The sequence below is a fragment of the Roseovarius salis genome (assembly GCF_044472985.1).
Taxonomy (GTDB): Bacteria; Pseudomonadota; Alphaproteobacteria; order Rhodobacterales; family Rhodobacteraceae; genus Roseovarius; species Roseovarius salis.
In genome coordinates, this window is record NZ_JBISDG010000002.1 from 1 (window position 1) to 56,052 (window position 56,052).

Here is a 56,052-nt window from a genome sequence, read left to right on the forward strand (position 1 = left end):
AGCCGGCCAGCGCCGCCCCGGCGCGGCGGGCCTCGGCGGCCAGCACGGGCCAGTCGGGAATGTCGGCGTCCCACTCGATCAGCACCGGGCGCGGGCCGGAACGGGCCAGCGTGTAATCCAGCAACGCCCAGACCGGATCTGCCACCTGGGCATCGTGGCTGTCGATCAGCAGCGGCGCGCCGTGATCGTCTGCGTCGTGGTCATGCCCGCCCAGATGGATCTCGCCCACCCTTTGAAGCGGAAAGGCGTCGACGTAGGCGCGGGCGTCCATGTCGAGATTGGTGGCCGAGACGAACACGTTGTTGACATCGAGCAGCAGCCCGCACCCCGTGCGGCGGGCGACCTCTTCGAGGAATTCGGTCTCGGACCAGGTGCTTTCGGCAAAGGCGAGGTAGCTGGAGGGGTTCTCCAGCAGTATCTGCCGGCCAAGGACCTGCTGCACCTCGTCGATGTGGTCGGCCACGCGCGCCAGCGTGGCGGCGGTATAGGGCAGGGGCAGCAGGTCGTTGAGGAAGTGGCTGTCATGGGTCGACCATGCAAGGTGCTCGGAGAAGCTGGCCGGTTGCAGCCAGCCACAGAGATGTTTCAGCCGGCCGAGATGATCCGGGTCGAGCCGGCCCTCGCCGCCGATCGACAGGCCGACGCCGTGGACGGAGACGGGGAACTGGGCGGCCAGGTGCCGCAGTTGCGCCAGCGGGCGGCCGCCGCCCCCCATGTAGTTCTCGGCATGGATTTCCAGCCATTCAACGGGGCGGGCATCCGCGGTGATGTCGCGGAAATGTTGCGGCTTGTAGCCGACGCCGGGCGCGGCGGGCAGGGCGGTCGCGGAACTGTCGAACATGGGGCACCTTTTGGGTCGGATAATCCGGCAGGGCAGGGGCATGCGCGGGCCTCGGGCCCGCACACGCCATGTGGCCCTCAAGACTGCGGCAAGTCGCGGTCGAGCGGTTCGAGGCTGCCCGTGCGGTCACCGGGCAGTTCGATGTCCTCGCAGGTGCCCTTGTCGACCAGCGTCCAGGCGTTGCCCTGGTAGTCGACGGTCGAGGTGCCGGCGCAGGTGGTGCCGGCGCCTGCCTTGCAGTCGTTCTCGCCGGCCAGCGAAACGCCATAACACTTCTCCTGCTCGGCCGCGACGGCGGTGGAGCTGTGGGCGGCCAGCGCCGCGGTCACGGCGCCGGCGATGGCGACGGATTTCATTGCTGTGGACATGGGGGTCTCCCTTGAAAGATGATCAGTTTGCGCCATTTCCATGCGCTGGGCCGGGAACCGCGCCCTCCGGGCGACAGGTCCCGGTCGTGCAACCGGATGGCGCATTCAAGGTAGACGCCCTAGCGGCTCACCGCCCATTCACGAGGTGGTGACGCACGCGCCTGTCAGAACGCGTTAGCGGGCTGTCGCGGGCAAGCCCATGAAATTTCTGAACATTCGCCTGGGCCTTGGTCGCGGCCGCGCAGATTGTTGCAGGGCGCGGCCGCGAAATTGCCCGGATGTTACAGCAGGTCGGGCGGCGTGGCCTCGGTCAGCAGCGTTCGCGTGAGCGCGTCGAGAGGCTCCACGCTGGTCTGCTTTTTGCCGAGCCGGCGGACGGTCACGGTGCCGTCCTCGACCTCCTTCATGCCGCAGGCGAGGATCACCGGCACCTTGCCCACGGAATGCTCGCGGACCTTGTAGTTGATCTTCTCGTTGCGGGTGTCGGCCTCGGCCCGGATACCGGCGTCTGCCAGCTGCGCGGCCACCCGCTCCACGTAGTCGTTGGCCTCGGACACGATCGAGGCGACGACAACCTGCCGCGGGGCCAGCCAGAACGGCATCTTGCCGCCGTAGTTCTCGATCAGGATACCGATGAAACGCTCGAAGCTCCCGAGGATCGCGCGGTGCAGCATGACGGGGCGATGCTTTTCGCCGTCAGCGCCGATATAGGTGGCGTCAAGCCGCTCGGGCAGGTTGAAATCGGCCTGGAAGGTGCCGCATTGCCATTCCCGCCCGATCGCGTCGGTCAGCTTGAAGTCGAGCTTGGGGCCGTAGAAGGCGCCTTCGCCCGGGTCTAGCTCGTAATCGTTGCGCACGGCGAGGATCGCCTTTTCAAGCGCCGCCTCGGCCTTGTCCCACACCTCGTCGGAGCCCACGCGCACGTCCGGGCGGGTCGAGAACTTGATGTCGAATTCGGGAAAACCGGCATCGCGGTAGACCTCGCTCAGAAGCGAGATGAAGCGGCTGCATTCGTCCTCTATCTGGTCCTCGGTGCAGAAGATGTGCGCGTCGTCTTGGGTGAAGCCGCGCACCCGCATCAGCCCGTGCAGTGCGCCGTGCGCCTCGTAGCGGTGGCAGGAGCCGAATTCCGACAGCCGCAGCGGCAGGTCGCGGTAGCTTTTGATGCCCTGGTTGAAGATCTGGACGTGGCAGGGGCAGTTCATCGGCTTGAGCGCGTTGACGCGCTTTTCGTTGGCGTGCTCCTCGTCGATCTCGGTGATGTACATGTTCTCGCGGTACTTGTCCCAGTGGCCGCTGGCCTCCCACAGCTTGCGGTCGACCACCTGCGGCGTGCGGATCTCGCGATAACCCGCGCGGTCGAGCTTGCGGCGCATGTAGTCTTCCATCTCGCGGTAGATGGTCCAGCCATTGGGGTGCCAGAACACCATTCCCGGCGCTTCCTCCTGGAAATGGTATAGTTCCATCTCGCGGCCCAGACGGCGGTGGTCGCGTTTCTCGGCCTCCTCGAGAAAGTTGAGATACGCCTTGAGCTTGTCGCGGCTCGTGAAGCCCACGCCGTAAATGCGCTGCAGCATCGGGCGGTCGCTGTCGCCGCGCCAGTAGGCCCCGGCGATAGACATCAGCTTGAACGCGTCGGCCGGCACCTGCCCGGTATGCTGCAGGTGGGGGCCGCGGCACAGGTCCTGCCACGGACCATGCCAGTACATGCGCACCGGCTCGCCCTCGGGGATCGCCTCTACCAGCTCGATCTTGTAGTTCTCGCCGGTCTGCCGGTAATGCTCGATCGCGCGCTGGCGATCCCAGACCTCGGTCGTGACCGGGTCACGCAGGTTGATGATTTCCTTCATCTTCTGCTCGATCCGGCCCAGGTCCTCCGGCGTGAAATGTTCCGCCCGGTCGAAGTCGTAGTACCACCCGTTGTCGATGACCGGGCCGATTGTGACCTTGGTCTCGGGCCAGATCTCCTGCACGGCACGGGCCATGATGTGTGCAAGGTCGTGGCGCACCAGCTCGTTCGCGGGGGCCTCGTCCTTCATCGTGTTGATGGTGATGCTGGCGTCGTCCTCGATCGGCCACTGCAGGTCCCAGTGCTGGCCGTCGACATGGGCCGAGATCGCTTTCTTGGCCAGCGAGCCGGAGATCGAGGCGGCGACCTCGGCCGGGGTCACGCCCTTTTCGTAAGAACGGGAATTGCCATCGGGAAGGGTCAGGGAAATCTGGGCCATCGGCCTCAAGCTCCTCGTCGGTTTGGCGCCCACGGAACGCCCGGTTGCGGGTCTGGTCTGATCGCGCGCGTTGTCGCGCGCCGTCCCGGGCAAGTCAAGAGGGGGCCAGACGGTGGCGGCCGCGGAGAGCGAGGCCGGAAAACGGCGGAATGTGGACGGAATGCGACGGCGACCGCATGGGCGGCTAACCCCTTGACCGGCCACGAAGTGTGCAAAGGCATGCCGGCCATTGTATCCCGGCGCATGCCGAGATTGCCGTAACATATTGACGCATAATAAAAAATTGTCTTTACGTCGTGCTGTAAGCCCCTATGTTGCAGCTGGACGGCGCATCGCCGCGCGGAAATTGGGAGGTTGAGACATGGCCGGATACAACACGCAGTTCGAACTGTCGGTCGAGGACATGGAGCTGATCGAGGACGCGCTGCGCCGCACCAAGCGCGAGCTGTCCGACAAGATCGTCGAGACGGTCGAGGAGGGGCGCAATTTCAACGAGGTCCCCCGCGAGGTCGACACGACGGTGCGCGACATCCACGATCTGCTGGGCCGCATTCACAACCAGAAGGTTTTCTACCGCCCGCGGAACCGGACTTACATCAGCGGCTGACGGGACGCGGCGAAATCGGTTTGAACGTCGGGGCCGGTCGCGGCAGGATGCGTATCCGAAAGGATGATCCATGACCCGACCCGAGTTCCTGACCACAGATACCGGCCGCCGCATCGCCCATCACCGCACCGACGGGCGCAGGCCGGGGGTGGTTTTCCTCGGCGGCTTCAAGTCCGACATGGAGGGTACCAAGGCGATACATCTCGAGAACTGGGCCCGTCGGGCTGGGCGGGCGTTCCTGCGGTTCGACTATTCCGGGCACGGCCAGTCCTCGGGCGCGTTCGCGGACGGAACCATCGGCGCATGGGCATCTGATGCCATGGCCGTGATCCGCGAGCTGACGCAGGGGCCGCAGATCCTCGTCGGCTCTTCCATGGGGGGATGGATTGCCCTCTTGGCCGCCCGCGCGATGCCGGAGAAGGTCGCGGGTCTTGTCACCGTCGCCGCCGCACCCGATTTCACCGAGGACGCGATGTGGGCCGGGTTCGACGCGGCGCAGCGCGACAGGCTGATGACGCAAGGGCAGATCGCCCTGCCGAGCGAGTACGGCGAGCCGCTCGTGATAACCCGGCGGCTGATCGAGGAGGGGCGCGACAACCTCGTGCTGCGCGCGCCGCTGCACCTGCCGTTCCCGGTGCGGTTCCTGCAAGGAACCGCCGATGAGGATGTCGCCCGGTCGGTCGCGCTGAACCTGCTCGACCATGCCGAGGGGGCCGACATGCGCCTCACGCTTGTCGAGGGGGCCGATCACCGGTTTTCCGATCCCGATTGCCTGTCCCTGATCGAGTCCTCCGTCGAAGAGGTCAGCGCGCGCATCGCCGGGTGACGCGACGCCCCCGCGCGGCACGGAAAAGCGGAACGCGCGGTTGATTCCCCGCGGGGTAGCGGCCAAGCTGGTGTCGCGCCCGGCCCGTGCCGGATGCGGGTACCAAGGACAGGATCGATGCAGGACCCTCTGGTTTTCTTGCCGGGAATGATGTGCGATGCGCGCGTTTTCGCGGCGCAGGTGATGGCGTTCAGCCCGCGCCTTGCCGTGACGGTCGCGCCGGTCACCGGCGGCGACAGGGTGGAGGAGATCGCCTCGCGCCTGCTTGATGTCCTGCCGCGCCGTTTCTCGCTGGTGGGGCTGTCGATGGGGGGCATCGTGGCGATGGAACTGTTGCGGCGGGCGCCGGACCGGATCACCCGGCTGGCGCTGATGGACACCAACGCGCTGGCCGAGACGCCGCAAAGCGCCGCGGATTACGAGCCGGTGATCATAAAGCTGCGCGCTGGCCGTATCGACGAGGCAGCGCAGGCGCTGGTGCCGACATCAACGCTCGCGCCGGGGCCGGGCCGGATGGCGGTGATGGCCGATATCGCGGCGATGGCCCGGGCCATCGGGGCCGAGGCGATCATCCGCCAGGTGCGCGCGGTGCAGCGGCGCCGTGACTACCAGGCGGTGCTCAGGCGCTGCAGGTTGCCGGCGCTGGTCCTTTGCGGGACGCATGACAGCCTGACCCCGCCCAAGCGGCACGAGCTGATGGCCGGGTTGCTGCCCAACTCGACGCTGCATGTGGTGGACGGGGCGGGACATCTGCCGGTGATGGAACAGCCCGAGGCGGTGAATGCCGCGCTGGCCGCGTGGCTGCAAGAACCGGCCCCCGAACATGCCTGAACGGGATACCGGGCAGAGCGTACGTGGGCGGGCGCGGCGCCTGCGGCGGCGCACGCAGGTATGGGCCAAGCGCCATCTGCCGCCCGGTGCGCGGCTTCTGATCGGCCTTGCCCTGATGGTTGGCGGCGTGCTGGGTTTCCTGCCTGTGGTGGGGTTCTGGATGCTGCCGCTCGGCGTTGCGGTCGCGGCGCTCGACGTGGTGCCGATCTATCGCTGGGTGACCGGCCAGAGGACGTGGCGCGGGCGGGACAAGTAGGCGCCCCGACCCGCGCCCGGTCAGACCGCGGAGAGGCGCGTCACGCTCTTGGTCTTTTCCTTGCGGGGGCGCGTGCGGTTGCGCGCTGCCGGGTCCTCGGAATTGGCGTCGATGAAATCGAGCACGAGCGGGCGGATGTTGTTGCGCCAGGAACGCCCGGCGAAGATGCCGTAATGCCCGGCGTCGGGCTCGACGTAGCTGGCCTTTTTCTCGTCGGGCAGGCCGGTGAGCAGGTCGAGCGCTGCAACACACTGTCCCGGGGCCGAGATATCGTCCTTGCCGCCCTCCACGGTCTTGACCGCCACGCGGGTGATCGCACCGACATCCACGTTGTGCCCGTCGACGACGAAGGCGTTCCGCGCGATTTCACGCCCTTTGAAAACGCGCTCGACGGTGGAGAGGTAGAACTCCGCCGGCATGTCCATGACGGCGAGGTATTCGTCGTAGAACTTGTTGTGCGGGTCGTGATCGCTGGCCTCTCCGCGGGCCACGCGGCTGATCTGGTCGGCAAAGGCGCGGCCGTGACGCTCGCCGTTCATCGAGATGAACGACGCCAGCTGCAGCAATCCGGGATAGACCATGCGCCCGACGCCCTTGTACTTGAAGCCCACGCGCTGGATCATCGTCTGTTCAAGCTGTCCCATCGTCACGCGGCGGCCGAAATCGGTCACCTCTGTCGGGGTCGCGTCGGGATCGACCGGTCCGCCGATCAGCGTGAGCGATCGCGGCTGCGCGTCGGGGTCGAGTTCGGCCAGGTAGGCGGTCGCGGCCAGTGTCAGGGGCGCGGGCTGGCACACGGCGATCACGTGCAGGTCCGCGCCGAGCTCGCGCATGAATTCCGTCAGGTAGAGCGTGTAGTCCTCGACATCGAACTTGCCGGCGGAAACGGGGATGTCGCGGGCGTTGTGCCAGTCGGTGACGTAGACCTCGCAGTCAGGCAGCAAGGAGCGGACCGTCGAGCGCAGCAGCGTGGCGTAGTGACCCGACATCGGCGCCACCAGCAGCACGCGGCGGTCCATCTCGGCCCGGCCCTGAACGTCGAAATGGATGAGGTCGCCGAAAGGACGTTCGAGCACGGTCTCGACGTTGATCAGGTGGTCGCGCCCGTCCTCGCCGGTGATCGAGCCGATGCCCCAATCCGGCTTGCATACCATGCGCTGGAAGGTACGCTCGGTAACTTCGCCCCACGCGGCCATCCACTGGAAGGCCGGGTTTGGCAGCATGCTGAAAACCGGATAGGATGCCATCGACAGCGCGGTTGCGCCGAGCCACTGGTTGGTGTTGCGGAGGGTTTCCATCAGGTCATAGGTCATCATGTAGCGCATCGTCGTCTCCTTGCCCCGGGTGGCCCGGTTACCTTGCCGCTCTGGCCCCTCCGCCCAGGCGACGTTATGCTGCACGGCAGAAACTTACGAGGGATTCGTCAAAATGGCAACGCACGAGGATGATCCCGGTCAGAATCTGGAGCGGCTCAACAAGAACCTCGAACGGGTCGAGGAGCTTTCGCAACGGCTCGTCCAGGCGCTGTCCTCGCGCAAACCGGCCAATCCCGCGCTCAACGGCCCCTCTCACGACCTTTTCGCCAAGGCGGCGGCGTCCTACTGGCAGGAGGTGTTCGAAAACCCCGGCAAGATCTACGAACAGCAACTGGAGTACTGGGGCAAGTCCGTGCGCCATTTCCTGGAGGCGCAGCAGGCGCTTGCGCAGGGCCGCGTGGATGGAGAGGACGACGAGCCCGAGGATCCGCTCAGGCACGACAAGCGGTTTTCCAACCCGCTTTGGGAAACCCATCCCTATTTCCGCTACATCAAGCAGCAATACGCGCTGAACAAGCAGGCGATCGAACAGGCGGTAGCCGAACTCGACGATATCGACGAGACCGAGAAACGGCGGCTGGAATACTTCTCGCGCCAGATCATCGACATGATGAGCCCGACCAATTTCCTCGGCACGAACCCCGACGCGCTGGAAAAGGCGGTGGAAACGGAGGGCGAAAGCCTCGTGCGGGGGCTGGAGAACCTGGTTGCCGACCTCGAGGCCAACCAGGGCGAGATGGTGGTCCGGCTGGCCGACGAGAGCGCGTTCGAGCTGGGAGAGAACATCGCCACCACGCCGGGCGAGGTGGTGTACCGGAACCACATGATGGAGTTGATCCAGTACGCGCCGGCGACCGAGGAGGTCTACGCCACCCCGCTGATCATCTTTCCGCCGTGGATCAACAAGTTCTACATTCTCGATCTCAAGGAACAGAACAGCCTTGTCAAGTGGATCACCGAGCAGGGCTACACGCTCTTCGTGGTGTCTTGGGTCAACCCGGATGCCTCCTATGCGGATATCGGCATGGAGGACTACATCGAGGACGGTTTCCTGACCGCGATCCGCGAGGTCAAGGCGATCACAGGGCAGCGGCAGGTGAACACGGTGGGCTATTGCATCGCTGGCACCACGCTGCACCTCGTGCTGGCGCTGATGGCCAAGCGCGGCGATACCTCGGTGAAATCCGCCACGTTCTTCACGGCGCTCACGGATTTTTCCGAACAGGGAGAGTTCACGCCGTTCCTGCAGGACGATTTCATTGACGCCATCGAGCGCGAGGTCGAGCAGCAGGGGCTGATGCGGTCCTTCATCATGTCGCGCACCATGTCGTTCCTGCGGTCCACGGACCTTGTCTATACACCGGCCGTGCGCAGCTACATGATGGGCGAGACACCTCCCGCCTTCGACCTGCTCTACTGGAACGGCGACGGGTCGAACCTGCCGGGCAAGATGGCGATGGAGTACCTGCGCGCCCTGTGCCAGCGCAACGAGTTCGTCGGGGACGGTTATGAACTCTTCGACGAGACCGTGCACATCAGTGACATCACGGTGCCCGTCATGGCTGTCACCTGCCAGTCGGACCACATCGCGGCGTGGAAGGATTGCTATCGCGGTTTCAAGCAGACGGCGTCGAAGGATCGGACGTTCATCGTCTCCGAAAGCGGGCACATCGCCGGTATCGTCAACCCGCCGTCCAAGAAGAAGTACGGCCATTACACCAACGCCGACCTCAGCCTTTCGGCCGAGGAGTGGCTGGCGGGCGCCACCCATCACGAGGGGTCTTGGTGGCCGCGGTGGGAGCGGTGGCTGCGCAAGCGGTCGGGCAAGAAGGTGCCGGCGCGCGCGCCGGGCGATGCCGAGCACCCGCCCCTCGCCCCGGCGCCGGGAACCTATGTTCGCAAGAAGGCGACGGGCTGAGACCGGCCAGACCGCGCGATTGCTGCGGTGCAGAAAAAATCCTTGAAATGCTGCGATGCAGCATGTATATGGAATGCAGACGCAGAAAATTCCTAACCGCGAGGATACAGAAATGGCCAAAGCACAAGACTTCAATACCGTCATGAAAGACTTCATGGGCGCGTTCCCGGTTGACACCAAGGCGATGGAAGATGCCTTCAAGAACCAGGCGGCCCTGAACGAGAAACTGTCGGGCGTGGCACTGGAAGCCGCCGAGAAGTCGGCGGAGATCTCGGGCAAGTGGACCAAGGAAACCCTTGCCAAGATGACCGAGATGACCAAGGCCAAGACCGAGCCGGCCGACTATGCCAAGGCAATGACCGAGTTCGCCTCGGCCAACGCCGAAGTGGCCGCCGAGAACATGGCAGCCTTTGCCGAGGTGGCCAAGAAGGTTCAGATGGACACCGTCGAACTGCTGATGGCTGCCGGCAAGGACATGCAGGAAGACGCCACGAACGTCGTCAAGAAGGCCACTGACGACATGACCGCCGCCACCAAGAAGGCGTCGGCGTCCAAGTAAGCACGGGAATACGGGGCCGGACCTCCCTCCCAGCCGGACCCGATCCAAGAGGGCGAGCCATCGGCTCGCCCTTTCTTTTTTCCGTGCAGACGGTTAAGCTTTGCTGCAGCGCTGCATCATGGGAGACTTAGCCGTGGCCGAATCCGAGAAACCGCTGCTGATCAAACGGTACGCGAGCCGGCGGCTCTACAATACCGAGACATCCGATTACGTGACACTGGACGATATCGCGGAATTCATCCGGGATGGGCGTGACGTGCAGATCATCGACCTCAAGTCCGGCGACGACCTGACGCGGCAGTATCTGCTGCAGATCATCGCCGAGCATGAAAGCCGCGGCGAGAACGTGCTGCCGGTCAACGTGCTCAACGACCTTGTGCGCAGCTACACCAGCCAGGCCACGAGCATGGTGCCGGATTTCCTCGCCGCCAGCTTCGAGATGCTGCGCGAGAGCCAGAGCCAGATGATGGAGAACATGGCCAAGGCAAATCCTCTGACGGCGATGCCGGGCATGGACGCGATGCGCGCGCAGCAGGCGGCCTTCCTCAAGGCGATGACCGGCCAGATGCCGGGGATGCCCTCCGCACCGGGCGCCAAGGGCGAGGAGGCGGGCGGCAGCGCCGAGGGCGAGGAGCTCGACGCGATCCGCAAGGAACTGGCGGAGTTGCAGAAAAAACTGTCCAAGATGGACAAGTAGGATCCCCCGGAGGCCATGGTGGACAGCCCCGGCCGCATCACCTTGTGGGGGATCGAGGTGTTCATGGCCGCCGCGGACGAGCGATCGATCTCGGCCGCGGCCAAGCGGTTGGGGGCCAGCCCCTCGGCCGTGAGCCAGCAGCTCACAAATCTTGAAACCGCGCTCGGCACCACGCTGTTGCAACGCAACGCCCGGCCCGTGCGGCTGACGCCGGCGGGCGAGATTCTAAAGCGGCGCGCGCAGGTCATCCTCAACGAGGCGGCGCAGGCACGGGCAGAGCTGGCGATGTCTGACCTGTCCTCGCTCACCCGGTTCAGGCTGGGGATGATCGAGGATTTCGAGGCCGACGTGACCCCGCAGCTGCTGGCCCACATGGCCGGCGAGCTCAAGGGGTGCCAGTTCCTGCTGGAGACCGGGGCGAGCCATTATCTCTACGATCTTCTGGATTCGCGCGCGCTGGACGTGATCGTGGCGGCCGAGTTGGGGGGCGAGGATGACTGGGCCGAGGTGCACCCGCTCCTGCGCGAGGGGTTCGTGGCCGCCGCGCCGCGCGGCGTGATCGACACCGAGGGCGACGTGTCCGCGCAACTGCGGCGCCTGCCGCTGGTGCAGTACACGCAGCGCCACTACATGGGTCGGCTGCTGACGGCGCATCTGGCGCGCCAGAACATAAGCCTGCCGCACCGCTTCGAGTTGGACAGTTACCACGCCATCCTCGCGCTGGTGGGGCAGGGGGCCGGCTGGACCATTCTGACGCCGCTGGCGCTCATGCGTGCACGACGTTTCGCCGATCAGATCGACGTGATGGAGCTGCCCTTCGAGCCGCTGTCGCGCACGATCAGCCTGACGGCGCGCAAGGACATCCTGCAGGACATGCCGCGTCGCGTGGCCGATACCCTGCGGCCGATCCTGCGCCGCACGGTCGTGGAGCCGGCCATCGCCGAATACCCTTTCCTGCGGGGCGCGTTGAGCCTGCTCTGACGGGGCAGGGGCCGTCAGCTCTCCAGCGTGCGGGCCAGCGCACAGAACTGTTCGAGCGTCACCGCTTCGGCCCGGTCGGTGGGGGCGATCCCGGCCGCGGCGAGGCGGTCCTCGATATCCGGGCGCAGCCCCTTGAGCGCCGCGCGCAGCATCTTGCGCCGCTGGTTGAAGGCGCGGGCGACGACGGCCTGCAGCGTGCCGGCATCCGCGGGGAAACGCGGCGCGGGTAGCGCGGTGAGCTGGACGACGCTGCTGGCAACCTTGGGCGGCGGGGTAAAGGCGCCGGGCGGCAGCTGCATGACGATCCGCGCGTCGCACCGCCACTGCGTCAGCACCGCGAGACGGCCATATGCCTTGCTGCCGGGTTGCGCCACGATCCGCTCTGCCACCTCGCGCTGGAACATGAGCGTCAGGCTTTCCCAGAAGGGCGGCCAGCTTTGCGGCGTGAGCCAGCGCACCAGAAGCTCTGTACCGATATTGTAGGGCAGGTTGGCCACGATCCTGATCGGCGGGTCGAGGTGCTCGCGCGGGTCCATGTCCAGCGCGTCGCCCTCGATGACCTGCAGCCGCCCGGGATAGGCGGCGGCGATCTCTTCCAGCACGGGGATGCAACGGCTGTCCTTTTCCACCGCGAGGACGCGGCGCGCGCCCTCGGCCAACAATCCGCGCGTCAGGCCGCCGGGGCCCGGCCCGACCTCCAGCACGTCCGCGTGGGCAAGGTCACCGGCGCTGCGGGCGATCTTGGCCGTCAGGTTGAGGTCCAGCAGGAAGTTCTGCCCAAGCGACTTGCGCGCCGAAAGCCCGTGCGCGGCAATCACCTCGCGCAGGGGGGGCAGGGCGTCTATCCCGCTCATGCCCCCCGCGCCGCCGCCATGCGCCCGGCCATCCGCAGGGCTTCGATCAGCGAGGAGGGGTTCGCCGCATTGGTGCCCGCGATGTCCAGCGCCGTGCCGTGATCGGGCGATGTGCGGATGAACGGCAGGCCGAGCGTGACGTTCACGCCGCGGTCGAAATCGAGCGTCTTGATGGGGATGAGCGCCTGATCGTGGTACATGGCGATCGCGGCATCATAGCCCATGCGCGCGGCATCGTGGAACATCGTGTCCGCCGACAGCGGACCGGCCAGCGTCATCCCCTCGGCGCGCAGCGTGTTCAGCACGGGGGCGATCACCTCTATCTCCTCGCGCCCGATGCGCCCGCCCTCCCCGGCATGGGGGTTGAGCCCGGCCACGGCAAGGCGCGGCGCGGCCAGAGCGAAATCGCGGATGAGCGCGTCATGCGTGATGCGAATGGTCTGCTCGAGGCGCTGCGCGGTGAGCGCCGCGGGCACCTCGTGCAGCGGGATGTGGATGGTGGCGGGCACGACGCGGAGCCGGTCGCTGGCCAGCATCATCACCACCCGGTCCACCCCCGCCAGCGCCGCGAGATACTCGGTATGCCCCGGATAGGCGAACCCTGCGCCGTCCTGAAGCGCCTGCTTGTGGATGGGTCCGGTGCAAAGGGCCGCTGCGTGGCCATCCTGCACCAGCTTCACCCCGTGCGCGATAACGTCGATCACGCCCTGCGCGTGGGCGGGGCTGGGCCGTCCGGGTGTCAGCGGGCCGTCGAAGTCGTGCCGCAGGACGGGCAGCCCCCGCGCCAGGGCGTCCGCCGTCTCGGACGGGTGGGTGATCTCTTCCACCGGCGTGCCCACGGGCAGGTGCCGCGGATCGCCTATGAGGAAGAAAGGCAGGGCGCCGTCGAGCTCCGCCCATGCCCGCGCGGCAAGCTCGGGGCCAATGCCGGCCGGCTCGCCGCAGGTAAGCGCGACGGGCGCGGTCACTGCTCGACGATCCGCGCCTCGGCGCGCAGCTGGGCCAGATACCCCTCGGCATACGACTCCAGCCGCTTGTTGCGGATGAAGCTGGTCAACTCGTCCGCCGAGGGGCCGTCGCCGTCGATCACGGGGGTTCGCCCGCACAGCATGAGAAACACGAGAACCTGCCCGTCCGAGCGTGTCAGCGCGGTCGACACCTCGCCGGGGTCGAGGCGTTCCAGTTCGCGGGATATGTCCTGCGGGATCTCGGCGGGTGCCTTGCTCTCGCGCTGCAGGCGGTCGGGGCTCTGGCCCCGCGCCACGCCATAGAGGTCGTCACAGGTATCGACCTGCGCGGCGACCTGTGCCGCCCGCTGCAGGGCCGCCTCGCTGCGGCCGCCGTCGATGAAGTACTGCGCGTACTCGATCGCGGAATAACTGGGTTCGGGCACCGCGGTTTCGGCGATGTCGCGCATCTGCAGCAGCACGATTGCCTGTTCCGTTGTCAGCGGATCGGACACCTCGCCGGGGGAAAGACCCAGCACCACCGACCGCAGGGCTTCGGGCAGCTCGGTGATCGGGGTCCAGTCCATGCGCCCGCCCCGCTCGGCCGAGGGGGCGGCGGAGTAGCGCCGGGCGGCATCCGCGAACTCGGTGACGGACTCGATCGCGGACAGCTCTTCGGCGCGCTGCTGGACCTGGTCGCGCTGGCCGCGGGGCACGGGCAGCACGATTTCCGACAGCAGCACCCGCACGCCGGAGGTGCCGCTGAGAGCCAGCTTGGCGCGCTCGATGTCTTCCTCGTCGACAGAGACCTGCCCTGCGAACTTGGCGCGCACCAGTTCGCGCCAGGTGACGCCCGAACGCACGAAGGCCCGGAAGGTGCTTTCCTCGACGCCCGCATCGGCCAACGCATCGACCATCTCGTCGGCGGACATGTCCCCGCGATTGGCGAATTCCTCCATCGCGACGTCGAGTGCGCCCTCGTCGATCCGAAGCCCGTTCGCCTCTGCGGCGTCGAGCTTGAGCCGGTCCTCGATGAGTTGTTCGCGGGCAAGCTCGACCGGGTTGCCGGGCGCGCGAAACAGCGTCAGCATCCGCGCCCGCTGCTCGACCTCGAAACGGGTGATCGCCTGGTCGTTGACCTTGATCACCGGCTCGAAGAGGTTCTGGGCGGCCGCGGGCGGAAGCTGGGCGAGAACCGCCGCACCGGCCAGCGAGAAGAGCGCCGCCTTGAGGAAAGCGATAGGCATGAGTGACGTCCATTCAGGTTAGTTGTTGCAAGATCTCACGTAGCTCTTGCCGTCGGCCTTGGCGGTGAATCCGCGCAGCGCGACGGTCAGGCTGATATCGGTCGACGGGTCCAGAACGTTCGACGAGGTGAAACGGCGGGAGGCGGACAGGCTGACTTCGACGCATTCGTTCGTGTAGGTCAGGCCCAACCCCGCGCGGACGTTCTGGTCCGATGCCACGTCGTAACGCCAGTCGGCACTGCCCGTCCAGTGCCTCGACAGGCGGTAAGAGGCATCGAACGCCCATTCCGAGATGGTGGTCGGCCGATTCTCGCCGGCATCCCGCCCCAGCCAGATATAGGTCGCGCCGAGATCGGTGCGTTCGTTCTTCCAACTGGCCCGTGCCTCGGCCTTTGTGGTGTCCAGCGCGTCGTCGAAGAGGCTGCGGGCGGTCAGGGTGAAGCCGTCATCGGTCTTGAGCTGGCCGGCGATCAGCAGGTCCGACACGTCGCCGTCGAGACCGGAGCTGTCGGTGAAGCTGTCCGCGCCCGACCTTTCCAGTTGCGCATCCTCCCGCACGAGCTGGCCAAGGGCGAGCGCGGTTTCCGAGCCCGTGACGCCGTAGCGCGTCCAGCTGACCCCGTAGGCCCCGATCAGGCCCCTCTCGCGTCGCCCCGGCGCTGCAAACCGGGAGGTCGAGAACAGGTTGCCCTCGTCGAACTCGATCCGGGTGTTCTCGTCATTGGGAATGAAGGGGTTCTCGCCCCCGGTCCACGCCATCTGCACAACCGGCTCGACCACGTGGCTTGCGCCGTTCGCCGCGGTCTTGAGCAACGGCCAGCGCAACCGGATCCCGGCAGAGGGCGTGACCTCGTTGGCGGAGCCAACGCTGGTCAGTCCCGCCTGGTGAATCTCGAAATGGTCAATGTCCACGCCTGTGCTGAACGCGGCCAGAACCCCGCCGGGCAGGGTCCAGTTGCGGTGCCATTCCGCGCCGGCGGTGAAACGCTGCACGTCGCGGCCATCCGCCCAGCCATCGCCGTCCAGGTCGACGATCAGCCCCGAGGAGCGGGCGTGGCTGTGGGTCTCGACGTTCAGACGCAGTTCGCCGCCAAGATGCTCGGGGTGCAGGCGATGCTGATACTCGGCATTGCCCACGAGTGTGGGCAGCGTGTCGTTCGATTCGCCGGGGCGCAGGCTGTGGAAGTAGGTGAACGCCCCGCGCAGGTAGCTGTCCCGCTTGACCTGTTCCAGCTCTATCTCGCTGTCCAGCCTGTCCTTTTCGCGATAGGAATAGTCGAGCAGATAGGTGTCGTCGGTCACCGCCTCGACGTCGAACCGCAGCTTGAAGTCGGCCGGCAGGTCGAACTGCCCACTGCCGAAGACATAGCCGCGCCGGTCGCGCGGGTTGATGTCGTCGTCTGAGATGGCGCCCTCGAATTCTATGCGCCCGTTGCGGAACGCCTGCCGGTACCGCAGTTCCAGCGTGCGCGTCTCGTTGGTCAGAAACGGCGTGACCGTGAGATCCTTGTGATCGCCGATCCGGATGAAATACGGCACGCGCGCCCCGAAACCCAGAAGCGAGGAATTGTAAAGCGATGGCACGAGAAACCCCGTCGCCCGCTCCAGCGAGGGGTCGGGCAGGCGCAGTCGCGGCAGATAGAATATCGGCGTGTCCAGCACGCGCAGTTGCGCATCCTCGAAATAGAGCTGCATGCGTTCCTGATCCTGCACCACGCGACGCGCACGGATCTGCCACAGTGGCGGACGCCCCGTCTCGCAGACCCGGCAGGATGTCACGCTGACATTCGACAGGCGGTTGAAACGCCCCTCGCTGCGCTCGAACTGTTGCGCGGCCATTTGCACATGCGTGCCCATGACGATCCGCGCGCCCCGCAGGATTCCGTTGCGCAGGTCCTGGTCGATTTCGCCGGATTCGGCCAGAACGAGGCGCTGGCCCTCTTCCTCGATGACGATCGGACCTGTCAGGATCAGCCGGTCGCGCGTGCGGTCATAGACGATTTCCCCGGCGCGCAGCCGTCGGCCATCATAGATCGCCTCGACATTGCCGCGTGCCACAAGCCGCTCGTTGCCCTCCATGTAGACGTCGTCTGCCACGAGCACGGCCGGCTGCGGCGGTGCCGTCTGCTGGGCGGTGGCGGGTGCCGCGCCCGCGCAGGCCAGACAGAGCGCCATGGCCAGTATGGCGATGATCCCCCTCATCCGTCCTCCATATGAAGAAGGATGCCGATTGCCAACATCGAAGATGCCACCGGCGGCGCCCACGCGGCAAGAAGAAGGGGAATTTCACCGTTTTCCCCGAGAATCTGGGCGAAATTGCGGATGTAGTGCAGGCCGAACCCCAGCATCACCGCGGTCAGCACGGACAGGCCCGTGTTCGCAAGCCGGGCGTGGCGCATCGTGAAGGCCGCCGAGATCATCACCAACGCCACCAGGAAAAGCGGCCGGGCGAGCTCCATCTGGAACCACATCATGTAGCGGTTGGCCGAGAAACCGGCCCGTTCGAGTTGCGCGATGAAGGCGGGCAGATCCCATAGCGGGATGTATTCCGGTTTGCCGAAGCTGTCGATGATCCGGTCCCGGGTGAGCGTGGAGGCGATGCGACGGGTGTCGCTCTGCCGGGCGCCGGCCTCGGGGTTGCTGTCGGTGCCCAGCGACCATGTCTTGGTCTCGTGGAGCACCCATGCCCCCTGTGACAGTCGGGCCGCCGTGGCATAGATCCGCTCCACCGGCTGGCCAGAGGCATCGAATTTCAGAAAGGTGGTGTCGAACAGCACGGTCAGGTCGGAGCTGGCGCGCTCGGCGTGAATGACGGTCTGCCCGCCGGCATCGCCCTGCCTGAACCACAGCCCCTCGGCCGCGATGGCCATCACCGAGGTGCCGCTGCCGGCATGGATGTTGCGCAGATCGTTGTAGCGCTTGGATGTTGCCGCGACGACGGGGTTGAGCATGGTGATCGAGATGACGCCGATCAGCAGCGCCACGATCAGCGGCGCGGCAAGCGCATAGAGCGCCGAGCGGCCCGCCGCCCGCACGACCACCAGTTCCGACGAGCGCGCCAGCCGGACGTAAAGCGCGACGGTCGCCAGCACGATCACCAGCGGGATGATCTCGTAGTATTCCGAAGGCGCGTTGAGCATGACGAGGGTGACCACCTCCCGCAGCGGCAGCGTGGGAAAGTCCTGCATCTTGTCGACGAGATCGAGCAGGAAAAGAAGCACCGCGAAAACCGCCATCACCAGCGCGAAGGACCAGAAGAAGCGGCGGGCGAAATACCTGTGCAGGATCATGACGCCCCCCTTGCGGCCCGCCGGCGCGGCACAAACCGGTGGACCAGCCACGGCCGTGCCGAGATGTAGAGCAGCAGCAGCGTGATGGCGAAACCCATCCCCGCCGGCGCGTAGATCAGCGGCCATGCCGCGGCGTTGGACAGCACGATGCCGGTGACGCTGCTTTCGGCCATTTTCACCGCGACCAGCAGCACGAAGGCGGTCACGATCTGCCACCATATCCCGAAACGGCTGTAGCTGCCCAGCAACAAGGTGCCAAAGCCGATGAGCGCGACCACAACGCACATCAGCGCCTGCGCGAAGCGGTTGTGCAGGCGATAGCGCAACTCCGCCAGCGTCGCCCCCGTTCGCTCCATGACGGCATCGGGGTTGCGGATCAGGTCGGCGGTATGGGCAAATTCCACGCGGTTCAGGCGACCGGGGCTCTGCGTGATGAGGTTGCTGATATTGTACGAAAAATCATCGAAATGCGTCGTGAACAGCCGCTTGTCGTCGGTGCGCAGGTTCTGGGCCAGCCCCTTGACCATGACCAGCTTGGTGCCCCCCTCGTCCTGCACCAGATAGGCGCGGGTGGAGGTGTAGATCACCGGCCTTTGCGGGTTGCGCCGGTCGGAAAGAAAAACCTCGCGCAGCTCACCCTCGGGGGTGATGTCGCGGATGTAGAAGGTGATACCCGGTGCGGGGTGCAGGAACTTGCCCTCTTCCAGGAACCGGGCCGTCACGTTCTGGCGCACCTCGGCCTCGCGCTGGCGCAGCTCGCCCAGGCTGGTGGGAATGAGGAAATGGCTGAGCAGCGACATGATGAGCGCGATGATTATCCCGAAGACAAGGGCGGGCCGGATCAGGCGCGCGGGCGAGTAACCGGTCGCCTGCACGACGGTCAGCTCGCGCTCGTTGCTCAGGCGGTTGGTGACCTGCACGGCCGCCGCGAAGGTGGCCAACGGCAGAACCATCCCGATCACCCCCGGCAGCGTCAGCGCCGTGAATTCAAGGAAAACCCATCCGGGCTGTCCGTCGCCCACCAGCCGGTCGAACATGCGCACCGCCTTGTTGATCCAGAAGATCGAGACGAGGACGAGCGCGAAGAATCCGAACATGACCATGAACTGCGACAGCACGTATCTGTCGAATCTGGCCAAGCCTGTATCCCCCGGTCTTTCTTGGTGGCGATAAACTAGCCGAATTGACGGCGTGGGAAAACTGCTAACTGGTCAAGCGATACTGCCCGCGTTACGACTGGGCCCAGCATACACACACGAGGAGACGCCAGAAATGACCACCCCGGTTTCCGTCACGTTCACCGAGACAGACATCGACCGCATCGCCGGCTTCGAGGGGCGCGTCGCGGTCGTCGTCACGCCCGATGGAAAGATGGATACAGGGGCGCGCCGCGCCAATCGCCAGACCAAGGGCGCGATCAAGCGTCTCGTCGAGGGCAAGTCATGGGCCAAGCTCAAGCCCGGCGATGTGCGCACGCTGGACTGGCCCGCCGGCATCGCCGCCGAGGCGCTGGATGTCGTCTGCCTGCCGCGCAACGCCTCGGCCGAGGACACGCGCAAGGCCGGTGCCGCGCTTGGCAAGCTCAAGGGCGAGGCGGCGCTTCTGTCGCTGGCCGGGCCGGTCCGTCACGCGGTGGAATTCGTGACGGGCATCGTCCTGCGGGCGTACGATTTCAACGTCTACAAGACCGGGGAAAAGGCCGGGCAGGGCGCGGTCACCGTCATGACGGGCAAGCCCGACGATCTGCGCGCGGCTGCCGCGCCGGCGCTGGCCGTGGCGGAGGGCGTGTTTCTTTCGCGTGATCTTGTCAACGAGCCGGCCAATCACCTCACGACGGAGGAATTCGCGCGCCGGATCAAGGGAATGGAGGCCGCCGGCCTGAAGGTGACGATCCTCGACGAGGACGAGATGCGCAAGCTGGGGATGCATCTGCTCCTGTCGGTGGGCCATGGCAGCGCGAGCCCCTCGAAACTGGCGGTAATGGAATGGACGGGCGGTGAAACGGACGCCGCGCCGCTTGCCCTCGTCGGCAAAGGGGTCGTGTTCGACACCGGCGGCATCAGCCTCAAGCCGGCGCAGGGCATGGAGGAGATGACCATGGACATGGGCGGCGCCGGGGTGGTCACTGGCGTCATGCACGCGCTGGCCGCCCGCAAGGCCAGGGCCAACGTGGTCGGCCTCGTCGGGCTGGTCGAGAACATGCCGTCGGACCGTGCCACGCGCCCCGGCGACGTGGTCCGGTCGATGAAGGGCGAGACGGTCGAGATCATCAATACCGACGCCGAGGGCCGGCTCGTCCTGGCGGATGTGCTGTGGTACGCGCAGGAAACCTACAACCCCGCGGCCATCATCGATCTCGCCACGCTCACCGGGGCGATCATCATCGGGCTGGGCCACGAGAAGGCCGGCGTTTTTTCCAATGATGACCGTTTCTGCAACGCCTTTCTCAAGGCCGCCGACGCGACGGGCGAAGGGGCATGGCACATGCCGCTTGGCGAGGCTTATGACAAGCAGCTGAAGTCGCAGATCGCGGACATGAAGAACGTGGGCGGGCGGCCTGCCGGGTCGATCACCGCGGCGCAGTTCCTGCAGCGCTTCGTCAAGGAGGGCACGCCGTGGATCCATCTCGACATCGCCGGGGTTGCGCGCGTGAGCGAGGAGACGCCGCTGGCCCCCAAGGGCGCGACCGGCTGGGGGGTGCGGGCGCTCGACCGGCTGATCGCGGACACCCATGAAAGCACGTGATGGGCGACGCCTATTTCTATCACCTCACGCGCCGACCGCTAGAGGCGACGCTGCCGATGCTTCTGGGCAAGGCGCGCGAGGCGGGCTGGCGCGTTGTCGTGCGCGGCGTTGAATGGGAGCGGATGGAATGGCTGGATGACAAGCTCTGGCTGGGGCCGGAGGAGTCGTTCCTGCCCCACGGTCTTGCCGGGCAGGCGCACGAGGCGCGCCAGCCGATCCTGCTGACGACCGCGCCGCACAGCCCCAACGACCCGCACTGCCTGATGAGCGTCGACGGCGCCGCGGTGTCGCCCGAGGAGGTGCAGACGTTCAAACGTGTCTGCGTGTTGTTCGACGGCAATGACGATTTGGCGGTGCAGGGTGCGCGCGCGCAGTGGAAGGCGCTGACACAGGCGGGCTGCCCGGCCAAGTACTGGTCCGAGGCGTCGGGGAAATGGGAGATGAAAGCCGAGGCGTGAGCCACGGAACCGCGCCTGCCGGCCCGCGCCAATGTCAGGGAGGTCAGCGGCGCGGACCGGCACGCAAGGGCGGCCCGGCCGGGCCGCCCGATGAGGGATCAGAACGACATCAGCCGCGTGTCATCCGCCAGCAGGCGCGCGGCCATCGCCGGCGGCTTGGCCATGCCGATGCCGTCAAGCAGCGCCTCCGGCCCGACCCCCTTGTTGGGCAGGTAGAGCGCGCAGACCTCGACAGTGCCACCTTCGTCCATGATCATCTGCATGAGTTTCTGCGGGCTCATGCCCTTGGGCTTCTGCGGGGCCGTAGCGCTGTCGGGCGGGTTCTTGAGGGCAAGGTCGCCGCCGGGGCCGCAAAGCAGCGTGTAGGTGTCCGCCCCCTGCTGCAGCGACTGCATGGTCAGAACCATGCTCATCAGTTGGGTCTGGGGCTCTTCGCTCGTCAGGATCGTGACGAGATCCGGCTTTTCCTCGGCGCTGGCCGGGACGGCGAGCGCGGCGATCGCGAGGAGGGCCGCGGTGAGGGTCTTGCGCATGGCAGTATCCTTTCGGTTCGCGTGACCAGAAGCTGACTGTCAGAGTCAGCTTTCCCGTCATGGCTAGCCGCGCACCATGGTGCTGGCATTGATCCAGATCAATCACATATAAAAAAGTGAATATGACAGCGGGTCAGCGGGTCAGCACCAGTTTGCCGCCGGTGATCTCCACGCTGCGATAGCGCTGGAGGTATTCCATTCCCAGCAGGGACTGGTGCAACTCGCCCGCGTTGACCACCGCCCGCACGCCCCGGTCGGTGATGGGGCCGATCTCCAGCCGTTCCAGCCGTACCGGCGCGGTGCGGACCTCGCCGTTCGCGGTGTAGGCACGTCCGACATAGGTCAGGGCGTCGGTGTCGATGCCGGCGGTTTCCGCGTCCTGCTTGCTCAGGACGATCTGGGTCGCGCCGGTATCGACGACGAAGTTCACCGGCTCTCCGTTGACCTGGGCGGTGAGGTAGTAATGCCCATCGGGCGCGCGGGGCAACTCGATCCTGCCGCCCTCGGCCACGACGGCCTGCCCGGGCCGGACGGTCTGGCGGATGTCGCCCCAAAGGCCGACGGCGGCGATGACGCCGACGAAGATGAGCGCCCAGACGATGGCCTGTTGCGTGACCTTGCCCAAGGAGGCGCGGTTCTGCGCAAAGAACCACAGCACGATCGCGCCGCCGAGCAGCACGAGATAGAGAAGGCGGGCGGTATCTATATCGCTCATGACGCGGATATAGGCGGGTGCGGCGCGCTTGGGAAGGTCATCCCGCCAGACCGAAGCCCCGCAGCCCGTCGAGGACGAACTGCACCGCCAGCGCGGCCAGCAGCATGCCCAGAAGCCGGGTGACCACGTTGATGCCGGTCCGGCCGACCGCGCGTTCCAGCAGGCCGGCGGTGAGAAAGAGAACGAACACCATCAACAGCACTGCCAGCGTGACGCCCACGACCCAGGCCAGCCCCTCAAGCCCCGGCCGCTGTCCCGACAGCAGGATCACCGAGGCGATGGCGCCGGGGCCGGCGATGAGCGGGATCGCCAGCGGAAAGATCGAGGGGTCGTCATCGTCGTCCTCGGCCTCGGCTTGCCCCGCGGTGCCTTCCCGCCGCTTGGTGCGCCGCTCGAAGAGCATGTCCAGCGCGGTCAGGAACAGCAGCAGGCCGCCGGCGATGCGGAAAGCCGGCATCGAGATACCGATGAAGCCAAGAACAGCCTCGCCGAAGGCGGCGAACAGGGCGAGGATGACGGCCGAGGCGACGCAGGCCCGGATCGCGATGGCGCGGCGGCGGGCCGTGGTCATCCCCTGTGTCAGCGCCACGAAAAGCGGTGTCATCCCCAGCGGGTCGATGATGACAACCATCGTGACAAAGGCGGTGACGAGAAAGCCGGTGTCCATGTGCGCCCCGTTCAAGCTGCCCGTCGCTTGCACCATGCCGGGCGGGCAAAGCCAAGGAATTTCTTCAACCTGGCAGGGTGGCGTTCATGAGGGCGATGGCGCGGCGCAGGCTGGTTTCGTCGGCGCGCAGTGGCCCGTCGAGTTCCGTGAGGACCGCGCGGCATTGCGCCATCAGCTGCTCCCCCGCCTTCGTGAAGGTTATCAGGCTCTGGTTGCGGCGGTCGGGGTCCGGCGCAAGCGCCAGGTAGCCCAGATCGGCCAGTGCCGCCATCTGCCGCTGTGCTGCCTGCCGGGTGAGCCCCATCCGCCGGGCCACGGACGAGGCGGTGTTCTCGCCGCAGATCAGAACGGACAGGAATGCCAGCTGGGACGGGCTGACCTCGGCGCCGTGGCGGCGCGCGAGCTCGGCGGAAAGGTAACGGGTCAACCGGTCCTGGTAGCCGCGCGCGGCATGGTAGAGGTCCAGGGTCAGGCTGTCCTGCATCGTTCTTGTCAATGTGGTTGACATTATTGCCATCCCTTGCTTATTGTCAATAAAGTTGACAAAATTATGGGAGATGTGCATGACCCTTGCAATGGTTTTGCGGCTTAACGCGCTGTCCTGCCTTGCTTTCGGCCTGATTTTCGTGGCCGCGCCGGACGCGGTTGCGGGGTTTCTGGGCGCCGCGCCGGCATGGGTGGTGCTCCTTCTGGGGATCGGGTTGCTTGGCAACGCCCTGCTTCTTTGGATGGCGGTGCGCGGCCGCCGGCGGCCACGCCGCAAAGAGATCCTGTTTTTCTGTGCAGGAGACCTTGCTTGGGTCGCCGCGACATTGGTGCTGACCGGGGCGGGCATCTGGATCACGACATCGGCGGGTGAGGCGGCGGCGCCGGCCGCGTAAGGGCTCAGGCCTCTGCCTCTTCCAGCCGCTCCAGCGCCGCCATCCATAGCCCCTCGGCCCGGTCAAGGCCCTCCATCACCTCGGCATACTTCTTCTGCCACGCGGCCATGTCGTCGGCGCTGGTGTCCTCGTAGAGCGCGGGATCGGCCAGCTTGGCGGCGATGCGATCACGCATTTCGTTCAGTTTTTCAACGCGCTGTTCGCATTTCCTCACCTCCTGCCGAAGGGCAAGGAGCGTGTCGCGCGGGGCGCGCTTCGGCTTGGAGGAGGCAGGTTTCGCCGCGGGTTTGTCGCCGGTGTCACCGCCAAGGAGCAACTGGCGGTAACTCTCGAGGTCGCCGTCATAGGGGGTCACGCGCCCGTCCTGCACCAGCCAGAGCCTGTCCGCAACGAGGCTGAGCAGGTGCATGTCATGGCTGACGAGGATCACCGCCCCGGTATAGGCCGTCAGCGCCTCCACCAGCGCCTCGCGGCTCTCGATGTCGAGGTGGTTGGTCGGCTCGTCGAGGATGAGCATGTGGGGACGGTCGAGCGTGGCCAGCATCAGGCTCAGCCGCGCCTTTTGCCCGCCGGAGAGCCGCCCGGCGATTGTATCGGCCTGCTCGGCCCCGATGCCGAAGCCGCCCAGCTGTGCCCTCAGTTTGGCCGGCGGGGTGTCAGGGCGCAGGCGGCGCAAATGGTCGAGCGGCGTTTCCTCTGCGCGCAGCTCCTCCAGCTGGTGCTGTGCGAAATAGCCGGCCCGCAGCTTGGAGGAGGCGTGCACGCGTCCTTCCATCGCGTCAAGTTTTCCGGCCAGAAGCTTGGAAAGCGTAGATTTTCCCTGACCGTTCCGACCGAGCAGGGCGATCCTGTCATCCTGGTCGATGCGCAGGTTCAACCGCTTGAGGACCGCCGTGCCATCATAGCCCACGGCGGCGTCCTCCAGCCGTAGTATGGGGGGCGAAAGCGCCTCGGGTTCAGGAAAGGTGAAGGCCCGCAGCGCGGCCTCCTGCGGCCGGGTGATCGGCTGCATCCTGGCCAGCGCCTTCAGCCGTGCCTGCGCCTGCCGGGCCTTGTCGGCCTTGTAGCGGAACCGGTCGACATAGGATTGCAGGTGCGCGCGCCGCGCCTCCTGCTTCTTGGCCTCGGCCTCGGCCGCGGCCACGCGCGCGGCACGGGTTTCCGCGAAACGGTCGTACCCGCCCTGGTAAAGGGTGAGCTTGCGGTCCTCGAGGTGGAGGATGGCGCCGACGGCCCTGTTCAGCAGTCCCCGGTCATGGCTGATGACGATCACGGTATGCGGGTAGCGGGCGAGGTAGTTTTCCAGCCATAGCGCGCCTTCGAGGTCGAGGTAGTTGGTCGGCTCGTCCAGCAGCAGCAGGTCAGGCGCCGAGAACAGCACCGCCGCCAGCGCCACGCGCATGCGCCATCCGCCGGAGAAGGCCGCGCACGGCATGGCTTGCTCGGCATCGGTGAAACCCAGGCCCTTGAGGATGGCCGCGGCACGGGCCTCCGCGCTCCACGCGTCGATATCGGCCAGCCGCGTCTGGATCTCGGCGATACGGGCGCCGTCGGTCGCGGTTTCCGATTCCGCCATGAGCGCGGCGCGCTCGGTGTCGGCGGCCAGAACCGTGTCGATCAGTGACACCTCGTTGCCCGGCACCTCCTGGTCCACCCCGCCGATGCGGGCGCGGCGGGGCAGGGTGATCTGTCCGCCTTCCAGCGCCAATTCGCCCCGGATCAAGCGGAAAAGCGTCGTTTTTCCCGTCCCGTTGCGGCCCACCAGCCCGACCTTGTGCCCCTCGGGCACCACGGCCGAGGCGTGCTCCAGCAGCGGCCGGCCAGCCACCGAATAGGAGATGTCGTCGATCCTCAGCATGGGCCCCCCTTGCCGTATCGCGGCATCCCGGTCAATCACGGCTTTTCAATCCCGCCCCCCCATGCTATCGCGACCGCGATCCGCGCGGGGGCGGGCCACGCCCCGCCACGCCCCGCTCCGGTAACCCTGAAATGAAGAGGCTGACATGGCTGTGGAACGCACGCTGAGCATCATCAAACCCGATGCCACGAACCGGAACCTCACCGGCAAGATCAATGCCAAGTTCGAGGAGGCCGGGCTGCGCATCATCGCGCAAAAGCGCATCAAGCTGACCAAGGAACAGGCCGGCGTTTTCTACGCCGTGCACCAGGAACGCCCCTTTTACGACGAGCTTTGCGAATTCATGGCCAGCGCTCCCGTCGTGGTGCAGGTGCTTGAAGGCGAGAACGCCATCGCCAAGAACCGCGAGGTCATGGGCGCCACCAACCCCGCCGACGCCGCGCCGGGCACCATCCGCGCGGAGTACGCGGAATCCGTCGGCGAGAACTCGGTTCACGGGTCGGACGCCCCGGAAACCGCGGAAACCGAGATTGCCTATTTCTTCTCTGGCCTCGAACTGGTCGGCTGAGACGCCGCTGGCTGCTCGTGCCTGACACAAGGGGCCGCTCTTCCGGGGCGGCTCCGCTCGTTTTCTCAGATCGCGGCGAAGTCGTTGAACACCTGCGCCGATACGACGCGCGGAGACGTCGTGCCGGACTTGGTGGTGGCCCCGGGCTTGGGCTTGTCCTGATCGGCCGTTGGCTTGGATGTCTTGGCCATGGGGTGGCTCCTACTCTTTCAAGAGCGCCGCACGGCCCGCGCCAGTGCGGCGCATGGTCATAAATTATTCATATTCCCCCGGGCCGGGAAAGCGTTTTTTGCGGCAGAATTGCGGCAGGCCCCTGATTTTGGTGCTGTTTTATCAACAATCCAGCTGATCAATCACGGTTACCCCGTGAGTTTGGAACCTGTCCATGGCGCGCAGCGCCGTCGCGGCCCCCGAGAGCGGAATTGTTTGCGTTACCAGACGCTCCGGTGAAAGCCGCCCGGCGGCGATCATCTCGAACAGTGCGGCGAATCGGTCGGCCCCGATCCCGCGGGTTCCCAGCAGGCTGAGCTGACGGGCATAGACGAGCTCCAGCAGCGGCAGCGGCGGGGACGCGTGTGCGCCCACGGGCATGCCCACCTGCACGTGACGGCCCAGAGGCCGCAGGCACCGCAGCGAGTTCTCGAAGGTGGCGGTGATGCCGAGTGCCTCGATTGAGACATGCGCGCCGCCGCCGGTGATCTCGCGCACCGCCTCGCCAACGCCGCCCGCGGTGGCGTCGAGCGTGTCGTTGGCGCCCAGATCCCGCGCCATGCCGAGCGCCCGCGGCGCGATGTCGATGGCAAGGACGCGGGCGCCGAGGGCCGCGCCGATCATCACCGCCGACAGCCCCACGCCGCCGCAGCCATGCACTGCCAGCCACTCGCCGGGGCGCAATTGCGCCCGGTCCACCACGGCGCGGAAGGCGGTCGTGACACGACATCCCATGCCCGCGGCGGCGGTGTAGGCGACGCCCGGCGGCAAATGCACCAGGTTGAAGTCGGCATGAGGTATCGCCACGCGTTCGGCGAAGGCGCCCCAGGCGGTGAATCCGATCACCTGCTGGTTGGCGCAAACCGAGGAGGAGCCGGCGCGGCAGTCGGGGCAGGTTCCGCAGCCAAGGATGAACGGGGCCGTGACCCGGTCGCCGGGCGCGAAGGCGTGGCACTCCGGCCCCGTTTCGATGACCTCTCCCGCGAATTCGTGGCCCATGACATGCGGCAGGGATACGTCCGGATCGGCGCCTTTCCACGCATGATGGTCCGACCGGCAGACGCCGCAGGCCCGCACCGCGACGATCGCGCCGTCGCGCGGGCATGCGGGGTCATCGACGGTTTCGACCGGGAGCGCACCGTCAAAGGATGTCATCAGGGCGGCTTTCATCGGCATCCCTTGCTCTTTGACGCGTCAATGCCTGTCGCCGGGACATCGGCGGGGCGCGTGCAAACCCGCGGTGGGCGCTCAGTCATGAGTTCCGGGCGCAGCTGCGACCGCGAACAAGGCGCCGCTGACGGGCAGGGCGCCCTGGATGCGCGCATGACCGCGGCCGGCCGTCAGCCCTTGGCGTTGGCGGTCTTTTGCTGCTGCTGCGCCGGCTTTGCCTGTTGCGGCTGTTGCTGCTGGCCCTGTTGGCGCTGCGGTTCCTGTTTTTGCTGGCCGCTGCCGTCGTCTCCGGTCACCTTGGCGTTGAGCGGATCATCCTGCCGCCGTACCGAGCCTTCGAAATGGGCGCCGGATTCGATCGCGATGGTCTTGTGGATGATGTCCCCCTCGACCCGCGCGGTCGATGTGAGCCGCACCTTGAGCCCGCGCACGCGCCCGACGATCCGTCCATTGACAACCACGTCGTCGGCGATGACCTCGCCCTTGATCGTTGCCCCTTCCCCGATGGTGAGCAGGTGGGCGCGGATGTCGCCCTCGACCGTACCCTCGACCTGGATGTCGCCGGTGGTCTTGAGGTTGCCGGTCACGTGCAGGTCCGAGGACAACACCGACGCCGGCGGCTTCGCCTTGGGCGAGGTCTGCTTGAAATCCGGGGAGGACGACTCGCCAAGCGGCGCTTCGGGTTTCGTCTCGGGCGCCGCCGGCTTGGCCGCGGTGTCCTGCTTGGGGGCGGGGTCGTTGATTTTGCTCTTAGAAAACATCTCTCGCAGCCTTGATGTAGGTCATGGGGTTCACGGCCTTGCCGTCGACACGGACCTCGTAGTGTAGATGTGTGCCCGTGGAACGTCCAGTGTTGCCCATATCACCAATTCGGTCCCCGCGCGAGACCCTCTGCCCCTTTTTGACGCGGATGCGCGACATGTGGGCATAACGGGTCTCCATCCCGAAATCGTGCTTGATCTTGACCAGCCGTCCGTAGCCCGACAGCCACTTGGCGTGGGTGACGATGCCATCGGCGGTCGCGTAGATCGGCGTTCCGTGCTTGGCGGCGAAATCGCTGCCCTTGTGCATTCGGCCCCACCGCATCCCGAAACCCGAGGTGTAGCGGTAGGAGGATTTCACCGGAATGGCGAACGGCGCCTTCTGGGCGGCCAGCCGGTAAAGGTTCAGCTGGTCCATGCGGTTCAGGATGCGGTTGGCGCGCATGGCGTCAGGCGAGGGGTCCTCGCCCCGGGTCGAGAAAGACAGCGGCATCGACGGCCCGCCGATGCCGGAATAGCCGCGGCGCACCGTGTCCAGCATCTGTTCGGGGTCCATCCCCGCCTTGCGGAACATCTTGCGCAGGGGTTCCACAGAGATCGACATCGCGTCCTCGAGCTGGCGGAAGATCTGATCGTTGCGGTCGCGCATCAGCTGAAGTCGGGCGGCCATCTCGTCGGCCTCGTCGAGTGCCATCTGGGCATCGCGGCTTATGCGGTCGCGCTCTTGCGCGGTGTCGGCCAGCGCGGCCGTGAGCACGTCCAGCGTGGCACCCGTGCCGCCGGGGTCCCCGCCGTTATCTACCCGCCCGCCGTTTTCCTGCAGCGCGCGGGCCAGTTCGGCGCGCTCGGCGCGGGCGGCCTCGCGCTCTTTCATTGTCCGCCGCAGCGTGGCCTGGATCACCTCGATGCCGGTCTCGAGTTCGCGCCGCCGCGTTTCCGAGGCCAGCAGGTCCGACTGCATCTGCGATATCTGTACCAGGGCCGCGTTGAACCGCTCCTGCGCCGCTGCGGCCTCGCGCGCGCGCGCATCGCGCTCGGCCTCCAACTCGCTGAGCCGGGTTTCGTAGGTGCGCTGGTCTCGCTCGGCCCGTTCGCGGAAATTGCCGGCCCCGATCGAATCCATCAGGAGGATGGCGGTGGCGATGATCGTCCATGCAATGATCGCGCACGCCCCGGCGAAGGCGATGAACTGCGAATGCGGCCTGAGCCGGATGAAGCGCGTGTCGCTGTCGGACCTGAGAAAGAGCCGGCGTTCCGGGAAAAATCTTTCGATCAGTGATGTTAGCCTGATGGCAAGCTGACTGCGCACGGTGCCCCCGTCCTTGGTCTTCCGTCCCCGCGACGCGATTATCACATTTTCTTTCACAGCGCCGTGAAACCGTGACTAGCGGCTGATACCCGACGGGGCAACCGGTTTGCCGCCGGATCGGGTGGACCATGCCGATTTGCCGGAAGATTGGCAAAAAATTGCCGACAGGCAATGGATTGCAACATTTGCGGCCCTGACGCCCCCGTGTCGCGGGCGTCCGGCCGGCCGGGCCTATGCGGGGGTTTCGGCGAGCGGCCAGTAGAAATCGGGCGGCAAACCCGCCTCGGCGCGCTTTTCCTCGTTGAAGGGGGGCTTCAGCGCCCCGTGGAAGTAGCGCCGCACGAGATCGTGGAACGTGTCCCGCGGGTCCATCTCGTGACGGCCGCAAAGGAAATGAAACCACTTGGAGCCGTATGCGACGTGGCCGACCTCCTCGGCGTAGATCACGCGCATCGCTTCCACGGCGCCCGTGTCGCCGGCCTTTTCGAAGATCTCGATCATGCCCGGGGTCACGTCGAGACCGCGCGCCTCCAGCACCATCGGCACCACCGCGAGACGCCCCATGAAGTCGCGGGCCGTGTCCTCCGCTGCCCGCCACATGCCGGCATGGGCGGGCAGCGCGCCGTAATGGCTGTCATGTGCTTCAAGGCAGTCGCTTATCAGGTTGAAATGTTTTGATTCCTCGTCCGCGGCGCGGACCCAGTCATCGTAGAATCCCGCCGGCATCGGCACGTCAGCGAAGCGCGCGATGACATCCCAGTGCAGGTCCACGGCGTTGAGTTCGATATGCGCCACGGCGTGCAGGATGGCCAGCCGCCCCTGCGCGCTGCCCGGCCGGCGGCGCGGCACGTCGCGGGGATCGAGCAGTTCGGGCCTGTCGGGCCGGGCCGGACGCAAGGGCGGATCGGCGCGGCCCACGGGCAGCGGGTCGCCGGCCGCGCGGGCCTCGAACCACGCCTGCGCATGCCGCCGCGAGAGCGCCGTCTTTTCCCGCCCGTCCGCGATGGTAAGCACCTCGACGGCCATTTCCGACAGGGTCATCTCGTCCTCGCGTCATCGTCGGTCGCACACCGGCCAGTCCGGCCGCGATCGGGGCAGCTGATACAGCATCCGCCCGGCGCCGGAAACCGCGAACATCATCACGCGCCAACCGCGCCGAGCGCCGGCCTCCTGATCCGCGGCAAGGCGGGGTCCGCTACAGTGCGCGGACCGCTTCGAGCACCTCCTCGGCATGTCCCGGCACCTTGACCTTGGGCCAAATGCGCACGACGCGGCCATCGCCCCCGATCAGCACCGTCGTGCGCTCGATTCCCATGAACGTCTTGCCGTACATGTTCTTTTCCTTCCACACGCCGTAGCGTTCGCAGACATCGCCCTCGGCATCGGACAGGAGCGGCACACCGAGCCCGTGCTTGTCGCGGAACTTGTCGTGCTTGGCCACGGTATCCTTGGAGATGCCCAGCACGTGCGCGCCCGCGGCGTCGAACTCTGCGCCAAGCCCGGTAAAGGCGACCGCCTCCTTGGTGCAGCCCGACGTGTCGTCGCGCGGGTAAAAGAACAAAACCACGGGCGCCGGGCGCAACGCGGACAGCGTGACCTCGCCGTCGCCATCGCGCGGAAGGGTGAAATCGGGGGCCTCGTCGCCAGTTTTCAGCATCTGCGGTCTCCTTGTGCTAAGATTCCGGTTTTATATTAGGTCCCTCAACGCCAGAATAAACGCAAAAAGGGCAGGACATCGTTTGAGCAAAAGGACCGACACCGACACGGGCCGGCGCGCGCGGGGAGGGCGGCTGAGAGCCACGGCGCTCTGGGTCACGGCGCTAGGGCTGGCCGTCGGGGTCGTGCTCGTGGTGGCCGCCAGCGCGCTCATCGGCACGCGGCTGTCCGCGCCGGAGTGGCTGCGCGACCGGATCACTGCGCAGATCAATTCCAGTTTCGAGGGCATCACGGTAAGCTTCCGCGACGTGTCGTTCGTCATGCAGGAGGGCTGGGTGCCGCATGTGTCGCTGCGCAGCGTGCGGCTGAGCGACGCGGTGGGCAGACCGCTTGCGCAGCTTTCGGACCTGCAGGGCAAGGTGGCGCTGCGCCCCTTGCTGCGGGGTGAATTGCGTCCCGCCGAGATCCGGCTGTCGGGCGCTCGGGTGACGCTGCGGCGCAGTGCGGATGGCGCGGTGGGGTTGAGCCTCGGTGACCGGCCCGAAGCGGTGGAAGAGGCCGAAACCGTTGCGGCGCTGATCCGCGGGGCCGATGACGTCTTTCAAAGCCCCCGGTTCTCGGCCCTGCGCGAGGTCAGCGCGGACAACCTGACGCTTCGCTTCGAGGATGCGCGCGTCGGCAAGGCGTGGACGGCGGATGGCGGACGCATCTCCATCAGCCGCGACGGGCGTGACATCCGGATCCGCACGGATTTCGCCCTCGTCGGGGCGCGGGATTACGCCACGACGATGGCGATGACGTATTCCGGCCGGATCGGGGAGCCGGCGGCTGCGTTCACGGTGGATTTCGATGACATGCCGGCGCGCGATATTGCGGGCCAGTCACCGGCGCTGAGCTGGTTGACGGCGCTCGAGGCGCCGATATCGGGCAGCGTGGCGGCGGAAGTGGACCGGGCCGGTCAGCTGGGCCCGCTGGAGGCGAGCCTGGAGATCGGCAAGGGCGTATTGCATCCGACCGAGGCCGTGCGGCCGGTGGCCTTCGACAAGGCCAGCAGCCAGTTCACCTACACGCCCGGCGATCGCATCCTGCGCTTCCGGCAACTGGAAATCGACAGCAGCTGGGGGCGCGCCCGCATCGAGGGGCAGACCCAGCTTGCGGGGATGGAGGATGGCTGGCCCGACACGCTGGTATCGCAGTTCCGGGTCCTGTCGCTGGATGCCAACCCCATGGAGCTCTACGCCGAGCCGGTGACGTTCGAGGGGGCGACCATGGACATGCGGCTCGCCCTCGATCCCTTTCAGGTCACGCTCGGCGAGTTCAGCCTCAGCGACCGGGGGCGCAACCTCGTCCTGCGGGGCGAGGCACGGGCGCAACGCGACGGATGGTACGTCTCGGTCGACGGCCGGATGCCGGGCATCGCGCCCGAGCGCGTGTTGACGCTGTGGCCCGAGAACCTCGAGCCCAAGACGCGGAGCTGGATCGACGAGAACATTCACGAGGCCACGCTGGAGAACATCCAGCTCGCCCTGCGTGCAGAGCCCGGACGCAAGCCGGACGTGTTCCTAGGGCTGGATTTCAAGGACCTGACGGCCCGGTTCATAAAGGATGTCCCGCCGATAGAGGGGGCCCGCGGCCATGCGCGGATTTCGGACAACCAGTTCGTCGTGATCGCGCATGAAGGCCACGTCGATGCCGCGCGGGGCGGCCGCATCGACGTGGCCGGCTCCAGTTTCGAGATTCCCGACATCCGCGTCAAGCGCGGCCCCGGCCGCGTGCGCCTGAGCACGCGCGGGACGATCACCGCGGCGCTGTCCATGCTGGACGAGGAGCCGTTCCGGTTTCTGCAGAAGGCCGGGCGACCAGTGACGCTGGCGGACGGCACGGCCCGGCTGGCGGGAACGCTGGACTTTCTTGTGAAGGACGACCTTACCCCCGAGGAGGTGGCGTTCGATATCAAGGGCACCTTGCAGGACGTTCGCAGCGACGAACTGATCGAGGACAAGGTGATCTCGGCGCCGGAACTGACACTGGCCGCCGACAGGACGAGCCTTGCCGTGCGGGGCACGGGGCGCGTCGGCGCCGTGCCCGTCGGCGGGACATGGCGGATGCCCCTTGCCAGCGGCAGCAAGGGCCGGGCGCGCGTCGAGGGATGGATCGAGCTTTCGGAGCGTTTCGCCCAAGAGTTCGGCATCGGCCTGCCGCCGGGCAGTATTGACGGCGCAGGGCGCGGCGAGGTGGAGATCGCGTTCACGCCGGACGCGCCGCCCACCTTTGAGCTGGCCTCCGATCTGGACGGTCTGGCGCTGCGGCTGGACCCGCTGGGCTGGCGGCTGGACAGGAACCAGACGGGACGGTTGGAGGTGAGCGGAACGATGGGCGCGCCGCCCCGGATCGACGACCTGTCGCTGGATGCCGGTGGGCTGCGCGCGGACGGGACGGTGACGCTCAACGATGACGGCAGTCTGCGGCAGGCCGCGTTCCGGCGGGTGCAGCTTGGCAGCTGGATCGATGCGCCGGTCGATCTGGTCGGCCGCGGCAACGATGTCCCCCCGCTCGTCAGGGTGACGGGTGGCCAGATCGACTTGCGGCAGACATCGCTGGTGGGCGGCGGGGACGGCGCGTCGCGTGGCGATGGCGGGCCGGTCTCCTTGCGTCTCGACCGGCTCCAGATATCGGACACGATCGCGCTGACCGAGTTCAGCGCCGATCTCGATATGGCCGGTGGGGCCGACGGCACCTTCACTGGCCGGGTCAACGGCGGCTACGAGATCGCCGGCCGCGTGGTTCCCCGGGACGGGCGCAGTGCCTTTCGCATCACGGCCGACAACGCCGGCGGCGTGCTGCGCTCGGCCAGGCTGATGGAACAGGCGCGTGACGGATCCATGGTGCTGATCCTGGTTCCCGCCGAGGGGCAGGGCGTGTACGAGGGGCGGCTCAACATCGACAATCTGCGCGTCAAGGATGCGCCGGCCATCGCCGCGCTGCTGAACGCGCTGAGCATCGTGGGCATACTGGAGCAGCTGGCGGGCGAGGGGATTCATTTCAACCGCGTCGAGACGGAGTTTCAGCTCGCGCCCGACCGCGTGACGCTGTATTCGGGCAGCGCCGTGGGCGCATCGATGGGCATTTCGATGGCGGGGTATTACTGGTTGGAGCAGGGCGTGATGGACATGGACGGCGTTATCTCACCTGTCTACGCGGTCAACATGCTGGGCGGTGTGTTCGCGCGCGAGGGCGAGGGATTTCTGGGGTTCCAGTATTCGCTGGACGGCCCGGCGCGCGCGCCGCGGGTGCAGGTGAACCCGCTGTCGGTGTTCACGCCGGGAATGTTCCGCGAGATCTTTCGCCGGCCGCCGCCGCAGCGCGGGTTCGCCACGGGCGGGGTCGAACCGGCCAGCCCCGACGACACCGGTGAAGAGGGCGGATTGGACCCGGCGGACCGCTGATGAAACTGGAGGATTTTGATTTCGAGCTGCCGGAGCGTCTGATTGCCACGCGACCGGCACGACCCCGCACAGCGGCGCGGCTGCTAGTGGCCGAAGGAGACGCGATCACCGACGCGACCGTGGCCGGGCTCGGCCGGTTCCTGCGGCCGGGGGACCGGCTCGTGCTCAACGACACCAAGGTGATCCCGGCACGGCTGTCCGGGGTGCGGGGCCGGGACGGGCCCGCGGGGGGCGGCACGGCGCGCATCGAGGTGACGTTGCTCGACCCCGCGCCCGACGGGGGCTGGCGGGCCATGGTCAAGCCGCTGAAGAAGCTGCGCGAAGGCGAGACCGTGCGCTTCGACGCCGGGCTGGAGGCGCGCTGCATTGCCAAGGCGGAGGGGCAGGCGGTTTTGCGCTTCAATCTTGAAGGAGAGGATTTCGACGCGGCGCTGAACGCGGCCGGCGCGATGCCGCTGCCGCCCTATATCGCCGCCCGTCGCGCCGCGGATGCGCAGGATCGCGAGGACTACCAGACGGTTTTCGCCCGGCACGCGGGGGCCGTGGCCGCGCCGACGGCCTCGCTGCATTTCGACAAGGCGCTGCTGAACAATCTGGCCGGGCAGGGGATCGGCTTTAGCCATGTCACGCTGCATGTCGGGGCCGGCACGTTCCTGCCGGTCAAGGTCGAGGACGTCACGCAGCACCGTATGCATTCAGAATGGGGTGAAGTGAGCGGTTGCGCGGCCGCCGAGATCGCGGCGACACGGGCCGCGGGCGGGCGCATCATCCCTGTCGGCACCACCGCGCTGCGCCTGATCGAAACGGCGGCGCGCAAGACGGGCGAGATCAGGCCATGGCGGGGGGATACCGACATATTCATCTATCCGGGGTTCGCGTTCCGGGCGACGGATGCGCTGATGACGAACTTCCACCTGCCGAAATCCACGTTGATGATGCTCGTCTCCGCGCTGATGGGCCGGCGGCGCATCATGGACATCTACGCCCACGCGGTGGCGCGGGAATATCGGTTCTTCTCTTACGGCGACGCGTCCCTGCTGGTTCCGCGTTGACCGGCGCGGTTGCGACACGGCCGCACGACCGGTTAGGGCTCGATGCGACCGGCCCGCGTCGCTTTCGGCGCTGACACGCGGGGCGGGCCGGGGCAGGAGAAAGCCGGGCCAGGGGAGACGCGCGATGCTATCGGTTCTGACCAGCGCATGGGCGCTGTTGCTTGGAATGTTGCTGTTGCAGGTGGGCAATGGCATGCAGGGCACCCTGCTGGGCATCCGGGGGGAGATCGAGGGCTTCTCGACCACCGAGATGTCGCTGGTGATGGCCGGGTATTTCCTGGGCTTCCTGTTCGGGTCGCGCATGGCGCCCGAGATGATCCGGCGGGTTGGTCATGTCCGGGTCTTCGCCGCGCTGGCGTCGCTCATCTCGGCAGTCATGATCCTGTACCCGGCACTGACGCACCCGGCCGCGTGGGGGGCGGGCCGCGTCATCATCGGCTTCTGCTTCTCGGGGGTTTACGTGACGGCCGAGAGCTGGCTCAACAACGCCGCAGACAACGAGAACCGGGGCAAGGCGCTTTCGCTTTACATGATCGTGCAGATGGCCGGTATCGTCTCGGCACAGGCGCTGCTGCTGGTGGCCGATCCCGGCGGGTTCATCCTGTTCATCATACCGTCGGTGCTGGTGTCGCTGGCCTTTGCGCCGATCCTGCTGTCGATCAGCCCCACGCCGGCCTTCGAGACGGCCAAGCCGCTCAGCCTGAAACAGATGATGAAGATTTCGCCGCTGGGCTGCGTCGGCATGTTCCTGCTGGGCGGGATATTCTCGGCGCAGTTCGGCATGGCGCCGGTCTATGCCGCCGAGCGCGGTCTGTCGGTGGGGCAGATCTCGGTCTTTGTCTCGACGTTCTTCGTCGCGGCGCTGGTGCTGCAGGTGCCCATAGGCTGGCTTTCGGACCGGATGGACCGCCGCGTGCTGATCCTTGCCGCGGCGGGCATCTGCGGGGCCGGCGGGCTCGTCGGGATGATCCTCGGCTCGGTCTTTCCCGCGCTGATCCTTGCCGGGCTGATGGTGGGCGGGATGTCCAACCCGCTCTATTCCCTGCTTATCGCCTACACCAACGATTTCCTTGATCGCGACGACATGGCCGCCGCCGCGGGCGCCATGGTTTTCATAAACGGGCTCGGGGCGGTGTCGGGGCCCCTGGTGACAGGTTGGCTCATGGGGCAGCTTGGTGCATGGGCGTTCTTCCTGGTCATCGCGGTGCTGGGCTTTGGCATCGCGGCCTACGCGGCCTACCGGATGACACAGCGCGCCGCCCCGTCGGTGGACGAGACCGAGAGCTTCACGATGGTGTCGATGTCGGCCTCGCCGGTCGCCGTGAACCTTGCGGCGGAGTACGACATGGAAACCGCGCAGGAGGAGCCCGAGACGCCGCTGGCGGCCGAGCGCGGCTGAAACCTTGTGCACAGTCACGGCTTATTGCCGATGTAGCAAAATTTTACTGTGCAATGAATGGCATGTGTGCCTAGGCTTTGTGCAGGGCACGGGGAACAACAAGGAGGTCAACATGACGACCCCGGAGGAGGTTTTGCGGTTCTGGCTGGACGAGGTCGGGCCTGCAGGCTGGTACGAGCAGTCAGACCGGACGGACGAGGCGGTGAAAGAACGGTTTCGTGAGGCGTGGGAGAGCGCGCGCGAAGGAACCTACGGGCTGTGGCTGACCTATCCCAGCGGAACGCTGGCCTACATCATCCTGATGGACCAGTTTCCCCGTAACATGTTCCGGGGCGATGCGCGGGCATTCGCCACGGACACGCAGGGCATCGCCGCGGCCAAGGCCGCGGTGCACCGCAAGTGGGACCTGCGTATCGATGAGCCGGCGCGCCAGTTCTTCTACCTGCCGCTGATGCATTCGGAGAACCTGTGCGACCAGGAGCGCTGCATCCGCCTGGTGATGGAACGCATGCCCGAGACAGGGGCCAGCACCCTTTTGCATGCAAGGGCCCACCGGGAGGTGATCCGGATGTTCGGCCGCTTTCCCTATCGTAACGCCGCGCTGAACCGCCCGTCGACCGCGCCGGAAACCGAGTTCGTCGAAAAGGGCGGCTACGGCATGGCGCTCAGGAGCGTGCAACAGGCTGACGCGGCCTGAGCGCGGCGGGTTTCGGCCCTGTTGTTAACACGTGTTTTCGTCTTAGCGCGGCCCGCCCGTGACATGACGTTGCGGGCGGCAACGGTCCGTTGTGGTCGGCCCGAAGATAGTTTAATGTCAAACTAAATTCCGAACCAAGCCCAGACGGAGACGGATATGGCGGCAAAATCCTTTGACCTGATCGTGATCGGCGCGGGGCCGGGCGGCTACGTGGCGGCGATCCGCGCGGCGCAGCTGGGTCTCAGCGTGGCGATCGTCGAGCGCGAGCACATGGGCGGCATCTGTCTCAACTGGGGCTGCATCCCGACCAAGGCGATGCTGCGCTCGTCAGAGGTGTTCCATCTCATGCACCGCGCCAAGGAATTCGGACTGAAGGCGGAGGGCGTTGATTACGACCTCGACGCGGTGGTCAAACGCTCGCGCAAGGTTGCGGGTCAGCTCAATTCCGGGGTCGGCCACCTGATGAAGAAGAACAAGATCACCACGATTATGGGCGAGGCGACGCTGACGGCGCGGGGCAAGGTGACGGTCACGACCGAAAAGGGCACCGAGGCGCTGGAGGCCGAGAACATCATCCTCGCCACGGGGGCGCGGGCGCGTGAACTGCCGGGGTTGGAGGCCGATGGCGACCTGGTCTGGACCTACAAGCACGCGCTGATGCCGCCGCGGATGCCCGGCAAGCTGCTGGTTATCGGGTCGGGCGCCATCGGGATCGAGTTTGCCAGCTTCTACAACACTCTGGGCGCCGACACGACCGTCGTCGAGGTGATGGACCGGATCCTGCCGGTCGAGGACGCGGAAATTTCGGACTTCGCGAAAAAGGCGTTCGAGCGGCAGGGCATGACGATCATGGAGAAATCGACCGTCAAGCAGCTGGACCGCGGCAAGGGCAAGGTGACGGCGCATGTCGAGACGGACGGCAAGACCAAGACGCAAGAGTACGACACGGTGATCTCGGCCGTCGGCATCGTGGGCAACACCGAGGGCCTCGGGCTCGAGGAGCTGGGCGTCAAGGTCGAACGGGGCCACGTGGTTACGGACGAATACGCGCGCACCGGGGTGGATGGCCTTTATGCCATCGGCGATGTGGCCGGGGCGCCGTGGCTGGCGCACAAGGCCTCCCACGAAGGGGTCATGGTGGCCGAGCTGGTGGCCGGGGGCCATCCGCACCCGGTGCGCCCCGAAAGCATCGCCGGCTGCACCTATTGCCATCCGCAGATCGCAAGCGTGGGGTACACCGAGGCACAGGCCAAGGAGAAGGGCCACGAGATCAATGTCGGGCGCTTTCCCTTCATCGGCAACGGCAAGGCGATCGCGCTCGGCGAGCAGGAGGGCATGGTCAAGACCGTGTTCGATGCCAAGACCGGCGAGCTTCTGGGCGCGCACATGGTGGGCGCCGAGGTGACGGAGCTGATCCAGGGCTACGTGGTGGGCCGCCAGCTGGAAACCACCGAGCAGGAGCTGATGCAGGCCGTCTTTCCGCATCCCACGCTGAGCGAGATGATGCACGAGTCGGTCCTGGATGCCTATGGCCGGGTGATCCACATCTGACCCCACCCCTTGCGCCGGCGCCTGGCGCGCGCGGTGCATGGGTATTTGGACCAAGAAGAAGGGTGGGGCCGGCGCGGCGTGACATCCGGCGGCACCTGTGTTCGCGAAATGTTCGCGATTTTGGCTTGGACGACTCGGCCCCCTCAACTATGTAATACGCGGTGGCGACGGGGGACCGGATGGCAGAGCTCAAGCATATCGAGGTGCGCGGGGCGCGGGAGCACAACCTGCGCGGCGTGGACGTGGACATACCACGCAACGAGTTGGTGGTGATCACAGGGCTGTCGGGGTCGGGCAAGTCCTCTCTTGCCTTCGACACGATCTATGCCGAGGGCCAGCGGCGCTACGTGGAAAGCCTCAGCGCCTATGCGCGCCAGTTCCTCGACATGATGGAAAAACCGGACGTGGACCATATCAGCGGCCTCTCCCCGGCGATTTCCATCGAGCAGAAGACGACCAGCAAGAACCCGCGCTCGACCGTCGGCACGGTGACGGAGGTCTACGATTACCTGCGGTTGCTGTTTGCCCGGGCGGGCACCCCCTATTCCCCGGCGACGGGGCTGCCCATCGAGGCGCAGCAGGTTCAGGACATGGTCGACCGTGTCATGGCGATGGAGGCGGGCACGCGCGCCTATCTGCTGGCCCCTATCGTGCGCGACCGCAAGGGAGAATACCGCAAGGAGTTCCTCGAACTGCGCAAGCAGGGGTTCCAGCGCGTCAAGGTGGACGGCGCGTTCCACGAGCTCGACGACCCGCCCCAGCTCGACAAGAAGTACCGCCACGACATCGACGTCGTGGTGGACCGTATCGTCGTCAAGGAAGGGATCGAAACGCGGCTGGCCGACAGTTTCCGCACCGCGCTGGACCTCGCCGACGGGATCGCGGTGCTGGAAACCGCCCCGCGGGAGGGCGCGCCGGAGCGGCATACCTTCAGCGAGAACTTCGCCTGTCCGGTCAGTGGTTTTACCATCTCCGAGATCGAGCCGCGCCTGTTCTCGTTCAACGCGCCATTCGGTGCGTGCCCCGATTGCGGGGGGCTGGGGGCCGAGCTCTTCTTCGACGAGCGGTTGGTGGTGCCCGACGCGCAGCTGCGGGTCGCTGACGGGGCGCTGGCACCGTGGCGCAAGGGCAAGAGCCCGTATTTCCTCCAGACGATCGAGGCCATCGCCAAGCATTACGGCGTCGACATGAACGCGCGGTGGAAGGACCTGCCAGCGCATGTGCAAAAGGTGTTTCTCTACGGCTCGGGCGATGAGGAGATCGCGTTCCGCTATGATGAGGGGGGGCGCGTCTACAACGTGACGCGCACCTTCGAGGGGGTCATCCCCAACATGGAGCGCCGTTACCGCGAGACGGACTCGGCCTGGATCCGCGAGGAATTCGAACGGTACCAGAACAACAGGCCGTGCGGGTCATGCCACGGCTATCGCCTGCGCGACGAGGCGCTGGCGGTCAGGATCGCCGGGCTGCATATCGGACAGGTGGTCGAGATGTCGATCCGCGAGGCGCATGACTGGTGCCGCACGGTGCCCGAGCACCTGTCCGAGCAGAAGAACGAGATCGCGCGCGCCATCCTCAAGGAAATCCGGGAGCGGCTGGGGTTTCTCAACAATGTCGGTCTGGAGTATCTGACGCTGTCGCGCAATGCCGGTACCCTGTCGGGTGGCGAAAGCCAGCGCATCCGGCTGGCCAGCCAGATCGGCTCGGGCCTCACCGGCGTGCTCTACGTGCTCGACGAGCCGTCCATCGGGCTGCACCAGCGCGACAATGGCCGGCTGCTGGAGACGCTGCAGAACCTGCGCGACCAGGGCAACACGGTGATCGTTGTGGAACACGACGAGGAGGCGATCCGCACAGCGGACTACGTTTTCGACATCGGCCCCGGCGCGGGCGTGCATGGAGGGCGGGTTGTCAGCCACGGCACGCCCGAACAGGTCGCGGCAGACCCGGCGTCCATCACCGGGCAGTACCTGTCGGGCAGCCGTGAAATCGCCGTTCCCGCGCAGCGGCGCCCCGGCAACGGAAAATCCGTTCGCGTTCTCAAGGCACAGGGCAACAATCTCAAATCTCTCGACGTGGACTTTCCACTTGGCAAGTTCGTCTGCGTGACCGGCGTCTCGGGCGGGGGCAAGTCGACCCTGACCATCGAGACACTGTTCAAGACGGCGGCAATGCGGCTGAACGGCGCGCGGCTGACGCCGGCGCCATGCGAGACCATCAAGGGGCTGGAACATCTCGACAAGGTGATCGATATCGACCAGAGGCCCATCGGGCGCACGCCGCGGTCGAACCCGGCCACCTATACCGGCGCATTCACCCCCATCCGCGACTGGTTCGCCGGGCTGCCCGAGGCCAAGGCGCGCGGCTACAAGCCGGGGCGGTTTTCCTTCAACGTCAAGGGTGGGCGCTGCGAGGCGTGCCAGGGCGACGGGGTCATCAAGATCGAGATGCATTTCCTGCCGGATGTGTATGTCACCTGCGAAACCTGCAACGGCGCGCGCTACAACCGGGAAACGCTGGAAATAACGTGGAAGGGCAAGAGCATAGCCGACGTTCTTGACATGACGGTCGAGGAAGCGCGCGAATTCTTCAAGGCGGTTCCCGCGATCCGGGAGAAGATGGATGCGCTGCACCGTGTCGGCCTAGATTACATCAAGGTGGGTCAGCAGGCGACCACCCTCTCGGGCGGCGAGGCGCAGCGCGTGAAGCTGAGCAAGGAGCTAAGCAAGCGGTCGACGGGCCGGACCCTTTATATTCTCGACGAGCCGACCACGGGGTTGCATTTCGAGGACGTCAAGAAGCTGCTCGAAGTGCTTCACGAACTTGTGGAAAGTGGCAATACGGTGATCGTGATCGAGCACAATCTCGACGTCATCAAGACGGCCGATCACATCATCGACATCGGCCCCGAGGGGGGCGATGGCGGCGGCGAGATCGTGGCGGCCGGAACGCCCGAGGAGGTGGCGCAGGTCGACCGCAGCCATACGGGCCGCTACCTCAAGGACATGCTGTCGGCGCGCAAGGTCGCCGCGGAGTAGACAGCAAAAAGGAGGTGCGCCTGGGCACCTCCTCGAGGGCTCGACATCGGGTGATCGTCATGCCGACCGGGTATGCCCCGTATTGTCACCTTGGTTCGACGTGGACCACCCGAGCAGGCGATACACCGGACACCATCCCGCGAGGCCAGACAGCAGCGGTATGACCCCGATGAAGAACGCCCAGCCCCAAGCGGCCCCGGGCCACATCCAGTAGCCCGAGATGAGGGCGACACCGACAATCACCCGAATGATGCGGTCAATGAGTCCCGTGTTGGTCACGAACATTGTCACATCTCCGTTGCTTGGTACCTGTCATGTCTCCTTCTGCAGGTGAGATGGTGATTGATATTGCGTTGTCAATGGGTTCCGGAGGTTTTCTCACCCTCTTGGGGCCGTGCCGCTACTTCTTCGCCGGGCAGGTCGACAGCCCGAACAGAGAGTAGGCAGGGCAGCTGCCCGCGAGACCCGTCGCCAGCGGCACGATACCGATAAGGTAGAGCCAGCTGTATGTGCCGCCGCTGTTGACGAAGAAGGCGGCGATGAGAGCGAGGCCGACAGCGATGCGCAGAACGCGGTCGATGGTGCCGACATTTTTCTTGAGCATTGGATTACTCCCGTTTTCCGTGCCCGCGAACGGGCGGTGAATGCGAACAGTATATGGCTTGTCCGTACCTTCGTCTGTGACGTGGTCACATTTGGACGGTTCAATCCGAGGCGGCCAGTTCTGAAAGCGCCGCGGCATCGAGAACCTGAACCCGGCCACGGCCGACGCGGAGAATGCCGCGACGTTCCAGCGCGTCCAGCCGCCGCGACACCACCTCGCGCGCGGAGCCGATCATGCTGGCGATTTCGGCATGGGTTGCGGACAGCGTTCCGTTCTCGCTGCGGTCGAGCAGGCATTGCGCAAGCCGCGCCTCGACCCGGAGAAAGGCAACGCGTTCGAGCAAATGCATCATGGATTGCAGCCGCGTGGCGAAGGCATGGAAAACGAAGCCGCGAAACGCGTCCGACTCCGACATAAGTGCAAGGAACGTGTCGCGCGGCACCAGGACCATCCGGGAATCGCGCCGGACGATGGCCTCGCCCGAGTAGTCCTCGCCGCCCATGAGCCCGAGCGTCGACTGGATGCAGGTCTGGCCGGGCTCGACCGCGTACAGCAGTATCTCGCGACCGTTGGGCCCGGCAAGGAACACCTCGACCCGGCCGGAAAGCATGATGACGAAGCCCTTGACCGTGTCGCCGGGATGGAAGAGCGTCGTGCCGGCCGGGGCCTGAATCGGCGCAAGGCCGTTGAGGCGTTGGGTGGCCCGCGGGTCGAGCGGCGGCAGCCCCTCGGTCTCTGCCACCCAGCCGCTCATTCCCTTCCGCGGTTCTCGAAACGTGGCAGCATGGCCGAAAAGTCGCGGCCCATACCGTCCTCCTGCTCGACGAACCGGGCGTATAGTCTCATCGCGGTCTCGCCGATCGGCGTGTCTGCGCCCGCCTCCTCGGCGGCCTGCATGGCAAGGCGGAGATCCTTGAGCATCAGTTCGGCCGCGAAGCCTGGCGTGTAATCGTTGTCCGACGGCGATTTCGGACCGATGCCGGGCGCCGGGCAATAGGTGTTCATGGACCAGGATTGCCCGGAGGAGGTCGAGACCACGTCGAACATCGCCTGCCGGTCCAGCCCCAGCCTGTCGGCAAGGGCGAAGGCCTCGCAGGTGACGATCATGGTCGCGCCGAGGATCATGTTGTTGCAGATCTTGGCCGCCTGACCGTTGCCGGAGGGCCCGCAATGGACAGCCTTTTGTCCCATGATCTCAAAAAGATCGCGGGCGGTATTGAAGCCTGCCTCGTCGCCGCCCACCATGAAGGTGAGCGTGCCGCCCTCGGCCCCGGCAACCCCGCCGGACACCGGCGCGTCCAGCGCTGACAGCCCGGCCGCTTGCGCGCTCTCGGCCACGGCGCGGGCGCTGGCAACGTCCACGGTCGAACAGTCCAGATGCACGGCCCCTCGGTCCATGGCGGGAACGATCTCATCGGCAACGGCGCGCAGGATATCGCCGTTGGGCAGCATCGTGATGACGACCTGTGCGCCGCGGGCCGCCTCGGCCGCGCTGTCGGCCATCGTGATGCCCGCGATGCTGACGGCGGCGGTATCGAAGCCGGTAACCTCGTGGCCGGCCTTGGCAAGGTTCGCGGCCATGGGCCCGCCCATGTTTCCCAGTCCGATGAATCCGATCTTCATGACGCTATCCTTCTTCTTCGAATGTCAGCGCGTCCGCGCCGAGCGGCATCAGCATCTGCGTCGCCGCCAGCGCCGGCGGTGCGTCGATATCGTGCTGCCATCGGGGCGCGCGGTCCTTGTCGATCACGGCGGCGCGGATACCTTCGAGGAGGTCGCCCTGCTCCATCGACCGGTGAGTGAAGCGATATTCCAACTCCAGCGCGCGGCGAATATCCGTGCCGGACGCGCGGTTACGGTGCACCATCTCGACCGTGCAGGCCATCGACAGGGGCGAGTTGCGCGCCAGTTTCGCCAATGTCGCATCGGCGAAATCGCTGTCCTCGACCTTGAGCGAATTGAGAATGTCGCGCAGGGTCTCGCCGCCGAAATGGGCGTCGATTCGCGTCAGAAGGTGGCGCAGGGACCCGTCCGGCGCGGTGCCGGCATGGGCCGCGATGGCGGCGGGATCGGCGCCATCGCACAGGGCCGCGATGAGGCCGGGCCATTGCTCCTGCGGAACGAAGGTGTCGGCGAAACCCGCGAAAATGGCGTCGTCGGGGCCCATGCGTTCAGCCGTCGTGCCGAGATATTCCCCGACCCGCCCGGGTGCGCGGGCCAGCAGCATCGAGCCGCCGACATCCGGCACCAGCCCGATGCCGCATTCCGGCATCGCGATCTGGCTGGATTCCCCCACGATCCGGTGGCTGCCGTGACAGCCGATTCCAACGCCGCCGCCCATGGTGAAGCCCTGCATGAAGGCGATGTAGGGCTTGGGGAATTCCGCGATCCGGGCGTTCGTGCGGTATTCGTCCCGCCAGAAACGGCGACCATATTCGTAGTCGCCCGTCTTGCCGGTCTCGTAAAGCGAGGTGATGTCACCGCCTGCGCAGAACGCCTTGTCGCCCTCGGCGTCCACGATCACCAGCGATACCGAATCGTCGACCGCCCATGCCTCCAGCGCGTCCCGGATTGCCAGGCACATGTCGTAGGTCATGGCGTTGAGCGCCTTGGGACGCGTCAGCGTGATCCGGCCCGCCTTGCCCTCGGTTCTGATAGAGATGTCCGTCATGAGTCCGCCAGCATTTGCCGGGCCACGATAAGCCGCATGATCTCGTTGGTTCCCTCTAGGATTTCATGAACGCGCAGGTCACGCACGAGTTTTTCTATCCCGTAATCGGCGAGGTAGCCGTACCCGCCATGAAGCTGCAAGCATTCGTTGCAGATGCGTGAGCCCGCCTCGGTGACGAATTTCTTGGCCATCGCGCAGAACTTGGTCGCGTCGGGGGCGCCGGTGTCAAGCTTCCAAGCCGCCTGCCGCAGGAATGTGCGGGCCGCCTGAAGCTCGATCTCCATCTCCGCAAGGCGGAATTGCAGAGCCTGGAACTGGTCGATGGACTGGCCGAAGGCCTTGCGCTCGGCCATGTAATGCCGCGTCATGTCCAGCGCGGCCTGTGCCGCGCCGAGGGAGCAGGCGGAAATGTTGAGCCGCCCGCCATCGAGACCGGCCATGGCGTAGGTGAAACCGCGGCCCTCCTCGCCGACGAGGTTCGCGTGCGGAATCCTGCAGTCGTCGAACTGGACCTGCCGGGTTGGTTGAGACCGCCAGCCCATCTTGTCCTCCAGCCCGCCGAAGGACAGCCCCGGCGTGCCGTCCTCGACATAGACGGTGGAGATGCCCTTGGGCCCGGCCTCGCCCGTGCGGACCATGACGACATAGGCGTCCGAGTAGCCCCCGCCAGAGATGAACGCCTTGGTCCCGTTGAGCGTGTAGCCCTGGTTGGTGCGCTCCGCCCGGGTCTTGAGCGCCGCCGCGTCCGAGCCCGAGCCAGGCTCGGTAAGGCAATAGGACAGCACCGTGTCCATCGAGATCACGCCAGGCATCACGCGCCCCTTCATCTCGTCCGCGGCGAACGTGTCGATCATCTTGGCGCACATGTTGTGGATGGACAGGAACGCCGCGACAGACGGACATGCCATCGAAAGCGCCTCGAACACCAGCGTCGCATCCAGACGGCTCAGCCCGGCGCCGCCGGTCTCCTCGCTGACATAGAGTCCGCCAAAGCCCAGCTCCCCCACCCTGGGCCACAGGTCCCTGGGGATCGTGCCGGCCTTTTCCCAGTCACGGGCGTGGGGGGCAATGTTGTCCTGCCCGAAGGCATGCGCCATGTCGAAAATGGCGGTCTGTTCCTCGGTGAGCGCGAAATCCATCGCCGGGCCTCCTGTCGTCCGTGTAATTGAACGTGTGTTTAATTACCGGGAGACAGCTCTGGAATGCAAGAATCTTCTCGTGCCCGGCCGCGGCCGCGCGGACCGGGGGTGGTGTGGACGAAATCCGCCTGCGCAAACTTCCGGGTGAGATGTCCGGCGCGACGTGCCGGCGGCCGGACCGGCCTATTCCTCGCGGCCATGGGCCTTGAGCCGGGCGTGCAACTCCGCCGCCTCTGGCGCGCCGGCCTCAAGTGCGAAGATATAGGCGTAAGTGAGAAAGAAACACGCGGCGTCGATGTCGTTGGTGATGTCGGCCGCATCGGTATAGAGGCGGATGAGTGCGAAACGGTCGTCGCCCTCATGCGCATCCAGAAGCCGCGTTTCAAGGTCGTCCTTCATTCGGCGGCTTTCGCCTGTCCCCGGTGCGCCTCGATCTTGCCGGCCACCCAGTGGTGGAAACAGTGTGTCGGACTGTCCATCACCGGAGAGAACCGGCCGCCGTCGAAATTGGCCGCGTGCCGACCCTTCTGCATGCCTTCGACGACGAAGATGTCCTCCTCGAACACCGTCTTCCAGAGCTGGGTGTTGCGCATCCTGAGCCCCTCGTCGCTATCGGGAACGGAATAGTAAAGGTGGATGTGTTCCACCGTTCTTTCCGGTCCGCGGGGTTCGAGGATGATCGCGAAGGCGTGGTCGCGGTGCACGCCCAGCAGGACGTTTGGATAGACCGCGATGTACTCGGCCTGCTCGTTCCATTTCGCGCCGACATCCTCGAAATCGGGGAATTTCTCGCCGTTCTCGTTGGTGAGCTGGCGATAGACCATGGTGCCCTGACCCGAGAACTCGCCGGGCATCTCGATGTTGTAGTGATCCTCGAGCTTGGAATAGCTGTTCAGCCCGGGGTGCACCCAGGGCAGGTGATAGCTTTCGCAGTAATTCTCGACGGCCAGTTTCCAGTTGGTGGCGACCTCGAGCGTTAGCCGGCTGTCGTAGCCGCCGTGATAGAGCGGCAGATCGAACTCGGACCAGCGCTCGATGATGTGGCGCATGGCCTCCTCGAAGGGCGGGGCGTCGCCGGAGACATTGATCCACACAACGTCGCGCCACACATGGCTGCGCACCTCGATCAGGCCCAGGTCATCGCGCTTGATGGCGTCATGACGGTTGTGTCCCGGCCCGCCCACATGCGGCGTCGACACCAGCTTGCCCTGCGTGGAGTAACACCACGAGTGGTAGGGACAGCGGATCGCGCCCTCGATCTTGCGCGGCTCGGCCACGAGGATCATGCCGCGGTGGCGGCAGATGTTCTGGAACACGCGCACGTCGCCCTCCTTGTCGCGGATGAGCAGCAGCGGCATTCCGAGGAATTCCATCGGCACGGCATCTCCGGGCTCCGGGACGTCCGCGGCGACGGCGAGCCCCGCCCATTGCGAGAACAGCAGGGCCTGCTTTTCCTCCTCGAAAATCCCTTCGTCGATGTAATGGGCGTTCGGTAGGCCGTTGGCGTTCTCGACGGACATGCGCACTTGGCTAAGGTCTGTCACCGGGGCGTTCATGACGTGTCTCCTTGAAGCTTATATGCCGAAAGGTAGACATGAAGGGGCACCCGCCGACCGACCTGCAGCGACCAGACTTTTCCCAAGGCGACAATTTGCCGCCCGGTCAGGCCGTTAGCGGAAGGGTTCGTCGGGGCGCAGCAGATGAAGGTAGATCTGCGGCACGGCGTTGCCCGGGACCACCCCGGTCGTGCGGGCGGCTTCGAGCACGCGGGCCGTGCTGTTGCCGAGATGCTCGTAGACCATGCGTGTCGCCCGGCTGCTCGTGACCTTCTCCCGCACGGTGCGTGACGCGTAGCCCTCCCACAGGTTGGACTGGAACGATGTCTCGGGCGTGAGGAAATTGAAGGAACACGACAGCGAGTCGCGGTGGGCGACGAGGGCCATCACGCCTTCCTCCTGGCGCATGACGAGGCCGCGGTACTCGCTGTAGTAAGGGTTGGTGGAAAGCCCCTTTTCCCGCAGCGCGGTGCGCGGCTCGAACCCGCGCAGGAAGGTGTAGCCGTCCCGGCGCGATATCATCACCAATCCGAGGACGAACTCGCTCCCGTCGAGGAAGCTCTTGCGCGCGAAGCGGTAGAACCCGCTGGGAAAGAAATCCTCCGGCACCGACACGGTCGAGCGGCTGAAGAACCCGGCAAGAAACGGGTGGCTCAGCAGGTCGTCGGGCACGGGCTGCAATTCGGTGACGGGCTGCAGCAGTATGCGTGCATCCACGTCGAAGAAATCGCATATCCGGTGCAGGATGTCGGGCCGGGGAAAGCTTTCGCCCGTCATGTAGCGATTGAATTGCGTCCGGTTTATCCCAAGCTCGCGGCTCAGCCCCGTGACCGACGGGTGGTCGGCGCACAGCGTCTTGAGGTTCTCGCCGAACACGCGGCGCAGCGCGGCCGGGTCGTCCTGCCGCGGGGCGGGGCGGGGCTGCGATTTCCGTGCCAAACCGTTATGGTCTTTCTGGTTGTGCTGGTATTTTGGCATCACGTTTATCGAGATAACTCAAGGATTCCAAGGGAAATGACGCCAAACAGCGTCACTGCTGACGCAAGGTCGCGTCAGCCGCCTGGATAATCGTCACAAATCGGTTCGCCCGCGTGCAAATCCGCCCATTCCCTTTGTCTGTTTTTGTTTCAGACTCGGACCAAATGCAGCGGAAATGAGGGGGACCGATGTACGGTGTAGTCCTTTGGAGCGACAGCAAGCGCAACCGCGCGGTCATCTGGTGCGAGGATCATCGCAACCTGGCGTTTTTCAACGAGGAAGACGACACGGCCACGTCGCGAGAGGGGTTCGAGCCGGGGGACCTTGTCGCGTTCGACCTGCGCGAGGAAAACGACCTGCGGCTCGCCGTGGATCCGTATGTCGTGGCGCCGCACGAGTTTCCGTCGCTGGCGATGGATTTGAAATCCGCCTTCGAGGGGCTCGAGCGAGAGCAGCTCGACCCGCCGGCCAAGCCGGCGCGCGCGCCGGCGGGGCAGGGCGGCCGCGTCGTCAGCCTGTTCCGTAACGCCGAGCCGCCGCTGCCCGTGCTGCGCCCGCCGGTGCGCAGCTGCGGCTGATCCGGATCGTGGAAATCAGGTGCCGCGCGGCAGCGCGGCAACCCCGGTCCGGGCGATCTCGATCAGGCCGAGGGGGCGCATGAGGTCGGCGAAGGCGTCGATCTTGTCGGGCGTGCCGGTCAGTTCGAAAACGAAGCTGTTGAGCGTGCTGTCGACCACTCCCGCGCGAAAGATGTCGGCCAGGCGAAGCGCCTCGACCCGCTTCTCGCTTTCGCCCTGAACTTTCAGGAGGGCCAGTTCGCGTTCGACGGCGGGCCCTTCGACGGTGAGGTCGTGAACCTCGTGAACAACCACGATGCGGCCGAGCTGTGCCTTGATCTGCTCGATTACCTGTGGCGTGCCGGTGGTGACGATCGTGATGCGCGATGTATGGCCAGTGTGATCCACCTCGGCCACCGTCAGGCTGTCAATGTTGTAGCCGCGTCCCGAAAACAGCCCGATAACCCGTGCCAGCACGCCGGGTTCGTTGTCCACGATCACCGCCAGCGTGTGAGTCTCGACCTTGTCGGAAAAGGTCGGCCGTAGATTGTAGGCCGAATGCTTGGTTGAGCCTTTCTTGATGTTCAGGGCTGACATGGTGCAGTGCCTTTGCTGTTGACGTTATGACGGGTTTGACGATGCGGCGGCCCGGGCGCGCGGAAAACCGCGTGATGGAGGCAGGCGATCAAGGCCGCAAGGGCGACCGGGAAAAACAGGGGGCGGAACGCTTCCAGAGAATCCGGCGCGTTCAGCGCGACGAGGTGCGACGGGGCGAGACCGAGCCACATGACCAGTCCAAGGACGATCGCGGCGGGGGTCAGCGAAAGAACCCCCGCCCGCCACATGAACAGGCTGGCCGGCGCGAGCAGCGCGGACTCGTAGTACCACAGATACGGGGATGCCAGCGGAATCGAGATCAGCAGTACAGCGGCACGCAGATCGAAGGAACACCGCTTGCTGTGCCAGGTGAACACGACAGCGATTGCGCAAAGTGCCGCAAGGGCCCCTTGCACGGTCAGGGCAAGCCCTTCGTCCAGCCCGGCCCCGGCGAGCGCGGAATACGCGCTGACCATGAGGTTTAGCTCGGATATGTTCTCTCGCACGGTCGCGCCGTGAAGTGCCATCATGGACAGCATTTCCGTCCAGTAGGCGAAGCCGAATACAAGGGTCGGGACCGCGGCGAGAACGACCGCGGTTGCAATTGCCGAGGATACGGCGCGCCAAGCGCCGCAGGCCAGCAGTGCCAACGGGATAAGCAGGCCGAGCTGGGGCTTGAGCGTGAGGCACCCGATGAACACGCCCGCCAGTACCGGCCGGTCGGAGCGGAGCGCCGCCAGCGCCGCAACCAGCCCGGCGGCCCATAGCACGGTCGTCTGCCCGACCAGAAGGCAGGGCAGCACCGCGGGGGCCGTCGCCGATGCAAGCAGGACGTGGGGCCGGCCTGCAGTGAAGCGCCACGTCGCCAGCGCGAGCGCCGCGAGGCCGATCACGTTGAAGCTTGCCCAGGCCATGTTGAACGGCAAGAGCCCGAAGGGCGCCAGAAGCATCAGGAAACCCGGCGGGTAGGCCCATGGCATCCAGTCCGTGTCGTCCACGCGCGCCGCCTCTTGCAGTCGCGCGATCTCGAAAGCGTCCATGGGCAGCCCCTGCAAGGCCAGCTTGGCCGCGGCCCAGAACACGTAGAAATCCACGTCGATCGACAGGTTCCCGGTGTCAAGCAGGTCGACGACGGACCCCCCGATGTAGATCGAGGTGACCATGACCGTGCAGACCGCGCCGAAAACCGCCAGCTGCCAGCCGCGCCGATGGTCAAGAACGCCGAGCCGGCTTTCCGCGAGGCCCTGTCTTACGCGGGACATTCGATCACCCTTCGGCAAGGGGCCGACGCCCAGGGTCCGCGGCGGCGCGGCCGTTCACGACACGGGGCCCCTTCCACCACCACAATGGCGCGCCAGTGTGATGGCGTCCTGGCTGTCACACCAGCACCGCACCGGAGGTGCCGATCGCATCCTTGGTCGTGGCGTCCTCGCCCAGAAGCATCTTGTTGTGCGGCTCGCCCGAGGGGATCATGGGGAAGCAATTCTCGTGCTTTTCCACCAGGCAGTCGAAGACAACCGGCCCGTCATGGTCGAGCATCTCCATGATTGCGTCGTCCAGATCGGCGGGATCGTTGCAGACGATGCCCTTGGCGCCGAAGGCTTCGGCCAGCTTGACGAAATCGGGCAGCGCTTCGGACCAGGAATGCGAGTAGCGTTCACCGTGCAGCAGTTCCTGCCACTGGCGCACCATGCCGAGCCGCTCGTTGTTGAGAATGAATTGCTTGACCGGCAGCATGAACTGCACGGCGGTGCCCAGCTCCTGCATGTTCATCAGCCACGACGCCTCGCCGGCGACATTGATCACCAGCGCGTCGGGATGGGCCATCTGCACGCCGATCGAGGCGGGGAAACCGTAGCCCATGGTGCCAAGGCCGCCCGAGGTCATCCAGCGATTGGGCGCCTCGAACCCGATGTACTGCGCCGCCCACATCTGGTGCTGGCCCACCTCGGTGCAGATATAGCGGTCGCGGTCCTTGGTCAGCTCCTCGAGCCTCTGGAGGGCGTATTGCGGCTTGATTGTGTTGCCCGTCTGCGTGAAGGCGAGGCAGCGCACCTTGCGCCATTCCTCTATGCGCGACCACCAGTTGGCGATGCCCTCGCGGTTGGTCTTGCGGCCACGGGATTTCCAGATCTTGAGCACGTCCTCGAGCACATGCGCGATGTCGCCGACGATCGGGATGTCGGTCTTGATGACCTTGTTGATCGACGAGGGATCTATGTCGATATGCGCCCGCTTGGAGCCGGGCGAGAACGCATCGACCCGCCCGGTGATCCGGTCGTCGAAACGGGCGCCGATGTTTATCAGCAGATCGCAGTCGTGCATGGCCATGTTTGCCTCGTAAAGGCCATGCATGCCCAGCATTCCAAGCCAGTTGTCGCCCGACGCCGGATAGGCGCCGAGCCCCATCAGCGTGGAGGTGATCGGCACGCCGGTCGCATCCACGAGCTCGCGCAGCAGCTGGCTGGCGGCCGGGCCGGAATTGACCACGCCACCGCCCGTGTAAAGGACCGGCCGCTCGGCGCTTTCCAGCGCCTCGACCAGTTCTGTTATGGCGTCCATGTCCCCCTTGACCTGCGGCTGGTAATGCGAGGTCTTGGCCTTTTGCGGCGGGATGTATTCCGCGCTGGCGAACTGGACGTCCTTGGGAATGTCCACCAGCACCGGGCCCGGGCGGCCCGAGGTGGCCACGTGGAACGCCTGGTGCAGGGTGTTGGCAAGGTTCTTTGTGTCACTGACCAGCCAGTTGTGCTTGGTGCAGGGCCGTGTGATTCCGACCGTGTCAGCCTCCTGGAAGGCGTCGTTGCCGATCATGAATGTCGGAACCTGCCCGGACAGAACCACGATCGGGATCGAATCCATCAGCGCGTCGGTGATGCCGGTGACGGAATTGGTCGCGCCCGGCCCCGATGTCACCAGCACGACCCCCGGCTTGCCGGTCGAGCGGGCGTAGCCCTCGGCGGCGTGGACCGCCCCCTGCTCGTGCCGGACAAGCACGTGCCGGATGTCGTTTTGCTGGAACACCTCGTCGTAGATCGGTAGCACGGCACCGCCTGGGTATCCGAATACGACGTCCACGCCCTGATCCTTGAGGGCCTGAACCACCATTTTCGCTCCGGTCATCTCGCGTGCCATTGTATTTTGCTCCGTGTGTCACAAGGTCTTGCGCCGCGCATAAAAAAGCCCCCGGTCGTCGGGGGCGCATGGGGAACCGTTATGGTGTCCGTTACCGGCCCATGCGCCATTCACCTACCAGAAGTACGATAATACCCATTACGGGAACTCCCTTATCCGTGCGCGGGACATTAGGAGCGGGTGCACACCCCGTCAACCGGGATTTTTAGCAAAAATGCCCGCTCCGCGGAGATGGCTTTGCAATTGTTGCGCAGATCGGGCACATCCCTTGGGCAAGGGGTGCGCAGACCGGGGCCGCTGAAACGTGAATGTGATGCGCGACCGGCTTCATGGCGCTGGATCACGCACACGGCGGAGAGGCCATACCCATGACGAACAAGGATCCCGGCATCCTGTCTGCCGACGACTGGGACGAGATCAACGACCCGCGTCCGGAGACGTGCGATTTCGACCGCGTCGTGGCGCGGGCGATCACGCGCCGGGGCTTCGTCGGGGGGGTCCTGGCGTTCGGATCGGGGGCGGCGGCGATGGGGGTGGCACAGGCGGGGGCAGGCCGTTCCGCCGCGGCGCCGTTTCCGTTCACCCCTGTCCCCGCGCGCGGCGACGGCACGGTGCACGTGCCGGATGGTTACAGCTGGGACATCCTGATCCGTTGGGGCGACCCGTTGTTCGGCGATGCCCCCGCTTTCGACAACACCACCGGCGGTGGGTCGGACACGGCTGATCGCGTGTTCGGAGAGAACACCGACGGCATGGAGACGTTCCTGATCGGCGGGCGGCAGGTTGTCGCGGTCAACCATGAATACGCGAACCGCGCGGTCAACCTTCCGCATACCGCAACCGGCACGCCCGAAAGCCTCGCGGACGTGCGGAAGCTGCAGAAACTCCAGGGCGTGACGGTGATGGAGGTCCGCGAGGGCGCGGATGGCTGGGCGGCGGTCATCGACAGCCCGCTCAACCGCCGCATCACCCATCTGACACCGATGCGTATGGCCGGGCCCGCCGCGGGCCACGCCCTGCTGAGAACCGCTGCCGACCCGTCGGGGATGCTTACGCGCGGCACGCTGAGCAATTGCGGATCGGGGCGCACACCGTGGGGGACGTACTTGACCTGCGAGGAAAATTTCAACGGCTATTTCGGGTCCACTGCCGTGGGCGAAGGGCAGCTTGACGCGGCGGTGGGCTATGCGCGTTACGGCATCGGTGCTGCGGGCTGGGGATATGACTATCACAAGTGGGATGCGCGTTTCGACACCGCGGCGACCCCGAACGAGCCGAACCGCTTCGGCTGGGTTGTCGAGATCGATCCCGGCGACCCCGAAAGCACGCCGGTCAAGCATACCGGCCTGGGGCGGTTCAAACACGAGAACGCCGAGGTCGTGCTGGCCCGCGACGGGCGCGTCGTGGTCTACATGGGCGACGATGAACGCGGGGAATTCCTCTACCGTTTCGTGTCCGACGGCCGCTACGCCCCCGGCGGACCGACAGACGGGCTGTTGGACGAGGGCACGTTGCACGTCGCGCGTTTCAATGACGACCAGACCGGGGAGTGGCTGCCGCTGACCCCCGCGACGACCGGCATGGCCAGCCTCGCGGAGGTGCTGGTCTTCGCGCGGCAGGCCGCCTCGGCGGTGGGGGCCACGACCATGGATCGCCCCGAATGGGTGGCGGTCAACCCCCGATGGGCAGAGGCCTATTGCTGCCTGACCAGCAACAAGGACCGCGGCCTGAAACCCAATGCGGGCGGGGATGACATGGCGGTGGGTGGCCCCAATCCCCGCGCGGCCAACCGCTATGGCCAGATCGTTCGCTGGCGTCCGGATGGTGGCGATCACGCCGCCGACGGGTTCCGGTGGGACCTTTATGTCATGGCAGGCAACCCGACGGTCCATGATGACGCCTATGCCGGGTCGGCCAACGTGACGGCGGGCAACATGTTCAACGCGCCGGACGGCATGGCCTTCGACACCGCGGGGCGTGTCTGGATCCAGACCGACGGCGATGACAGCGATGCCGGGGATTTCGCCGGGATGGGCAACAACCAGATGCTGGCGGGCGACCCCGTCAGCGGAGAGATCGCGCGCTTTCTCACCGGTCCAAAGGGGTGCGAGGTGACGGGGCTTGCATGGTCCGCCGACCGGCGGGCGATGTTCGTGGGCATCCAGCACCCCGACGCCCCGTTTCCGGACGGTCAGGGCCGGCTGCCGCGGTCATCGGTCATCGTCATCCGGCGCGAGGATGGCGGGCCGGTGGGCTGACCGCGCGTGGCGCGGGCGGCCCGCCCGGGGGTCAGAGCGATACGCCGGTGCCCTGCAGCACGCCGTGTTCCATCGCG

Annotated in this window: 54 protein-coding genes (1 of these 54 only partly in view); 20 read left to right on the top strand and 34 right to left on the bottom strand. The window is 66.1% G+C overall.

Features of this window, described 5'->3' with window-relative positions; translation table 11 throughout:
* The 3 genes from bufB to thrS form a co-directional block, all read right to left on the bottom strand.
* Positions 1-841: MNIO family bufferin maturase (gene bufB / locus ACH13J_RS00770; protein ID WP_397541396.1), on the bottom strand; the 841-nt coding region annotated here is incomplete at its 3' end.
* A gap of 77 nt (positions 842-918) precedes the next feature.
* On the bottom strand, positions 919-1,209 hold the full coding sequence (locus ACH13J_RS00775; protein ID WP_397541397.1) for a BufA1 family periplasmic bufferin-type metallophore: 291 nt from the start codon (positions 1,207-1,209) through the stop codon (positions 919-921).
* 281 nt (positions 1,210-1,490) lie between these two features.
* The gene (gene thrS, locus ACH13J_RS00780; RefSeq protein ID WP_397541398.1) at positions 1,491-3,437 is read right to left on the bottom strand and encodes a threonine--tRNA ligase; all 1,947 of its coding nucleotides are present in this window, start codon (positions 3,435-3,437) and stop codon (positions 1,491-1,493) included.
* 361 nt (positions 3,438-3,798) lie between these two features.
* Here thrS and ACH13J_RS00785 point away from each other — a divergent pair, with 361 nt between their 5' ends.
* From ACH13J_RS00785 to ACH13J_RS00800, 4 genes are all read left to right on the top strand, one after another.
* The gene (locus ACH13J_RS00785; protein WP_397541399.1) at positions 3,799-4,044 is read left to right on the top strand and encodes a hypothetical protein; all 246 of its coding nucleotides are present in this window, start codon (positions 3,799-3,801) and stop codon (positions 4,042-4,044) included.
* A 70-nt stretch (positions 4,045-4,114) separates the two neighbouring features.
* Positions 4,115-4,870: an alpha/beta fold hydrolase gene (locus ACH13J_RS00790; RefSeq protein WP_397541400.1), complete on the top strand. Its 756-nt coding sequence runs from the start codon at positions 4,115-4,117 to the stop codon at positions 4,868-4,870.
* A gap of 117 nt (positions 4,871-4,987) precedes the next feature.
* Entirely contained in the window at positions 4,988-5,701 is a 714-nt protein-coding gene (locus tag ACH13J_RS00795; protein WP_397541401.1) for an alpha/beta fold hydrolase, read from the top strand.
* Positions 5,694-5,957 carry a hypothetical protein gene (locus tag ACH13J_RS00800; RefSeq protein ID WP_397541402.1) on the top strand — a complete coding sequence of 88 codons (264 nt, stop codon included), beginning with the start codon at positions 5,694-5,696 and terminating at the stop codon, positions 5,955-5,957. Before ACH13J_RS00795 ends, ACH13J_RS00800 begins: the two co-directional genes overlap by 8 nt.
* Positions 5,958-5,977: 20 nt before the next feature.
* Here the strand turns inward: ACH13J_RS00800 and phaZ are convergent, their stop codons facing one another.
* Positions 5,978-7,282 (bottom strand): polyhydroxyalkanoate depolymerase, encoded by a 1,305-nt coding sequence (phaZ, locus tag ACH13J_RS00805; protein ID WP_397541403.1) that lies wholly within the window; start codon positions 7,280-7,282, stop codon positions 5,978-5,980.
* A gap of 103 nt (positions 7,283-7,385) precedes the next feature.
* On the opposite strand from phaZ, the gene phaC reads away from it, so the two are divergent.
* From phaC to ACH13J_RS00825, 4 genes are all read left to right on the top strand, one after another.
* Positions 7,386-9,191 carry a class I poly(R)-hydroxyalkanoic acid synthase gene (gene phaC, locus ACH13J_RS00810; RefSeq protein ID WP_397541404.1) on the top strand — a complete coding sequence of 602 codons (1,806 nt, stop codon included), beginning with the start codon at positions 7,386-7,388 and terminating at the stop codon, positions 9,189-9,191.
* 112 nt (positions 9,192-9,303) lie between these two features.
* Positions 9,304-9,750: a phasin family protein gene (locus ACH13J_RS00815; RefSeq protein WP_397541405.1), complete on the top strand. Its 447-nt coding sequence runs from the start codon at positions 9,304-9,306 to the stop codon at positions 9,748-9,750.
* 133 nt (positions 9,751-9,883) lie between these two features.
* Complete coding sequence (gene phaR, locus ACH13J_RS00820) at positions 9,884-10,447, top strand: polyhydroxyalkanoate synthesis repressor PhaR (protein WP_397541523.1); 564 nt, start codon at positions 9,884-9,886, stop codon at positions 10,445-10,447.
* Between the two features lie 15 nt (positions 10,448-10,462).
* Positions 10,463-11,428, top strand: coding sequence for a LysR substrate-binding domain-containing protein (locus ACH13J_RS00825; protein ID WP_397541406.1), 966 nt, complete (start codon positions 10,463-10,465; stop codon positions 11,426-11,428).
* Between the two features lie 14 nt (positions 11,429-11,442).
* Here ACH13J_RS00825 and rsmA read toward each other — a convergent pair whose 3' ends face one another.
* The 6 genes from rsmA to lptF are packed head-to-tail and all read right to left on the bottom strand — an operon-like array spanning position 11,443 to position 18,884.
* Entirely contained in the window at positions 11,443-12,282 is an 840-nt protein-coding gene (gene rsmA, locus ACH13J_RS00830) for a 16S rRNA (adenine(1518)-N(6)/adenine(1519)-N(6))-dimethyltransferase RsmA (RefSeq protein ID WP_397541407.1), read from the bottom strand.
* Complete coding sequence (gene pdxA, locus ACH13J_RS00835; protein WP_397541408.1) at positions 12,279-13,250, bottom strand: 4-hydroxythreonine-4-phosphate dehydrogenase PdxA; 972 nt, start codon at positions 13,248-13,250, stop codon at positions 12,279-12,281. Before pdxA ends, rsmA begins: the two co-directional genes overlap by 4 nt.
* Complete coding sequence (locus ACH13J_RS00840; protein WP_397541409.1) at positions 13,247-14,476, bottom strand: peptidylprolyl isomerase; 1,230 nt, start codon at positions 14,474-14,476, stop codon at positions 13,247-13,249. The genes pdxA and ACH13J_RS00840 overlap by 4 nt, the downstream gene beginning before the upstream one ends.
* Before the next feature lie 18 nt (positions 14,477-14,494).
* A complete protein-coding gene (locus ACH13J_RS00845; RefSeq protein ID WP_397541410.1) occupies positions 14,495-16,678 on the bottom strand; it encodes an LPS assembly protein LptD in 2,184 nt (727 codons plus the stop codon).
* Complete coding sequence (gene lptG, locus ACH13J_RS00850) at positions 16,675-17,766, bottom strand: LPS export ABC transporter permease LptG (RefSeq protein WP_397541411.1); 1,092 nt, start codon at positions 17,764-17,766, stop codon at positions 16,675-16,677. The genes ACH13J_RS00845 and lptG overlap by 4 nt, the downstream gene beginning before the upstream one ends.
* Entirely contained in the window at positions 17,763-18,884 is a 1,122-nt protein-coding gene (lptF, locus tag ACH13J_RS00855; RefSeq protein ID WP_397541524.1) for an LPS export ABC transporter permease LptF, read from the bottom strand. The genes lptG and lptF overlap by 4 nt, the downstream gene beginning before the upstream one ends.
* Positions 18,885-19,038: 154 nt before the next feature.
* On the opposite strand from lptF, the gene ACH13J_RS00860 reads away from it, so the two are divergent.
* Both ACH13J_RS00860 and ACH13J_RS00865 read left to right on the top strand, forming a co-directional pair.
* Positions 19,039-20,511 carry a leucyl aminopeptidase gene (locus ACH13J_RS00860; protein WP_397541412.1) on the top strand — a complete coding sequence of 491 codons (1,473 nt, stop codon included), beginning with the start codon at positions 19,039-19,041 and terminating at the stop codon, positions 20,509-20,511.
* Complete coding sequence (locus ACH13J_RS00865) at positions 20,511-20,969, top strand: DNA polymerase III subunit chi (protein WP_397541413.1); 459 nt, start codon at positions 20,511-20,513, stop codon at positions 20,967-20,969. Before ACH13J_RS00860 ends, ACH13J_RS00865 begins: the two co-directional genes overlap by 1 nt.
* A gap of 98 nt (positions 20,970-21,067) precedes the next feature.
* Here ACH13J_RS00865 and ACH13J_RS00870 read toward each other — a convergent pair whose 3' ends face one another.
* The 4 genes from ACH13J_RS00870 to ACH13J_RS00885 form a co-directional block, all read right to left on the bottom strand.
* A complete protein-coding gene (locus ACH13J_RS00870) occupies positions 21,068-21,502 on the bottom strand; it encodes a hypothetical protein (protein WP_397541414.1) in 435 nt (144 codons plus the stop codon).
* A 133-nt stretch (positions 21,503-21,635) separates the two neighbouring features.
* Complete coding sequence (locus ACH13J_RS00875) at positions 21,636-22,217, bottom strand: TIGR02281 family clan AA aspartic protease (RefSeq protein ID WP_397541415.1); 582 nt, start codon at positions 22,215-22,217, stop codon at positions 21,636-21,638.
* 37 nt (positions 22,218-22,254) lie between these two features.
* A complete protein-coding gene (locus ACH13J_RS00880) occupies positions 22,255-22,884 on the bottom strand; it encodes a MarC family protein (protein WP_397541416.1) in 630 nt (209 codons plus the stop codon).
* Positions 22,885-22,948: 64 nt separating this feature from the next.
* Positions 22,949-23,392: a MarR family transcriptional regulator gene (locus ACH13J_RS00885; RefSeq protein WP_397541417.1), complete on the bottom strand. Its 444-nt coding sequence runs from the start codon at positions 23,390-23,392 to the stop codon at positions 22,949-22,951.
* Positions 23,393-23,447: 55 nt separating this feature from the next.
* On the opposite strand from ACH13J_RS00885, the gene ACH13J_RS00890 reads away from it, so the two are divergent.
* Positions 23,448-23,765: a hypothetical protein gene (locus tag ACH13J_RS00890; RefSeq protein WP_397541418.1), complete on the top strand. Its 318-nt coding sequence runs from the start codon at positions 23,448-23,450 to the stop codon at positions 23,763-23,765.
* Positions 23,766-23,769: 4 nt separating this feature from the next.
* On the opposite strand, the gene ACH13J_RS00895 is transcribed toward ACH13J_RS00890, so the two are convergent.
* Complete coding sequence (locus ACH13J_RS00895) at positions 23,770-25,623, bottom strand: ATP-binding cassette domain-containing protein (RefSeq protein WP_397541419.1); 1,854 nt, start codon at positions 25,621-25,623, stop codon at positions 23,770-23,772.
* Positions 25,624-25,768: 145 nt separating this feature from the next.
* Between ACH13J_RS00895 and ndk the strand changes: the two genes are divergently transcribed.
* Positions 25,769-26,191, top strand: coding sequence for a nucleoside-diphosphate kinase (gene ndk, locus ACH13J_RS00900; protein ID WP_397541420.1), 423 nt, complete (start codon positions 25,769-25,771; stop codon positions 26,189-26,191).
* A 65-nt stretch (positions 26,192-26,256) separates the two neighbouring features.
* Here the strand turns inward: ndk and ACH13J_RS00905 are convergent, their stop codons facing one another.
* The 6 genes from ACH13J_RS00905 to ACH13J_RS00930 form a co-directional block, all read right to left on the bottom strand.
* Positions 26,257-26,382, bottom strand: coding sequence for a hypothetical protein (locus tag ACH13J_RS00905; RefSeq protein ID WP_397541421.1), 126 nt, complete (start codon positions 26,380-26,382; stop codon positions 26,257-26,259).
* Between the two features lie 142 nt (positions 26,383-26,524).
* The gene (locus tag ACH13J_RS00910; RefSeq protein ID WP_397541525.1) at positions 26,525-27,571 is read right to left on the bottom strand and encodes a zinc-dependent alcohol dehydrogenase family protein; all 1,047 of its coding nucleotides are present in this window, start codon (positions 27,569-27,571) and stop codon (positions 26,525-26,527) included.
* 170 nt (positions 27,572-27,741) lie between these two features.
* Positions 27,742-28,332, bottom strand: coding sequence for a polymer-forming cytoskeletal protein (locus ACH13J_RS00915; RefSeq protein WP_397541422.1), 591 nt, complete (start codon positions 28,330-28,332; stop codon positions 27,742-27,744).
* A complete protein-coding gene (locus ACH13J_RS00920) occupies positions 28,322-29,641 on the bottom strand; it encodes a DUF5930 domain-containing protein (RefSeq protein ID WP_397541423.1) in 1,320 nt (439 codons plus the stop codon). Before ACH13J_RS00920 ends, ACH13J_RS00915 begins: the two co-directional genes overlap by 11 nt.
* A 231-nt stretch (positions 29,642-29,872) precedes the next feature.
* A complete protein-coding gene (locus ACH13J_RS00925) occupies positions 29,873-30,667 on the bottom strand; it encodes a ferritin-like domain-containing protein (RefSeq protein WP_397541526.1) in 795 nt (264 codons plus the stop codon).
* Between the two features lie 169 nt (positions 30,668-30,836).
* A complete protein-coding gene (locus ACH13J_RS00930) occupies positions 30,837-31,298 on the bottom strand; it encodes a redoxin domain-containing protein (RefSeq protein WP_397541424.1) in 462 nt (153 codons plus the stop codon).
* 82 nt (positions 31,299-31,380) lie between these two features.
* Here ACH13J_RS00930 and ACH13J_RS00935 point away from each other — a divergent pair, with 82 nt between their 5' ends.
* The 6 genes from ACH13J_RS00935 to uvrA all read left to right on the top strand — a co-directional run bounded on the left by ACH13J_RS00935 (position 31,381) and on the right by uvrA (position 42,480).
* Positions 31,381-34,743 carry a YhdP family protein gene (locus ACH13J_RS00935; protein WP_397541425.1) on the top strand — a complete coding sequence of 1,121 codons (3,363 nt, stop codon included), beginning with the start codon at positions 31,381-31,383 and terminating at the stop codon, positions 34,741-34,743.
* On the top strand, positions 34,743-35,795 hold the full coding sequence (gene queA / locus ACH13J_RS00940; RefSeq protein ID WP_397541426.1) for a tRNA preQ1(34) S-adenosylmethionine ribosyltransferase-isomerase QueA: 1,053 nt from the start codon (positions 34,743-34,745) through the stop codon (positions 35,793-35,795). Before ACH13J_RS00935 ends, queA begins: the two co-directional genes overlap by 1 nt.
* Before the next feature lie 124 nt (positions 35,796-35,919).
* Positions 35,920-37,194, top strand: coding sequence for an MFS transporter (locus ACH13J_RS00945; RefSeq protein WP_397541427.1), 1,275 nt, complete (start codon positions 35,920-35,922; stop codon positions 37,192-37,194).
* Between the two features lie 112 nt (positions 37,195-37,306).
* On the top strand, positions 37,307-37,891 hold the full coding sequence (locus tag ACH13J_RS00950; protein ID WP_397541428.1) for a DUF924 family protein: 585 nt from the start codon (positions 37,307-37,309) through the stop codon (positions 37,889-37,891).
* 156 nt (positions 37,892-38,047) lie between these two features.
* Complete coding sequence (gene lpdA, locus ACH13J_RS00955; protein WP_397541429.1) at positions 38,048-39,442, top strand: dihydrolipoyl dehydrogenase; 1,395 nt, start codon at positions 38,048-38,050, stop codon at positions 39,440-39,442.
* A gap of 179 nt (positions 39,443-39,621) precedes the next feature.
* A complete protein-coding gene (gene uvrA, locus ACH13J_RS00960; protein ID WP_397541430.1) occupies positions 39,622-42,480 on the top strand; it encodes an excinuclease ABC subunit UvrA in 2,859 nt (952 codons plus the stop codon).
* A gap of 57 nt (positions 42,481-42,537) precedes the next feature.
* On the opposite strand, the gene ACH13J_RS00965 is transcribed toward uvrA, so the two are convergent.
* The 9 genes from ACH13J_RS00965 to ACH13J_RS01005 form a co-directional block, all read right to left on the bottom strand.
* On the bottom strand, positions 42,538-42,765 hold the full coding sequence (locus ACH13J_RS00965) for a YgaP-like transmembrane domain (RefSeq protein WP_397541431.1): 228 nt from the start codon (positions 42,763-42,765) through the stop codon (positions 42,538-42,540).
* 115 nt (positions 42,766-42,880) lie between these two features.
* The gene (locus ACH13J_RS00970) at positions 42,881-43,084 is read right to left on the bottom strand and encodes a YgaP-like transmembrane domain (RefSeq protein ID WP_397541432.1); all 204 of its coding nucleotides are present in this window, start codon (positions 43,082-43,084) and stop codon (positions 42,881-42,883) included.
* A 100-nt stretch (positions 43,085-43,184) separates the two neighbouring features.
* Positions 43,185-43,838, bottom strand: coding sequence for a cyclic nucleotide-binding domain-containing protein (locus tag ACH13J_RS00975; protein ID WP_397541433.1), 654 nt, complete (start codon positions 43,836-43,838; stop codon positions 43,185-43,187).
* The gene (gene mmsB / locus ACH13J_RS00980) at positions 43,835-44,707 is read right to left on the bottom strand and encodes a 3-hydroxyisobutyrate dehydrogenase (protein WP_397541434.1); all 873 of its coding nucleotides are present in this window, start codon (positions 44,705-44,707) and stop codon (positions 43,835-43,837) included. The genes ACH13J_RS00975 and mmsB overlap by 4 nt, the downstream gene beginning before the upstream one ends.
* A gap of 4 nt (positions 44,708-44,711) precedes the next feature.
* Positions 44,712-45,755, bottom strand: a complete 1,044-nt coding sequence (locus tag ACH13J_RS00985; RefSeq protein WP_397541435.1) for a 3-hydroxyisobutyryl-CoA hydrolase — start codon at positions 45,753-45,755, stop codon at positions 44,712-44,714.
* On the bottom strand, positions 45,752-46,894 hold the full coding sequence (locus tag ACH13J_RS00990) for an acyl-CoA dehydrogenase family protein (RefSeq protein WP_397541436.1): 1,143 nt from the start codon (positions 46,892-46,894) through the stop codon (positions 45,752-45,754). Before ACH13J_RS00990 ends, ACH13J_RS00985 begins: the two co-directional genes overlap by 4 nt.
* Positions 46,895-47,077: 183 nt before the next feature.
* Positions 47,078-47,293: a hypothetical protein gene (locus ACH13J_RS00995; RefSeq protein ID WP_397541437.1), complete on the bottom strand. Its 216-nt coding sequence runs from the start codon at positions 47,291-47,293 to the stop codon at positions 47,078-47,080.
* Positions 47,290-48,450 carry an SRPBCC family protein gene (locus ACH13J_RS01000; protein WP_397541438.1) on the bottom strand — a complete coding sequence of 387 codons (1,161 nt, stop codon included), beginning with the start codon at positions 48,448-48,450 and terminating at the stop codon, positions 47,290-47,292. Before ACH13J_RS01000 ends, ACH13J_RS00995 begins: the two co-directional genes overlap by 4 nt.
* 114 nt (positions 48,451-48,564) lie before the next feature.
* Positions 48,565-49,428, bottom strand: coding sequence for a helix-turn-helix domain-containing protein (locus ACH13J_RS01005; RefSeq protein ID WP_397541439.1), 864 nt, complete (start codon positions 49,426-49,428; stop codon positions 48,565-48,567).
* A 188-nt stretch (positions 49,429-49,616) separates the two neighbouring features.
* On the opposite strand from ACH13J_RS01005, the gene ACH13J_RS01010 reads away from it, so the two are divergent.
* A complete protein-coding gene (locus ACH13J_RS01010; protein WP_397541440.1) occupies positions 49,617-50,006 on the top strand; it encodes a hypothetical protein in 390 nt (129 codons plus the stop codon).
* Between the two features lie 15 nt (positions 50,007-50,021).
* Here the strand turns inward: ACH13J_RS01010 and ilvN are convergent, their stop codons facing one another.
* From ilvN to ACH13J_RS01025, 3 genes are all read right to left on the bottom strand, one after another.
* Positions 50,022-50,582: an acetolactate synthase small subunit gene (gene ilvN, locus ACH13J_RS01015; protein ID WP_397541441.1), complete on the bottom strand. Its 561-nt coding sequence runs from the start codon at positions 50,580-50,582 to the stop codon at positions 50,022-50,024.
* A complete protein-coding gene (locus tag ACH13J_RS01020) occupies positions 50,570-51,844 on the bottom strand; it encodes a glycosyltransferase 87 family protein (RefSeq protein WP_397541442.1) in 1,275 nt (424 codons plus the stop codon). Before ACH13J_RS01020 ends, ilvN begins: the two co-directional genes overlap by 13 nt.
* A 115-nt stretch (positions 51,845-51,959) precedes the next feature.
* On the bottom strand, positions 51,960-53,717 hold the full coding sequence (locus tag ACH13J_RS01025; protein ID WP_397541443.1) for an acetolactate synthase 3 large subunit: 1,758 nt from the start codon (positions 53,715-53,717) through the stop codon (positions 51,960-51,962).
* A gap of 368 nt (positions 53,718-54,085) precedes the next feature.
* Here ACH13J_RS01025 and ACH13J_RS01030 point away from each other — a divergent pair, with 368 nt between their 5' ends.
* Positions 54,086-55,975: an alkaline phosphatase PhoX gene (locus tag ACH13J_RS01030; protein ID WP_397541444.1), complete on the top strand. Its 1,890-nt coding sequence runs from the start codon at positions 54,086-54,088 to the stop codon at positions 55,973-55,975.
* 31 nt (positions 55,976-56,006) lie between these two features.
* Here ACH13J_RS01030 and ACH13J_RS01035 read toward each other — a convergent pair whose 3' ends face one another.
* On the bottom strand, positions 56,007-56,052 hold the final stretch of the coding sequence (locus tag ACH13J_RS01035) for a response regulator transcription factor (RefSeq protein ID WP_397541445.1). 602 nt of this gene lie beyond the right edge of the window; only the last 46 of its 648 coding nucleotides appear in the window; the start codon falls outside the window, past its right edge — the gene reads right to left on this strand; the stop codon is at positions 56,007-56,009.

Coding starts and splice junctions, on each gene's coding strand:
- ACH13J_RS00775 (WP_397541397.1), bottom strand. CDS start 1,209: ATGTCCACAGCAATGAAATCCGTCGCCATCGCCGGCGCCGTGACCGCG.
- thrS (WP_397541398.1), bottom strand. CDS start 3,437: ATGGCCCAGATTTCCCTGACCCTTCCCGATGGCAATTCCCGTTCTTAC.
- ACH13J_RS00785 (WP_397541399.1), top strand. CDS start 3,799: ATGGCCGGATACAACACGCAGTTCGAACTGTCGGTCGAGGACATGGAG.
- ACH13J_RS00790 (WP_397541400.1), top strand. CDS start 4,115: ATGACCCGACCCGAGTTCCTGACCACAGATACCGGCCGCCGCATCGCC.
- ACH13J_RS00795 (WP_397541401.1), top strand. CDS start 4,988: ATGCAGGACCCTCTGGTTTTCTTGCCGGGAATGATGTGCGATGCGCGC.
- ACH13J_RS00800 (WP_397541402.1), top strand. CDS start 5,694: ATGCCTGAACGGGATACCGGGCAGAGCGTACGTGGGCGGGCGCGGCGC.
- phaZ (WP_397541403.1), bottom strand. CDS start 7,282: ATGCGCTACATGATGACCTATGACCTGATGGAAACCCTCCGCAACACC.
- phaC (WP_397541404.1), top strand. CDS start 7,386: ATGGCAACGCACGAGGATGATCCCGGTCAGAATCTGGAGCGGCTCAAC.
- ACH13J_RS00815 (WP_397541405.1), top strand. CDS start 9,304: ATGGCCAAAGCACAAGACTTCAATACCGTCATGAAAGACTTCATGGGC.
- ACH13J_RS00825 (WP_397541406.1), top strand. CDS start 10,463: ATGGTGGACAGCCCCGGCCGCATCACCTTGTGGGGGATCGAGGTGTTC.
- rsmA (WP_397541407.1), bottom strand. CDS start 12,282: ATGAGCGGGATAGACGCCCTGCCCCCCCTGCGCGAGGTGATTGCCGCG.
- ACH13J_RS00840 (WP_397541409.1), bottom strand. CDS start 14,476: ATGCCTATCGCTTTCCTCAAGGCGGCGCTCTTCTCGCTGGCCGGTGCG.
- ACH13J_RS00845 (WP_397541410.1), bottom strand. CDS start 16,678: ATGAGGGGGATCATCGCCATACTGGCCATGGCGCTCTGTCTGGCCTGC.
- lptG (WP_397541411.1), bottom strand. CDS start 17,766: ATGATCCTGCACAGGTATTTCGCCCGCCGCTTCTTCTGGTCCTTCGCG.
- ACH13J_RS00860 (WP_397541412.1), top strand. CDS start 19,039: ATGACCACCCCGGTTTCCGTCACGTTCACCGAGACAGACATCGACCGC.
- ACH13J_RS00865 (WP_397541413.1), top strand. CDS start 20,511: ATGGGCGACGCCTATTTCTATCACCTCACGCGCCGACCGCTAGAGGCG.
- ACH13J_RS00870 (WP_397541414.1), bottom strand. CDS start 21,502: ATGCGCAAGACCCTCACCGCGGCCCTCCTCGCGATCGCCGCGCTCGCC.
- ACH13J_RS00875 (WP_397541415.1), bottom strand. CDS start 22,217: ATGAGCGATATAGATACCGCCCGCCTTCTCTATCTCGTGCTGCTCGGC.
- ACH13J_RS00880 (WP_397541416.1), bottom strand. CDS start 22,884: ATGGACACCGGCTTTCTCGTCACCGCCTTTGTCACGATGGTTGTCATC.
- ACH13J_RS00885 (WP_397541417.1), bottom strand. CDS start 23,392: ATGTCAACCACATTGACAAGAACGATGCAGGACAGCCTGACCCTGGAC.
- ACH13J_RS00890 (WP_397541418.1), top strand. CDS start 23,448: ATGACCCTTGCAATGGTTTTGCGGCTTAACGCGCTGTCCTGCCTTGCT.
- ACH13J_RS00895 (WP_397541419.1), bottom strand. CDS start 25,623: ATGCTGAGGATCGACGACATCTCCTATTCGGTGGCTGGCCGGCCGCTG.
- ndk (WP_397541420.1), top strand. CDS start 25,769: ATGGCTGTGGAACGCACGCTGAGCATCATCAAACCCGATGCCACGAAC.
- ACH13J_RS00905 (WP_397541421.1), bottom strand. CDS start 26,382: ATGGCCAAGACATCCAAGCCAACGGCCGATCAGGACAAGCCCAAGCCC.
- ACH13J_RS00910 (WP_397541525.1), bottom strand. CDS start 27,571: ATGAAAGCCGCCCTGATGACATCCTTTGACGGTGCGCTCCCGGTCGAA.
- ACH13J_RS00915 (WP_397541422.1), bottom strand. CDS start 28,332: ATGTTTTCTAAGAGCAAAATCAACGACCCCGCCCCCAAGCAGGACACC.
- ACH13J_RS00925 (WP_397541526.1), bottom strand. CDS start 30,667: ATGGCCGTCGAGGTGCTTACCATCGCGGACGGGCGGGAAAAGACGGCG.
- ACH13J_RS00930 (WP_397541424.1), bottom strand. CDS start 31,298: ATGCTGAAAACTGGCGACGAGGCCCCCGATTTCACCCTTCCGCGCGAT.
- queA (WP_397541426.1), top strand. CDS start 34,743: ATGAAACTGGAGGATTTTGATTTCGAGCTGCCGGAGCGTCTGATTGCC.
- ACH13J_RS00945 (WP_397541427.1), top strand. CDS start 35,920: ATGCTATCGGTTCTGACCAGCGCATGGGCGCTGTTGCTTGGAATGTTG.
- ACH13J_RS00950 (WP_397541428.1), top strand. CDS start 37,307: ATGACGACCCCGGAGGAGGTTTTGCGGTTCTGGCTGGACGAGGTCGGG.
- lpdA (WP_397541429.1), top strand. CDS start 38,048: ATGGCGGCAAAATCCTTTGACCTGATCGTGATCGGCGCGGGGCCGGGC.
- uvrA (WP_397541430.1), top strand. CDS start 39,622: ATGGCAGAGCTCAAGCATATCGAGGTGCGCGGGGCGCGGGAGCACAAC.
- ACH13J_RS00965 (WP_397541431.1), bottom strand. CDS start 42,765: ATGTTCGTGACCAACACGGGACTCATTGACCGCATCATTCGGGTGATT.
- ACH13J_RS00970 (WP_397541432.1), bottom strand. CDS start 43,084: ATGCTCAAGAAAAATGTCGGCACCATCGACCGCGTTCTGCGCATCGCT.
- ACH13J_RS00975 (WP_397541433.1), bottom strand. CDS start 43,838: ATGAGCGGCTGGGTGGCAGAGACCGAGGGGCTGCCGCCGCTCGACCCG.
- mmsB (WP_397541434.1), bottom strand. CDS start 44,707: ATGAAGATCGGATTCATCGGACTGGGAAACATGGGCGGGCCCATGGCC.
- ACH13J_RS00985 (WP_397541435.1), bottom strand. CDS start 45,755: ATGACGGACATCTCTATCAGAACCGAGGGCAAGGCGGGCCGGATCACG.
- ACH13J_RS00990 (WP_397541436.1), bottom strand. CDS start 46,894: ATGGATTTCGCGCTCACCGAGGAACAGACCGCCATTTTCGACATGGCG.
- ACH13J_RS00995 (WP_397541437.1), bottom strand. CDS start 47,293: ATGAAGGACGACCTTGAAACGCGGCTTCTGGATGCGCATGAGGGCGAC.
- ACH13J_RS01000 (WP_397541438.1), bottom strand. CDS start 48,450: ATGAACGCCCCGGTGACAGACCTTAGCCAAGTGCGCATGTCCGTCGAG.
- ACH13J_RS01005 (WP_397541439.1), bottom strand. CDS start 49,428: ATGCCAAAATACCAGCACAACCAGAAAGACCATAACGGTTTGGCACGG.
- ACH13J_RS01010 (WP_397541440.1), top strand. CDS start 49,617: ATGTACGGTGTAGTCCTTTGGAGCGACAGCAAGCGCAACCGCGCGGTC.
- ilvN (WP_397541441.1), bottom strand. CDS start 50,582: ATGTCAGCCCTGAACATCAAGAAAGGCTCAACCAAGCATTCGGCCTAC.
- ACH13J_RS01020 (WP_397541442.1), bottom strand. CDS start 51,844: ATGTCCCGCGTAAGACAGGGCCTCGCGGAAAGCCGGCTCGGCGTTCTT.
- ACH13J_RS01025 (WP_397541443.1), bottom strand. CDS start 53,717: ATGGCACGCGAGATGACCGGAGCGAAAATGGTGGTTCAGGCCCTCAAG.
- ACH13J_RS01030 (WP_397541444.1), top strand. CDS start 54,086: ATGACGAACAAGGATCCCGGCATCCTGTCTGCCGACGACTGGGACGAG.